The organism is Vibrio sp. MarTm2 (assembly GCF_027587055.1).
Lineage (GTDB): Bacteria > Pseudomonadota > Gammaproteobacteria > Enterobacterales > Vibrionaceae > Vibrio > Vibrio sinaloensis_D.
Genome location: NZ_JAPPTK010000002.1, coordinates 288,358 through 346,028 on the forward strand (window position 1 = coordinate 288,358; position 57,671 = coordinate 346,028).

General features: G+C 45.9%; 50 protein-coding genes and 1 riboswitch (1 of these 51 running past the window's edge). Of the genes, 27 read left to right on the forward strand and 23 right to left on the reverse strand.

What is annotated here, in order from left to right; genetic code table 11:
- On the reverse strand, positions 1–206 hold the beginning of the coding sequence (gene aat, locus OH458_RS05750) for a leucyl/phenylalanyl-tRNA--protein transferase (RefSeq protein WP_269977838.1). It extends 523 nt beyond the left edge of the window; 206 of the gene's 729 nt are visible here — the first part of the coding sequence; the start codon lies at positions 204–206; the stop codon falls past the left edge of the window.
- 16 nt (positions 207–222) lie between these two features.
- On the opposite strand from aat, the gene OH458_RS05755 reads away from it, so the two are divergent.
- Together OH458_RS05755 and aroA are read left to right on the forward strand one after the other, a co-directional pair.
- Positions 223–678: a glycine zipper 2TM domain-containing protein gene (locus tag OH458_RS05755; RefSeq protein ID WP_038139125.1), complete on the forward strand. Its 456-nt coding sequence runs from the start codon at positions 223–225 to the stop codon at positions 676–678.
- 158 nt (positions 679–836) lie between these two features.
- A complete protein-coding gene (gene aroA, locus OH458_RS05760; RefSeq protein WP_269977578.1) occupies positions 837–2,117 on the forward strand; it encodes a 3-phosphoshikimate 1-carboxyvinyltransferase in 1,281 nt (426 codons plus the stop codon).
- 76 nt (positions 2,118–2,193) lie between these two features.
- Here the strand turns inward: aroA and OH458_RS05765 are convergent, their stop codons facing one another.
- Entirely contained in the window at positions 2,194–2,442 is a 249-nt protein-coding gene (locus OH458_RS05765; RefSeq protein ID WP_038138902.1) for a YciN family protein, read from the reverse strand.
- A gap of 367 nt (positions 2,443–2,809) precedes the next feature.
- On the opposite strand from OH458_RS05765, the gene topA reads away from it, so the two are divergent.
- The 5 genes from topA (at position 2,810) to OH458_RS05790 (ending at position 11,364) form a co-directional block, all read left to right on the forward strand.
- A complete protein-coding gene (topA, locus tag OH458_RS05770; protein WP_269977579.1) occupies positions 2,810–5,443 on the forward strand; it encodes a type I DNA topoisomerase in 2,634 nt (877 codons plus the stop codon).
- Between the two features lie 196 nt (positions 5,444–5,639).
- Entirely contained in the window at positions 5,640–7,337 is a 1,698-nt protein-coding gene (locus OH458_RS05775) for a GGDEF domain-containing protein (RefSeq protein ID WP_269977580.1), read from the forward strand.
- 388 nt (positions 7,338–7,725) lie between these two features.
- On the forward strand, positions 7,726–8,943 hold the full coding sequence (gene glgC / locus OH458_RS05780; RefSeq protein ID WP_038138894.1) for a glucose-1-phosphate adenylyltransferase: 1,218 nt from the start codon (positions 7,726–7,728) through the stop codon (positions 8,941–8,943).
- A complete protein-coding gene (gene glgA, locus OH458_RS05785; protein ID WP_269977581.1) occupies positions 8,933–10,393 on the forward strand; it encodes a glycogen synthase GlgA in 1,461 nt (486 codons plus the stop codon). The genes glgC and glgA overlap by 11 nt, the downstream gene beginning before the upstream one ends.
- Positions 10,394–10,560: 167 nt before the next feature.
- A complete protein-coding gene (locus tag OH458_RS05790) occupies positions 10,561–11,364 on the forward strand; it encodes an alpha/beta fold hydrolase (RefSeq protein WP_005470478.1) in 804 nt (267 codons plus the stop codon).
- Here the strand turns inward: OH458_RS05790 and OH458_RS05795 are convergent.
- From OH458_RS05795 to torD, 5 genes are all read right to left on the reverse strand, one after another.
- Positions 11,361–11,666: a putative signal transducing protein gene (locus tag OH458_RS05795; RefSeq protein WP_269977582.1), complete on the reverse strand. Its 306-nt coding sequence runs from the start codon at positions 11,664–11,666 to the stop codon at positions 11,361–11,363. The two genes, OH458_RS05790 and OH458_RS05795, sit on opposite strands and share 4 nt — an antisense overlap.
- A complete protein-coding gene (locus tag OH458_RS05800; protein ID WP_269977583.1) occupies positions 11,663–12,358 on the reverse strand; it encodes a TVP38/TMEM64 family protein in 696 nt (231 codons plus the stop codon). The genes OH458_RS05795 and OH458_RS05800 overlap by 4 nt, the downstream gene beginning before the upstream one ends.
- 170 nt (positions 12,359–12,528) lie before the next feature.
- On the reverse strand, positions 12,529–13,122 hold the full coding sequence (locus OH458_RS05805; protein ID WP_038138885.1) for a TfoX/Sxy family DNA transformation protein: 594 nt from the start codon (positions 13,120–13,122) through the stop codon (positions 12,529–12,531).
- A 201-nt stretch (positions 13,123–13,323) separates the two neighbouring features.
- Positions 13,324–13,410: riboswitch (cyclic di-GMP riboswitch) on the reverse strand.
- A gap of 145 nt (positions 13,411–13,555) precedes the next feature.
- Complete coding sequence (gene purR / locus OH458_RS05810) at positions 13,556–14,563, reverse strand: HTH-type transcriptional repressor PurR (protein WP_269977584.1); 1,008 nt, start codon at positions 14,561–14,563, stop codon at positions 13,556–13,558.
- A 215-nt stretch (positions 14,564–14,778) separates the two neighbouring features.
- The gene (gene torD / locus OH458_RS05815) at positions 14,779–15,426 is read right to left on the reverse strand and encodes a molecular chaperone TorD (RefSeq protein ID WP_269977585.1); all 648 of its coding nucleotides are present in this window, start codon (positions 15,424–15,426) and stop codon (positions 14,779–14,781) included.
- A gap of 235 nt (positions 15,427–15,661) precedes the next feature.
- On the opposite strand from torD, the gene torR reads away from it, so the two are divergent.
- A complete protein-coding gene (torR, locus tag OH458_RS05820) occupies positions 15,662–16,375 on the forward strand; it encodes a two-component system response regulator TorR (RefSeq protein WP_005470487.1) in 714 nt (237 codons plus the stop codon).
- 49 nt (positions 16,376–16,424) lie between these two features.
- Here the strand turns inward: torR and elyC are convergent, their stop codons facing one another.
- On the reverse strand, positions 16,425–17,231 hold the full coding sequence (gene elyC / locus OH458_RS05825) for an envelope biogenesis factor ElyC (RefSeq protein WP_269977586.1): 807 nt from the start codon (positions 17,229–17,231) through the stop codon (positions 16,425–16,427).
- Between the two features lie 113 nt (positions 17,232–17,344).
- Here elyC and cmoM point away from each other — a divergent pair, with 113 nt between their 5' ends.
- From cmoM to mukB, 4 genes are read left to right on the forward strand one after another with little or no spacing between them, the layout of a single operon-like run.
- Entirely contained in the window at positions 17,345–18,139 is a 795-nt protein-coding gene (cmoM, locus tag OH458_RS05830; RefSeq protein WP_005470554.1) for a tRNA uridine 5-oxyacetic acid(34) methyltransferase CmoM, read from the forward strand.
- Positions 18,139–19,476, forward strand: coding sequence for a chromosome partition protein MukF (gene mukF / locus OH458_RS05835; protein WP_269977587.1), 1,338 nt, complete (start codon positions 18,139–18,141; stop codon positions 19,474–19,476). The genes cmoM and mukF overlap by 1 nt, the downstream gene beginning before the upstream one ends.
- On the forward strand, positions 19,457–20,182 hold the full coding sequence (mukE, locus tag OH458_RS05840) for a chromosome partition protein MukE (protein ID WP_269977588.1): 726 nt from the start codon (positions 19,457–19,459) through the stop codon (positions 20,180–20,182). The genes mukF and mukE overlap by 20 nt, the downstream gene beginning before the upstream one ends.
- 2 nt (positions 20,183–20,184) lie before the next feature.
- Positions 20,185–24,642, forward strand: a complete 4,458-nt coding sequence (gene mukB, locus OH458_RS05845; RefSeq protein WP_269977839.1) for a chromosome partition protein MukB — start codon at positions 20,185–20,187, stop codon at positions 24,640–24,642.
- A 138-nt stretch (positions 24,643–24,780) separates the two neighbouring features.
- Here mukB and OH458_RS05850 read toward each other — a convergent pair whose 3' ends face one another.
- The 6 genes from OH458_RS05850 to OH458_RS05875 all read right to left on the reverse strand — a co-directional run bounded on the left by OH458_RS05850 (position 24,781) and on the right by OH458_RS05875 (position 31,033).
- A complete protein-coding gene (locus OH458_RS05850) occupies positions 24,781–25,770 on the reverse strand; it encodes an alpha-L-glutamate ligase-like protein (protein ID WP_038212957.1) in 990 nt (329 codons plus the stop codon).
- A gap of 3 nt (positions 25,771–25,773) precedes the next feature.
- Entirely contained in the window at positions 25,774–27,279 is a 1,506-nt protein-coding gene (locus OH458_RS05855) for an inactive transglutaminase family protein (protein ID WP_269977589.1), read from the reverse strand.
- A gap of 11 nt (positions 27,280–27,290) precedes the next feature.
- Complete coding sequence (locus OH458_RS05860) at positions 27,291–28,031, reverse strand: ATP-dependent zinc protease family protein (RefSeq protein ID WP_269977590.1); 741 nt, start codon at positions 28,029–28,031, stop codon at positions 27,291–27,293.
- A gap of 241 nt (positions 28,032–28,272) precedes the next feature.
- Positions 28,273–29,244 (reverse strand): tRNA 5-methoxyuridine(34)/uridine 5-oxyacetic acid(34) synthase CmoB, encoded by a 972-nt coding sequence (gene cmoB / locus OH458_RS05865; RefSeq protein WP_005470563.1) that lies wholly within the window; start codon positions 29,242–29,244, stop codon positions 28,273–28,275.
- Positions 29,245–29,302: 58 nt separating this feature from the next.
- The gene (gene cmoA / locus OH458_RS05870) at positions 29,303–30,040 is read right to left on the reverse strand and encodes a carboxy-S-adenosyl-L-methionine synthase CmoA (protein ID WP_269977591.1); all 738 of its coding nucleotides are present in this window, start codon (positions 30,038–30,040) and stop codon (positions 29,303–29,305) included.
- Positions 30,041–30,151: 111 nt separating this feature from the next.
- Positions 30,152–31,033, reverse strand: a complete 882-nt coding sequence (locus tag OH458_RS05875; RefSeq protein ID WP_269977592.1) for a DUF72 domain-containing protein — start codon at positions 31,031–31,033, stop codon at positions 30,152–30,154.
- A 275-nt stretch (positions 31,034–31,308) separates the two neighbouring features.
- Between OH458_RS05875 and aspS the strand changes: the two genes are divergently transcribed.
- On the forward strand, positions 31,309–33,087 hold the full coding sequence (gene aspS / locus OH458_RS05880; protein ID WP_269977593.1) for an aspartate--tRNA ligase: 1,779 nt from the start codon (positions 31,309–31,311) through the stop codon (positions 33,085–33,087).
- Between the two features lie 135 nt (positions 33,088–33,222).
- On the opposite strand, the gene OH458_RS05885 is transcribed toward aspS, so the two are convergent.
- Positions 33,223–33,915, reverse strand: coding sequence for a pseudouridine synthase (locus OH458_RS05885; RefSeq protein ID WP_269977594.1), 693 nt, complete (start codon positions 33,913–33,915; stop codon positions 33,223–33,225).
- A 289-nt stretch (positions 33,916–34,204) separates the two neighbouring features.
- Between OH458_RS05885 and OH458_RS05890 the strand changes: the two genes are divergently transcribed.
- Positions 34,205–36,430: an NADP-dependent isocitrate dehydrogenase gene (locus OH458_RS05890; protein WP_269977595.1), complete on the forward strand. Its 2,226-nt coding sequence runs from the start codon at positions 34,205–34,207 to the stop codon at positions 36,428–36,430.
- 90 nt (positions 36,431–36,520) lie between these two features.
- Here the strand turns inward: OH458_RS05890 and cspD are convergent, their stop codons facing one another.
- On the reverse strand, positions 36,521–36,742 hold the full coding sequence (gene cspD / locus OH458_RS05895) for a cold shock domain-containing protein CspD (protein WP_005470476.1): 222 nt from the start codon (positions 36,740–36,742) through the stop codon (positions 36,521–36,523).
- 465 nt (positions 36,743–37,207) lie between these two features.
- On the opposite strand from cspD, the gene clpS reads away from it, so the two are divergent.
- Positions 37,208–37,528 (forward strand): ATP-dependent Clp protease adapter ClpS, encoded by a 321-nt coding sequence (gene clpS, locus OH458_RS05900; RefSeq protein ID WP_005470535.1) that lies wholly within the window; start codon positions 37,208–37,210, stop codon positions 37,526–37,528.
- A gap of 42 nt (positions 37,529–37,570) precedes the next feature.
- Entirely contained in the window at positions 37,571–39,841 is a 2,271-nt protein-coding gene (gene clpA, locus OH458_RS05905) for an ATP-dependent Clp protease ATP-binding subunit ClpA (RefSeq protein ID WP_269977596.1), read from the forward strand.
- Between the two features lie 60 nt (positions 39,842–39,901).
- Here clpA and OH458_RS05910 read toward each other — a convergent pair whose 3' ends face one another.
- The 3 genes from OH458_RS05910 to OH458_RS05920 are packed head-to-tail and all read right to left on the reverse strand — an operon-like array spanning position 39,902 to position 42,262.
- Positions 39,902–40,498: a YdcF family protein gene (locus OH458_RS05910; protein WP_269977840.1), complete on the reverse strand. Its 597-nt coding sequence runs from the start codon at positions 40,496–40,498 to the stop codon at positions 39,902–39,904.
- Between the two features lie 55 nt (positions 40,499–40,553).
- On the reverse strand, positions 40,554–41,375 hold the full coding sequence (locus OH458_RS05915) for an NAD-dependent epimerase/dehydratase family protein (protein WP_269977597.1): 822 nt from the start codon (positions 41,373–41,375) through the stop codon (positions 40,554–40,556).
- Complete coding sequence (locus OH458_RS05920; RefSeq protein ID WP_269977598.1) at positions 41,372–42,262, reverse strand: LysR family transcriptional regulator; 891 nt, start codon at positions 42,260–42,262, stop codon at positions 41,372–41,374. Before OH458_RS05920 ends, OH458_RS05915 begins: the two co-directional genes overlap by 4 nt.
- A 91-nt stretch (positions 42,263–42,353) precedes the next feature.
- Between OH458_RS05920 and OH458_RS05925 the strand changes: the two genes are divergently transcribed.
- Both OH458_RS05925 and OH458_RS05930 read left to right on the forward strand, forming a co-directional pair.
- On the forward strand, positions 42,354–42,773 hold the full coding sequence (locus OH458_RS05925) for a PACE efflux transporter (protein WP_269977599.1): 420 nt from the start codon (positions 42,354–42,356) through the stop codon (positions 42,771–42,773).
- Positions 42,774–42,831: 58 nt separating this feature from the next.
- Positions 42,832–43,572 carry a substrate-binding periplasmic protein gene (locus OH458_RS05930; protein ID WP_269977600.1) on the forward strand — a complete coding sequence of 247 codons (741 nt, stop codon included), beginning with the start codon at positions 42,832–42,834 and terminating at the stop codon, positions 43,570–43,572.
- 4 nt (positions 43,573–43,576) lie between these two features.
- Here OH458_RS05930 and OH458_RS05935 read toward each other — a convergent pair whose 3' ends face one another.
- Positions 43,577–43,813, reverse strand: coding sequence for a TIGR02647 family protein (locus OH458_RS05935; protein ID WP_005470448.1), 237 nt, complete (start codon positions 43,811–43,813; stop codon positions 43,577–43,579).
- Between the two features lie 496 nt (positions 43,814–44,309).
- On the opposite strand from OH458_RS05935, the gene focA reads away from it, so the two are divergent.
- Positions 44,310–45,152, forward strand: coding sequence for a formate transporter FocA (gene focA / locus OH458_RS05940; protein WP_269977601.1), 843 nt, complete (start codon positions 44,310–44,312; stop codon positions 45,150–45,152).
- 48 nt (positions 45,153–45,200) lie between these two features.
- Here the strand turns inward: focA and OH458_RS05945 are convergent, their stop codons facing one another.
- Together OH458_RS05945 and OH458_RS05950 are read right to left on the reverse strand one after the other, a co-directional pair.
- The gene (locus OH458_RS05945) at positions 45,201–45,326 is read right to left on the reverse strand and encodes a hypothetical protein (RefSeq protein WP_269977602.1); all 126 of its coding nucleotides are present in this window, start codon (positions 45,324–45,326) and stop codon (positions 45,201–45,203) included.
- 216 nt (positions 45,327–45,542) lie between these two features.
- The gene (locus tag OH458_RS05950) at positions 45,543–46,337 is read right to left on the reverse strand and encodes an ABC transporter permease (protein ID WP_269977603.1); all 795 of its coding nucleotides are present in this window, start codon (positions 46,335–46,337) and stop codon (positions 45,543–45,545) included.
- 471 nt (positions 46,338–46,808) lie between these two features.
- Here OH458_RS05950 and torE point away from each other — a divergent pair, with 471 nt between their 5' ends.
- The 3 genes from torE to torA are packed head-to-tail and all read left to right on the forward strand — an operon-like array spanning position 46,809 to position 50,710.
- Positions 46,809–46,988, forward strand: a complete 180-nt coding sequence (gene torE, locus OH458_RS05955) for a trimethylamine N-oxide reductase system protein TorE (RefSeq protein ID WP_005470508.1) — start codon at positions 46,809–46,811, stop codon at positions 46,986–46,988.
- Positions 46,989–47,037: 49 nt separating this feature from the next.
- On the forward strand, positions 47,038–48,222 hold the full coding sequence (torC, locus tag OH458_RS05960) for a pentaheme c-type cytochrome TorC (RefSeq protein ID WP_005470444.1): 1,185 nt from the start codon (positions 47,038–47,040) through the stop codon (positions 48,220–48,222).
- Positions 48,223–48,247: 25 nt separating this feature from the next.
- Positions 48,248–50,710 (forward strand): trimethylamine-N-oxide reductase TorA, encoded by a 2,463-nt coding sequence (gene torA, locus OH458_RS05965; RefSeq protein ID WP_269977604.1) that lies wholly within the window; start codon positions 48,248–48,250, stop codon positions 50,708–50,710.
- 27 nt (positions 50,711–50,737) lie between these two features.
- Here torA and OH458_RS05970 read toward each other — a convergent pair whose 3' ends face one another.
- Entirely contained in the window at positions 50,738–51,466 is a 729-nt protein-coding gene (locus OH458_RS05970) for a substrate-binding periplasmic protein (protein WP_269977841.1), read from the reverse strand.
- A 418-nt stretch (positions 51,467–51,884) separates the two neighbouring features.
- Here OH458_RS05970 and OH458_RS05975 point away from each other — a divergent pair, with 418 nt between their 5' ends.
- The 5 genes from OH458_RS05975 (at position 51,885) to ruvB (ending at position 57,234) form a co-directional block, all read left to right on the forward strand.
- Positions 51,885–52,889, forward strand: a complete 1,005-nt coding sequence (locus tag OH458_RS05975) for a porin (protein ID WP_269977605.1) — start codon at positions 51,885–51,887, stop codon at positions 52,887–52,889.
- Between the two features lie 294 nt (positions 52,890–53,183).
- On the forward strand, positions 53,184–54,923 hold the full coding sequence (locus tag OH458_RS05980; protein ID WP_269977606.1) for a glycoside hydrolase family 36 protein: 1,740 nt from the start codon (positions 53,184–53,186) through the stop codon (positions 54,921–54,923).
- 53 nt (positions 54,924–54,976) lie between these two features.
- Positions 54,977–55,498, forward strand: a complete 522-nt coding sequence (gene ruvC / locus OH458_RS05985) for a crossover junction endodeoxyribonuclease RuvC (RefSeq protein WP_005470321.1) — start codon at positions 54,977–54,979, stop codon at positions 55,496–55,498.
- Positions 55,499–55,597: 99 nt separating this feature from the next.
- Complete coding sequence (gene ruvA, locus OH458_RS05990; RefSeq protein ID WP_269977607.1) at positions 55,598–56,212, forward strand: Holliday junction branch migration protein RuvA; 615 nt, start codon at positions 55,598–55,600, stop codon at positions 56,210–56,212.
- 17 nt (positions 56,213–56,229) lie between these two features.
- On the forward strand, positions 56,230–57,234 hold the full coding sequence (gene ruvB / locus OH458_RS05995) for a Holliday junction branch migration DNA helicase RuvB (protein WP_005470368.1): 1,005 nt from the start codon (positions 56,230–56,232) through the stop codon (positions 57,232–57,234).
- The last annotated feature ends 437 nt before the right edge of the window (positions 57,235–57,671 follow it).

Below are 57,671 nucleotides of genomic sequence, written 5' to 3' on the forward strand. Positions count from 1 at the left end.
AACACCGCTCTTGGTGAAGGACTCCACCATAGGATGGGCTCATTGGGGCCATACCAAGGGAAAATGCCGTTTTGATAAGCAAAGACAAGCCGCTCAGGGCGGAGGTCGCCTCCGATAGCAAGTAAACCATTGGGGTCGTCCAAGGCATCTTGTGGCGAAGGGAACCAAATCTCATCTGGATCAAGTTCGGTAAGATAGAGCGTCATGAAATAGGGTATGAAAATGAAAAAATTATTGTGGATCATATTGGTTTTTCCGCTAATTGCCAATGCAGCATATCAGCGAAATACGGCTCGTCCGGTTAATGATGTCGTGTTTGGCAAAGTTGAAACAGTCCGTTACATCAGCCAGCAAGATATTGTAAAAGCACAAGGTTCTGGTTGGGAAACCTTGTTGGGTGCCGTTGTCGGCGGGGTTATCGGCAACCAATTTGGCGATGGGCGAGGGAAGGAAGTAGCCACTGCGGTGGGCGCAATCGCTGGAGCGGGCGTTGCTCGAAACCACGCCAACCAAGAGTATCGAATAGAATATAGATTGGTTGAAATTCTGATCAAAACAGAGAAAGGCCAGCTCATCGATGTGATTCAAGACGTTGATAATCAGATGTTATTCGAACGAGGGGATGACGTCCGAATTCTCTATTTTGATGAAGGCGTCAGAGTCGATAAAACCTATTGAGCATCTCGTTTTCTATCATGAGCTCGGATGACATAATTATTCAGTGTTAATACCCGTTTTGATCTGGTTTTACGTAGGGATTTTAGATAGTCTGCAAGTACGAAGAATTTTTCATCGCCCAGTAAGTAACGCTGTGCGAGCAAGGAATATCAATTTTAATGGAAAGCCTTACGTTACAACCAATCAATAAAGTCTCTGGACAAGTGAACCTGCCTGGTTCAAAAAGTGTATCAAACCGCGCCCTGCTACTGGCCGCTCTTGCTAAAGGCAAGACTCGACTCACCAATCTACTTGATAGTGATGACATTCGTCATATGTTGAACGCACTGACTCAGCTTGGTGTTCACTATCAACTCTCCGAAGATAAGACAATATGTGAGGTCGAAGGCTTGGGTCAGCCCTTTCAGTCTGCGCAAGTGTTAGAGCTTTTCCTTGGTAATGCCGGAACTGCGATGCGCCCTTTGGCTGCAGCACTATGTCTTGGCCAAGGTGAATACGTATTAACTGGTGAGCCTCGCATGAAGGAGCGCCCGATTGGCCATTTGGTTGATGCCCTGCGTCAAGCGGGTGCAGAAGTTGAGTACCTAGAGAACGAGAATTTCCCGCCACTTAAAATTCACGGTACGGGACTAAAAGGTGGAACGGTCGAAATCGACGGTTCGATTTCAAGCCAGTTTCTGACAGCATTTTTGATGTCTGCGCCACTCGCGCAAGATGATGTAACGATTAAAATTGTGGGCGATTTAGTCTCGAAGCCGTACATCGATATTACTCTGCACATCATGGCACAGTTTGGTGTTCACGTTGAAAACAACAATTACCAAGAGTTTGTTATCCGCAAAGGCCAATCGTATGTAGCGCCAGGGGATTTCTTGGTTGAAGGTGATGCGTCATCTGCATCCTACTTCCTTGCTGCCGCCGCGATTAAAGGTGGGGAAATTAAAGTTACGGGTATCGGTAAAAACAGCATTCAAGGCGATATTCAATTTGCGGATGCGCTAGAGAAAATGGGTGCACAGATCGAATGGGGTGACGACTATGTTATTTCGCGAGTCGGCGAGTTGAAAGCCGTTGACATGGATTTCAACCACATTCCCGACGCGGCAATGACGATCGCTACGACGGCTCTATTTGCGAAAGGGACCACTGCAATTCGTAACGTGTATAACTGGCGCGTGAAGGAAACTGACCGCCTAGCAGCAATGGCGACAGAGCTGCGCAAGGTTGGTGCTGAAGTGGAAGAGGGTGAAGATTACATCATCGTCAATCCGCCAGCGAAGCTTACTCACGCAGCGATCGATACTTATGATGACCACCGTATGGCGATGTGTTTTTCACTGGTTGCATTAAGCGATACGGCAGTGACAATCAACGACCCTAAGTGTACGTCAAAAACCTTCCCTGACTACTTTGATAAGTTGGCGGGGTTGAGCTCTTAAGTTTGATCGTCATATTCGATAGGGCATAACAGAAACAAGGGTTGGTACTGAATACCAACCCTTGTTCTATTTATCTTCAACCTTCTAAGGTGAATTCTTTTGATAGGTGATGAGCTAAGTATTTAAACATGTTAAATACGGCTGTGGTATTTGGGGTTGGGAGCCCATTGTCATCAAGAAAGTAATTGCCTTTAAAAACCAACACACCGTCTTTTTCTTCTACGCTATCCGCGCGCATACCTTCAATGTAGTCGTCGTGTTCTTGGATGATGTGATTCGCAATCATCAGCAGTTCAAACTGCGAGATAACTTTCTTATCGCTCATAGTCGTACTCGTTTATGCTCATGGTTAACACTAAGAAATAATGCGGTGATTCTAAGATTAATCCGTTGGATTGCAAATGGTCTAGATCAAGGGTTTACCGAGCTGCCAGGAATCCCCCATACGATTGGTTTTGTGACAAGAGGCATAAAAACTATTGAGAAACTGGCATCTAGGATTAACAGACGTTTAGTATGTGGCCCTTTCTAGTCCATCGACTTTCGTCGAATTGTCGAGCAGTTAAAGTTTATTTTTGAAAAAGATATTGATCTTCTTGTAATCTCGCTCAATAGTAAAAAAAGAACTGAAGCATTAAGTATGCCATACGATAATGTCGTTTGGCCGTCATTATAGGACACTTGAGTCAATTATGGGTAAGTCACTGGTTATTGTGGAGTCGCCAGCCAAAGCGAAAACCATCAATAAGTATTTAGGTAAAGACTTTATTGTAAAGTCGAGTGTGGGTCACGTACGTGATCTGCCGACCGCTGGCCAAAGCACGGGTCAAAAAGCAGCTGCGGTATCAACCAAAGGCTTAAGTGCTGAAGAAAAAGCGCGAATCAAAAAAGAAAAAGATCGCAAAGCGCTCATCAAAAAAATGGGTATCGACCCTTACCACGGCTGGGAAGCAAACTATCAAGTGCTTCCGGGCAAAGAAAAAGTGGTCGCTGAGTTGCAAAAATTAGCCAAAGACGCTGACAGCGTTTATCTCGCAACCGATTTGGACCGCGAAGGAGAAGCCATCGCTTGGCACCTTCGTGAGATCATCGGTGGCGATGAAGAGCGATACAAGCGCGTGGTGTTCAATGAGATCACCAAAAACGCAATTCAACAAGCTTTTGAAAAACCGGGCGAGTTAAGCATGCCGGGTGTCAATGCTCAGCAAGCGCGTCGTTTTATGGATCGTGTTGTTGGCTTTATGGTCTCTCCTTTACTTTGGAAAAAAGTAGCGCGTGGTTTGTCAGCAGGTCGTGTTCAATCGGTAGCGGTGAAGTTATTGGTAGAACGTGAACGCGAAATCAAAGCTTTCATACCTGAAGAGTTTTGGGACATTCATGCTGATACTAAAACGGCTGACAAAACAGATTTCCGCTTGCAAGTGGCGCAAAAAGACGGCGTTGCGTTTAAGCCAGTTAACGAAGCAGAAACCAAGTCGGCAATGTCAGTGCTTGAGAAAGCGGCATACGAAGTCTGTAAACGTGAAGATCGCCCAACGTCTAGTAAGCCATCAGCACCTTACATCACATCGACGCTTCAACAAGCCGCTAGCACGCGTTTAGGCTACGGCGTTAAGAAAACCATGATGTTAGCTCAACGCCTCTATGAGGCGGGCTACATCACGTATATGCGTACCGACTCAACAAACTTGAGTTCAGAAGCCGTGGATGCTGTGCGTGGTTTCATTGGTAGCGAGTTTGGTGATGCGTACTTACCCGCTAAGCCGAACGTTTATGGAAGCAAAGAGGGTGCACAAGAAGCGCACGAGGCAATTCGCCCTTCTGATGTTTCTGTCAAAGCCGAAGACCTAAATGGTATGGAAGCTGACGCGCACAAACTGTATTCATTAATTTGGAATCAGTTCGTTGCATGTCAAATGACGCCAGCGAAATACGACTCAACAACGGTTAGCGTGAAAGCGGCAGAGTACACCCTTAAAGCCAAAGGACGTATTCTGAAGTTCGATGGTTGGACTCGTGTTCAACGTCCTATGGGCAAAAATGAAGACCAGATCCTTCCTGCGGTTCAAGTCGGCGATAAAATTGATCTGGTTGCACTTGATCCTAAGCAGCACTTTACCAAGCCACCAGCGCGCTTTACTGAAGCTGCACTTGTTAAAGAGCTTGAGAAACGTGGTATCGGTCGACCTTCTACTTACGCTTCTATTATTTCAACGATCCAAGATCGTGGATACGTAAAAGTTGAACAACGCCGTTTCTATGCAGAGAAGATGGGTGAGATTGTGACTGACCGCTTAGACGGCAGTTTTGACGACCTAATGAACTATGAGTTCACTTCACGCATGGAAGAAAAGCTCGACCAGATTGCTGAAGGTGATGCGGACTGGAAGAATGTACTCGATGACTTCTTCGCGGATTTCACTGGCGACTTAGCGAAAGCGGAACTGGATGAAGCAGAAGGCGGTATGAAGCCAAATCATATCGTTTATACCGATATTGAATGCCCGACGTGTTCTCGCCAAATGGGCATTCGTACGGCATCGACCGGTGTATTCCTAGGCTGTTCTGGATACGCACTCCCACCGAAAGAGCGCTGTAAAACAACGATTAACCTCGGTGATGAAGACGGCATTATCAACGTTCTTGAAGAAGACGTCGAAACCGCTGCCCTTCGTGCGAAAAAACGTTGTCCAATTTGTGAAACGGCAATGGACGCTTACCTGATTGATGACAAGCGTAAACTTCATGTATGTGGTAATAACCCAAATTGTGAAGGCTATGTCGTCGAGCATGGTGAGTACAAAGTAAAAGGTTACGATGGCCCCGTTGTCGAGTGTGACAAATGTGGCAGCGACATGGTGCTGAAAAACGGTCGTTTTGGTAAATACATGGATTGTACGAGTGAAGAGTGTAAAAACACGCGTAAAATCCTAAAGAATGGCGAAGTGGCTCCACCGAAAGAAGATCCAGTGCATCTGCCTGAGCTAGAGTGTGAAAACTCTGATGCTTACTTTGTGTTGCGTGATGGAGCATCGGGCTTGTTCTTAGCCGCTAGCACTTTCCCTAAATCGCGCGAGACTCGAGCACCATTAGTAGAAGAGCTGATTCGATTTAAAGAGCGTATTTCACCTAAGTTCCACTACTTAACTGAAGCGCCAGAGAAAGATCCAGACGGCTTACCAATGGTTGTGCGCTTTAGCCGTAAAACGAAAGAGAATTATGTTCGCTCTGAAGTAGATGGTAAGCCATCAGGCTACACGGCGCTCTACATTGACGGTAAATGGGAAATTACGGATAAGCGTAAAAAGCCAGCTAAGAAAAAGTAACGACTTTTCGCTCAACGCAACGAAAGCAGCCAATTGGCTGCTTTTTTAATACGCGTCATATCACTAAAGTAGTAGCTAGTTGCAGTGAATGTATGCTTTTTGAGTATTCAGGGTGATTATTGCTTATTTCATGGTTATCTCTTTTGACAACTTAGTTAGTAGCTTCTATTGGTTAAGGGTTAGTTGGGATAATAATATGAAATTAAGAGAAACCTTGTTGCTGTTCTTAATACTGGTCAGTGGTGTGTTTGCTGTAACCGCGTATACCGTATCAAAGAAAGCTGTAGATAGCGTCGTACAAGATTTGATTTGGAAGTACAGCCAAGTGGCTGCGCAGCATGACATTGAGCAAACGCTAGCACCAATATTAGAAGAAGTCGCACTTGCCCAAAAGATTGCTACAGACCCGCACATCGTGTCATGGGGCCGAAATGCGAGCGATGAAGTCTATCGTAGTACCGCAGAAGCTGTTTTGGAACGATATCGTTGGCAATTCAAATCCAAGAATTTCTTTATCGCGCTTGACGGTGACTTGTCGTATCACTACAACGATGTCCCCAGCATTCGCCAGCCATCATATCTTCGCTACTATTTAGAGCCAACCTCTGTAACTGACACTTGGTATTTTGACCAAAAAGCGCAAGGCCAACGCCTTTCAGTCAATATCGCGAAAGACATCCATATCGATCGAACTAAGGTTTGGATCAACCAAGCTATTCTCGACAAAGGTCAGTTTCTCGGCATCGTAGGGACTGGGATGGATATTGATCTCTTTACGAGTCAGTTGGCGCATCTTGATACCTCTTCATTAAGAACGTTTTTTGTAGATGAGAAGCACAGGGTTCAACTGATTTTAGAATCTGGCCAGTTCGATTATCCATTGAGAAATGCGAAGTTTGAGAAGCCCGACTTGGCATCGATGATCCCCAATCGCCAAGATTTGGAGGTGCTGACCCAATTCATGCGCAAGCAAAAATACGGTCAAGAGGCGGAGTCCCTGATGATCGAGCAAAATCAAGGGCGAGCGGTTGTCTCCATCAACTACATTGAAGAGTTGGGATGGTATGAGCTCACGTTTGTTGATGTAGAGAGCATGTTGCCGCCTTGGACGTACAGCAATTTGGGTTACATCTTTGTCGTGATCACGCTGTTGTTTGGAGGGTTCTCTTACTATTACTGGCTGAATGTTTGGGTTAAGCCCCTTGAAATCTCTGCCCAGCGAATTCACAAACTCGCGAAGGAGAGTGATTATTTTGTTAGTGAACGCAGTAGCGACTTGGCAAACCATTTGTCTGTTATAGAAGAAGAACTAACGAAAAGTCGCCACTCACTCCATAAAATGGTGGTTTCGCGTACAGCAGCGCTTGACGAGTTAACCACGGTCGATGTTGTGACTCAGTTGTGGAATAAGAAAGGATTGGAGAAGGAGCTAGCAATGGAAAGTGCACGCTCTAAAAGAGAGCAAACTGCCTTTGGCCTTATTTGGATAGATCTGGGGTTAACGGATGACGAAACGATTGAAACGGCGTCGGCAAGTTTTGAATCTACGTTGTCAGCCGCGGGGCGAGGGATTTGTCACGCGATCCGAGTCTATGACCAAGCCGCTCGTTGGGAGGACGATGAGTTTATAGTTTTGGTACGAACAAAGTACCCGTGCAGTTTGAATCAGCTTGCAGGACGAATTAAATCTTGCATCTTATCGGAGCAAATGGACAGTGAGCACCTTCAACGCCTCACTGACAGCTTGGCCATAGGAGGGACCGTTATTCATCCAGGTTCCTCAGAAAAAGAAGCTTTGACCATGGCAGACAGAGCGCTTTATCTTGCTAAGGGAAAATCGGGCGAGAAGGTCTACATCCATCATTGTCGAGCACCTGCGGATCAAATTGCATAACATGCATCTGTAATCCTTTTTTAATCATACATTTACAATCTCAATTGTTCTAAAAATCGAGTAATGCCTCAGTTATCCATGCAAGTATCACTAATTTGTAGTTAATCTGTTACGGAGTTGTACCAGGTGAAGGGCATTGTGTGAGCTAACCCAGAGTGATGGAAAGTAATGCGTGTGCGGCTGTTAGTACAGCATATTTTAAATTGTAATCTTTTTGAAATACGATAACTTATAATAAACCTCTTGCACATTTTTTGTGTAGGGATTGCTAACGACGTTAGGTTGTAGAGTGGCATGCCTTATCGTGTCGTGCGCTCTTAGGAAATGAGATAAGCCCCCCAATAAAAAAATATGCTTATCCGAAAAAATATTATATGGAGAGAATAGAATGGCTGGTGTTTTAGGTATGATCCTTGCTGGTGGAGAAGGCTCGCGTTTGCGTCCGTTGACCGAGTCTCGTAGTAAACCTTCGGTGCCATTTGGCGGCAGTTACCGATTGATCGATTTTGCATTGAATAACTTTGTTAATGCAGATTTGATGCGTATTTACGTACTGACTCAGTTTAAATCACAATCTTTGTTCCATCACCTGAAGAAAGGCTGGAACATCAATGGAATTACCGATCGTTTTATCGACCCTATTCCTGCGCAGATGCGCACTGGTAAGCGTTGGTATGAAGGGACAGCCGATGCGATCTATCAAAACTTACGTTTTATGGAGTTGGCAGAACCAGATCAAGTCTGTATTTTTGGCTCTGACCATATTTACAAAATGGACATCAAGCAGATGCTCGATTTCCACAAGGAAAAGCAAGCGGCCTTGACCGTTTCTGCGCTTCGTATGCCACTGTCTGAAGCCTCGCAGTTTGGTGTAATTGAAGTCGATGCAGAAGGGCGTATGGTCGGCTTCCAGGAGAAACCAGAAAATCCTAAGTCAATCCCAGGGGATCCAGAGCACGCACTGGTTTCAATGGGTAACTACGTTTTTGAAGCGGATCGATTGTTCTCTGAGTTAATTGAAGATGCGGACAACCCAGATTCGTCCCATGATTTCGGCAAAGACATCATTCCAAAAATGTTCCCATGCGGAGACGTTTACGTTTACGACTTTAGCACCAACCGAATCACAGGTGAAAAGGAAGAAGTATACTGGCGTGATGTGGGTACGATTGGCGCGTACTGGGAAGCACATATGGACTTGTTGGAAAAAGATGCACCTTTCTCGCTCTATAACCGCAAGTGGCCGCTACACACTTACTACCCACCATTACCACCCGCAACGTTCACTGACTCAGATAACGGGCGTGTACAAATCATCGATAGTCTAGTATGTAACGGCAGCTATGTGCGTGGCTCAAGAATCGAGAAGTGTGTGCTTGGCTTCCGCAGTAATATTGCATCGGCGTGTGATATCAGTGAAAGTATCCTTCTGGGCGACGTGAAAGTCGGCGAAGGCTGTGTATTGCGTCGTGTAATTGTCGATAAAGATGCTGATATCGCACCGGGTACTCAAATTGGTGTGAACCTTACGGAAGATAAAAAGCACTTCCATGTGTCCGATGAAGGCATCGTAGTTATTCCAAAAGGAGCTCGTGTTGGCTACTAAGAATTTATCTATTCTATTCGTAGCATCGGAAGTCGAGGGATTGATCAAAAGTGGCGGCTTGGCGGACGTGGCCAAGGCGCTTCCTGAAGCGCTCCGAGAACTCAATCAAGACGTTCGTTTAGCGTTACCCGCTTATCGAAATGTAAAAGGGATAGAGCAAGCGCAAGTCATTCTGGAAACACAGCTAGAGCACTGGCCGCATACCTCCTATAAAGTTCGTGAACTGTCGATTTCTGGTGTCGTTGTTTATGCGATCGATTGTCCTCAATATTTTGACCGCCCTGAAATGTACGCTGAAAATAACCAAGCTTACGCTGATAATGGTGAGCGATTTGCCTTTTTCAGCGCTGCGTCTCTAGATATGTTGCAAAAGCTTGATTTTCAACCGCATATTGTTCACGCCAATGATTGGCACACAGGACTGGTCCCATTTTTGCTTAGACATCGATATGGTTCATGCCCGTTTTTCGCTAAAACTAAAAGTGTTTTATCGATTCACAATGCAGTCTTTAAAGGTGTGTTTAGCTATGATGAGTTGCAATGCCTACCTGAGTTTCATGCTCGTTACGCACCTGATGCGGCGGTGAGCCCTTCGCACGTTACCATGCTAAAAGCTGGGGTGCTAAATGCAGATAAAATTAATGCTGTGAGCCCAAGCTACGCAAATGAACTGAAAACTGAACTGGGTAGTCATGGCATGGCCGCCGAGTTTCAGCGTCGTGCGGATGATCTAGTGGGGATTCTAAATGGTTGTGACTATTCTGCTTGGAACCCAGAAACGGACGCATACCTGCCTGCCAACTATCGAGCTAACCGCCAAAGTATGGTTAGGGGTAAGCGAGCGTGTAAGCGCAGCTTGCAGGAAACGGTAGGACTGGCTGAAAAAGATGTCGCTATGTATGGAATGGTGTGTCGCCTTACCAATCAAAAAGGTGTGCATTACCTATTGCCTATCCTGTCACAGTTTTTGAAGCACGATGTTCAACTTGTCATTGTTGGTACCGGTGACCCGGTATTGGCTTCGCGCCTGAAAGAGGTGGAAGCGCTGTTCAGCGACAAATTCAAGTTTGTCGAGGCCTATGACAATGGGTTAGCTCACTTAGTTGAAGCTGGTTCGGATTTCTTCTTGATGCCTTCGGAGTTTGAGCCTTGTGGTTTAAACCAAATCTATAGTATGGCTTATGGCACTTTGCCTATCGTCCGAGGTGTTGGAGGGCTGAAAGATAGCGTTAACGACTACGATGAGAACCCTGCGATCGCAACGGGTTTTGTATTCGATGAGCCTGAACCGATTGCGTTGCTTCTTGTTTTACAGCGCTCGTTGTTGCTTTACGCACAACAACCTAACGAAGTAAAACGAGTGCAACTATACGCAATGGAGCAAAATTTCTGCTGGAGCAAAGCTGCGGATGAGTATTTGACGCTTTATCACAGTGCGCTCAATGGCTAACGGAACAAGCTAAGTATATTGAGGCGTCGTATGACGCCTTTTTTTGTGTTTTTTCAATTTTAGACAAGATAAGTAACACGAAATGACATAAGCTGAATTAAAATTGCATTAGTTTGTGCTAATCTTCTGCTTCCAAGTTATTCCAGTAAGAAACTCTGAACGTCACTATGAACTCTGAAATGCTATTTCACAAAACATTTGAACACCCAACAAGCAATGAGTGGGTGGTTTTTGTGCATGGAGCCGGAGGCAGTTCGTCTATTTGGTTTAAACAAATCAAAGCGTACAAGCAGCACTTTAATTTGTTGCTCATAGACCTAAGAGGGCACGGACGATCAAATCAGCTACTAAAGGAGATCATGGCGAACCGCTACACGTTTAAGGCGGTCACGCAAGACATTCTCCAAGTTCTGGATCATCTCAAGATTCGATCAGCACACTTCGTTGGGATGTCTTTAGGCACGATCATCGTAAGAAATATCGCAGAGCTTGCCTCGGAGCGAGTGAAATCCATGGTGTTGGGTGGGGCAGTAACACGCCTGAACACGCGTTCACAAGTGTTGGTGCGTCTAGGTAACTTATGTAAACACATCGTGCCTTATATGTGGTTATACAGCTTGTTTGCTTATATCGTAATGCCACAGCGGACACAGAAAGAATCACGTCACCTGTTTATCCGCGAAGCCAAAAAACTGTGTCAGAAAGAGTTTAAGCGCTGGTTTATACTCACGGCAGAAGTAAACCCATTAATGAAGTATTTCAAAGATAGAGAATTGCCAATTCCGACGCTGTATCTAATGGGAGAGCGAGACTACATGTTTATTAAGCCAGTGAAAGAGATGGTTGCCGTTCACCAACAGAGTCAATTGCTTGAGATTCCTGATTGTGGACATGTGTGTAATGTAGAGCGTCCGGAAGAGTTCAATCAGCATTCGATTGCCTTTATACAACAGCAAATTAAGGCGACTTAATCTGCCGCGGTGCCGCATTGCCAGCAAACCCCAAATTGTGATTCGTTGACTTCTCCACATTGACTGCAGTGCCAGTCACTACCATTTTGCGTTGTCCTAAATTGGTCGATGATCTCATTCGCCTGATTGCACTTATTTGGTTCTAAAAGCCAAACATAAGGCTCGCTGTTTTCACCAAATGGGACTTCTCCCTGCAACCCGAATATCCCTTCACCACGGACTTCACAGCTGATGTCTTGAGACTTTAGAAGCTCACAGACAATGTGAGCTTCGGGGGGATTACTCGCTGAGTAGATTTTCATGACGCCGAGCCATTTTGTGCGGATGGCGATGACTTAATTTTATTCATGACCCATTTCGCAATGACTGGGAAAAGACCCAGTAAAGCAAATGACGCTAAGACGGAAGGCGAGACAATGCCAGACAGGCTCTCAATTTGCGCTAACTGAGTACCCGCATTTAAGTAAACGGCTGTGCCGGGTAACATACCTAGTTGGCTGACAAAATAGAATCGAGCTGCCGAAATAGGCGTTAATCCCATGAGTAAATTAATAAGAAAGAAAGGGAAGACAGGAATCAACCTTAGTGAGAATAGATAAAACGCCCCATCACGCTCTACGCCTTGGTTAATCGCACTCAGCTTATCGCCAAACTTTCCTTGCACCCAGTCTCGCAATAGGAAACGGCTGCTTAAAAAGGCGAGCGTGGCACCAATGGTGCTGGCGAAAGAGACCAACAGCAAACTTGTCCAAAACCCAAAGAGCGCAGCGCCCAGAAGCGTAACAACGGCTGCTCCAGGAATGGAAAACGCGGTTATGGCGACGTAGGCGAAAAAGTAAGTCAATGCGGCGAAGACGAAGTTTTCGCTGATGTAATCTGAGAGTGCAAGCTGCTGAGCTTTCGCATTTTCAAGCGTCAGGTATTGCCCAAAGTTCATCGCCAGAAAGGCGATAAGCGCAACTAAGACTATCCCCAAGATCAATTTTTTATTCATAATTGCGTCCTTTAATACTCTTCGCAAGGATAACTCTGACCCTATAGTTACATACTTAAGCTAGTATAGGGAATGATTGATATAGACAATAAGAACGAGAGCGAGAAGAAAATATTTCCTTAGAGACTAAAAAAGCCAGCAAGTGCTGGCTTTTTCATCGGTTGATTGAGCTAGTTGCTCAATTTATTCAGTAGTTCTTGTCTTCGGCTTTGCGGTATAACAGACCAATGTGTGCCCTTGATTGCTCCCTCTAGTGCCCACAGCAGTTCAACGCTCACTTCTGCTGAGTGTGTCGATTGAATTGCCTTGTACGCTTTAACAGCGCCCGCTTCTTCCAGTGACTCGACATCGTCAATCCCGGCTTTTTTTAGCATTCTTTCTGTTGCCAAGCGCAGGTTGGGTAGGTCTTTCAAGCGATTTGGTTTCGCTTTCGATTGTACTTTTTTCTCTTCTTTTGCTGCGATCAGCGCTTGTCTTGCCAATGCCAGTGTTTTTTCATTGTCTGAGGAAATGTCATCACTCAAAGCAAAATATTTAGTCACAACGGGAAAACCACGTTTTTTGTAGACGTAGGGTTCCAAAGAAAGGGCATTGCACTGTTTGATTAACTGAGCATCCGCTCTTACATGAAGCTTATCGTTGACCACTAAAGCAAACATCGTCTCATCTGCGAATATGCCGAAGCCGCCAAACATTGAACGAGACTTAATTTGACCAAGTTGCTCAAATAGTCTCATTGAGTCTTTAAGTATTGGTTTATCCATGCTGTATTTTCTCGGTGTATATGTATACGCCACCAATTCAGGTCCGAGAGATTAGCAAAATAATGCAGAAATTTTGTCAGTAAGGTGTCATACAAGAAAACACTTCGTAAAATCTCGACGAATTCCATGTCTGCTCATACTCAGTATTGAGACGCGTCCAGTTTACGAGAAAGCTTAATGTACTAGTTTTGCATTTTTGCCATCGGCAACCCCGCTACCTTGTATAAGTATACTTAAGGCCGGAGGCTTTGCGTCCCATCCTTTCGAAATGGTTTGCCCTGTTCGTGGCATTGTTCGAACAAGTTAAGAATAAATAATATTTGAGGTAAGTATCACACTTGTAGTGAGTAAATGTGATCTTAGTTCAGTAATTTGGTGGGTTATATGCGCCTGACTGATAATTAATCAAAGAGTCAGGCGCTGAGTAATGATGTTATTTGTTGAGGTTGCGCACGGTACTGCGCTCGACAATTTCAGGGTGCATCTCAAACACTCGCTTGTCGTGTTCTTTGTCCTTGATACGCTCTAACAAAATTTCGAACGCGTTCTTACCGACACGTCGTTTCGGTTGGTGAACAGTCGTGAGCGGTGGAGAGAAGTATTCCGCTAACTCGATGTTGTCGTAACCAATAATGGACATATCTTCTGGAATGCGGATACCTTTTTGTTGTAGGCGGCTCATTAAACCCAGTGCCATCGTATCGTTAAAGCAGAAAACGGCACTCGGGCGTTTATCCATTGCAACAATCTTGTCTGCGGCTAGGACTGCAGTGTCACATTCAAAGTTACCTTCAAGGATCCAGTCTTCATCAACTGCCAAGTTCGCTTCGTTCATTGCTCGTTTGAAGCCTGCGATACGCTCCTGACATGCTGCTTTTTCGAAGTGCCCGCTCAAACAAGCAATATCTTTGTGGCCACGCTCAATCAGGTATTTAGTCGCTAGATAGCCGCCTTCTTCTGAGTTGTCGATGATTTTATCAGCTTGTGAGCTTTCAGGGCCCCAGTCCATAACCACTTTAGGAATGTCTTTATGACGGTCAAGCATTTCGCTGAGTTCTTCTGTGAGGTCAGAACACATGACCAAGATGCCGTCTACGCGCTTTTCTGCAAGCATGCGGATATAGTCGCGTTGCTTCTCATAGATGCCGCCAGTATTACACAAAATCAGCGTGTAACCTTGGCGGTAACAGTAACTCTCAACACCATCAATAACTTCTGAAAAGAAGAGGTTTGTTGATTGAGTCACCAGCATGCCAATCGTTCGTGTTGTATTACACTTTAAGCTTCGAGCAACGGCACTAGGCGCGTAGTTAAGCTCTGTTACTGCTTCCATGACCTTTTCTTGGGTCGCTTCGGCAACAAAACGCGTTTTATTAATTACGTGAGATACAGTAGTTGTTGATACGCCGGCTAAGCGCGCTACGTCTTTTATGGTGGCCATAAGGTTTTGTCCTGTCGATGACTGCCACGAAACAATATTCCTAAGTGTAGGATAATCTGGCAGAAAGTATCAGAAACACAAAAACCGCTCATAATTAGCGGTTTGTATTTAATTCGTTCATTTTTATCGTTTGCGGTCACGATTCTAGACCGCAAACAAACTAAGCGCAAATAAAAAGGTTTTTGTTCCCTGCTCGTGGTCACAAAAGCTCGTATTTATTCGCCTTTTAGGTAGCGAGAGTCAAGTTCCATAAACGCAACCATTAACGTCACAATGGCAGAGTAGAATCCGAAATCATCTAAAGTTTTGCACTTAGCGGAGAACTTTGGCACCCAATTAAGTAGTGCGCGGTTGATGAACTTGTCTTGCTCTTCAAGTGCGTTTTCCATTTCAACATCACTTTCAAGTTCATTTGAGCGAATAATCAGATTGCCGAGAAAGTCGAGTTCAATCGCGATATGATCCGCAGGTTCGTTTAGGTTTTCATCAACTTGGACACCATGCTTTTGCATTAGTGCTTCCATTTCTCTCGCCGGCTCGTCGTTAAGTAGTCCGCTTTTGCCTACATACATCGACGCATAAGGAAGGGCAGAGTCTCTGTCTGATTTCAGGAACAAGTCACAAAAATCTGCGGCTAGTTCAAGCTGAGCGTCTTCACGGTCCATGAGCCGATTTAGCGCATCAACTAAGTTGTCGACAGAAGGCTTTAGGTCTGGGTTGTCGCCAAGCCCAGAGAGAAACGAACGAATCTCGGCTGAATGGTATTGGTCTAACGCCTCTTGAGTGAGCTCTTTCGCCAATAAGCTCGATAGCCACCAATAGATTTCTGCGCGTTTTTCATTGAATGATTTAATTTCTTGCATTAGGTCAGGCTCCTAAAATAACTGCGCTTAGTGTACCCAATAAAGATGAACAGCGATAATGTCAGCTGTATAGAATTGAGTCTAAAAATGGAAAAATATGAACAGATGACCTAGGTTTGTCTTGAATCAAGAAAAAATCATCTTTCTTGGTTTTAAAGTAACAAATACTAGAAATGTTACTGTTTATGAATAGAATACTCGTTAGAACGATGACCAATGTAAATAAGTGGTGTAAATGAGCTATCACGTATTAGTTGTAGAAGATGACGCAGTAACTCGCAGCAAGCTAGTTGGTTACTTTCAGAATGAAGGTTACCACGTAAGCGAAGCCGAAAGTGGCGAGCAAATGCGTGATTCACTACAAAACAATGCGATAGATTTAGTGATGTTGGATATCAACCTTCCTGGAGAGGATGGTTTGATGCTAACACGCGAACTTCGCAGTCAGTCAGACATTGGGATTATCCTGGTTACAGGACGCACGGATAGCATTGATAAGATTGTCGGTCTAGAAATGGGCGCCGACGATTATGTCACGAAACCATTTGAGCTAAGAGAATTGTTAGTTCGTGTCAAAAATTTGCTGTGGCGTATTTCGGCAGCGCGCAATTCATCAGGCACGGTCGATGCAGACAAACAAGATGGCAACATAGTACGCTTTGGTGAGTGGACATTTGATGTTCAACGACGAGCATTAAGTCGTGCTGGTGAGCCGGTGAAGTTGACTAAAGCTGAGTATGAACTGCTTGTTGCACTGTCGTCTTACCCAAATCAAGTATTAAGCCGTGAGCGCATTTTGAACATGATTAGCCATCGCGTGGATGCACCGAACGATCGCACGATCGATGTTCTCATTCGTCGCATGCGCGCTAAGATGGAATTTGATCCTAAGAACCCTCAAATTTTTGTGACGGTTCATGGTGAAGGTTACATGTTTGCTGGGGACTAACCCTTGAATTGATTAAAAAAACCGAGGCTTGTGCCTCGGTTTTTTTGTTTCATAGTTGGCTTTCTGGAGCTTCGATGACGTGTTGTTCCTCATACTCCGAAGCCCAATCCCTGAGCTTTTGCCACAAGATTCCTAGTGTCTCATGCCAGTAGCGTTCTGTTTGCTCTAGGTAGACTGCCTTAGGCGTGTACTTAGACCAAGGCTCTGTAACGTTATCGTGTGCTAAGTAGTTTGTTGGTGCAGGGTAGGGTTTTAAGCCCGCAGAGTGAAACTCGTTTAATGCTCGTTTCATGTGGCTCGCGGAAGTCACCACGACCATTTTCTTGTGTTTTACAAAGGCGGCAGCTTGGCGTGCTTCTTCCCATGTATCTTTTGCTGTCTCAAGCAAAATAATATCAGATTTAGACACGCCGAGAGCAAGCGCCACTTTGGCCATCATGCGCGCATTGCTTGTGTCTGATCCTCCCGAATAACCCGACAATATGAGCTTCGAACCGGGATAAATACGCATAACACGAATGCCTTCAGTAAGGCGCATTAAACCTGTACGGCTTAACTCGGAAGTTGGTGGGATTTTGTCATCCACCACATGGCCGCTGCCTAGTACCATCACGTAATCAATCGACTCGTCAACGGGAAAGAACGCAGAATATTGACGCTCAAGTGGCATCAATAGCCGTGAGGAGACTGGCTGAAACGCAATAAGGAACATACCAATAAAAGAGAAAAGAACGATAAAACAGCCGGTCTTTTGATTTCGAGTGAACATGATCAACATCAAGCCCAATAGGCCGATGATAAGCATTGCCGGTAGCGGCATCAGAAGAGAAGAGACCACTTTTTTCAGCTCAAACATACTAAATAGTCCGAAAAAACATCAGTTGATTATTTTTTAAGAGAAACCCTCTTTATTCCTGCTTTTCTTGTGACAGAATAGCAGCACGATTGGACATGATACCCTAAGCTGCTGTGACTGAAGACCGTAATTTCGACGATATTGCCCACAAATTTGCAAAAAATATTTACGGCTCCGATAAAGGAGAGATTCGCCAAGTCATTGTTTGGGAAGACTTAGAGCAACTACTGTCTTCTATTGACGGTGACAAACGTGCATTAACGATATTGGATGCAGGTGGTGGATTAGCGCAAATGTCGCAAAAGCTTGCCAAACTCGGACACCAAGTCGCGTTATGTGATCTATCTTCGGAAATGCTGCAACTGGCGAAACAGGATATTGAAAAAAATAACTTGCTTGAGCAGTATCGCTTGATTCATTCTCCAGTCCAAGAAATTGGTCAACATCTCGATAGTCCAGTTGATATGGTGATGTTCCATGCGGTGATGGAGTGGTTAGTCGACCCGAAAACGGCGCTAGAAAAAGTACTAGAGCAAGTGAAATCTGATGGTGCGGCATCCATCATGTTCTACAACCATCACGGCTTGGTCTACAAAAATGTTGTATGTGGCAATATTCCTCATGTTCTTGAGGGCATGCCACATCGGAAACGATTTAAATTACAGCCACAGAAAGGCTTAAAACCAGAAGACGTCTACCAATGGATAGAAGATGCTGGGTTTGAAATCTGTGGCAAATCTGGAATTCGTTGTTTTAGTGATTACATAGGGAATATGGAATACACAGGGGATTACCAGTATGAAGATGTATTGGCTTTAGAAAAACAATTGTGTCGACAAGAGCCATACCTCTCATTAGGCCGTTACATTCATGTATGGGCCAAAAAGAAACAGAAACAGGAACAATAATGAGTGAGATAACTCTCAATGCTGCAGAGCAACCAATCGATGAATTGGTGGGCTGGGTAAAGCAGCACGATTTCTCATTAAACCTGACGACAGAGCGGTTGGCATTTTTGATTGCTATCGCGGTACTCAGCAACGAAAGGTTTGATGAAGAATTGGGTGAAGGTGAACTGCATGATGCGTTTACAATCGTCACTCGATTATTTGAAGAGACAGGAGACGCTTCCGCGTTTCGTGCCAACAACGCCATCAATGAGATGGTTAAGCAGCGTCTTATTAGCCGTTTTGTCAGTGAAATTACTGACGGAGCCGCCATATACCGCTTGTCTCCATTAGCGGTAGGTATTACCGACTACTACGTGCGTCATCGTGAGTTTTCAAAACTGCGTCTTTCTATCCAGCTATCTATGGTCGCGGATGAAATGGCGAAAGCGATTGAGGCGGCACAAAAGGGTGGCACACCGGGCCACTGGAAGAAGAACGTATACGGGATTTTAAAGTATTCTGTAGGCGAAATCTTCGATCAAATCGATCTCAACCAACGTGTGATGGATGAGCAGCAACAGTCTGTGAAACAACAGATTGCAGATCTGCTAAACAAAAACTGGCGAGAAGCAATCAACAACTGTGAAGCGCTGTTGTCAGAAACATCGAGCACGTTGCGTGAACTCCAAGATACGCTGCAAGCGGCTAGTGATGAACTGCAAACTCAGATCCTAGATATTCAAGAAATTGTTTACGGCGATCCTGAGCTTGAGTTCATTGAAGAAGCCTTGTTTGGTCTGCAGATGAAACTAGACCGGATCACAAGCTGGGGTCAGCAAGCGATCGACCTTTGGATTGGTTACGACCGTCACGTGCACAAGTTTATCCGTACCGCGATTGATATGGATAAGAACCGTGCATTTAGCTCGCGTCTGCGCCAGTCGGTCAAAGACTATTTTGACTCGCCTTGGTACCTCACGTATGCCGATGCTGAGCGTTTAACTGACCTGCGTGATGAAGCGTTAGTCCTGCGTGATGACGAGGTTACCGGTCAAGTGCCACTGGAAGTGGAATACGAAGAATTTCAACAAGTCAATGATGAGCTGTCTGAGCGTATTGGTGACATGCTCAAAGCGCACAAAGAGCAAGGCTCACCGATTGATCTTGGGGTTGTGTTGCGTGATTACCTCGCACAGCATCCTCGCACTCATCATTTCGATTTAGCCCGAATCGTTATCGACCAAGCCGTCCGTCTTGGTTATTCAGAATCGGATTACCAAGCGATTCAGCCAGATTGGCAAGCCATCAACGATTTTGGGGCAAAGGTACAAGCAAATGTCATCGACAGATACTAATGAATACATGCCAGAGAATCTGGTCAAAGCACTCTCTAACCCTCTGTTCCCAGCACTCGACAGTATGCTTCGAGCAGGGCGTCATATCTCAAGTGAAGACTTGGATAACCACGCACTACTCTCCGATTTTGAGGTAGAGCTTTCTTCTTTCTACCAGCGTTACAACACCGAACTGGTGAAAGCGCCTGAAGGTTTCTTTTACCTTCGTCCACGCTCAACCTCTTTGATTGGCCGTAGTGTGCTTTCCGAGCTGGATATGCTGGTGGGTAAGGTACTGTGTTTCCTTTACCTAAGCCCAGAGCGTCTTGCGCACGAAGGCATTTTCACTAACCAAGAACTTTATGAAGAGCTGTTGGCGCTTGCCGATGAAGCGAAGTTGATGAAGCTAGTAACCAACCGTGCGACTGGTTCTGACCTTGATAAAGAAAAGCTGTTTGAAAAAGTACGTACGTCACTTCGTCGTCTGCGTCGCCTAGGCATGATCATCAACATCGGTGAAACCGGTAAGTTCAGCATCAGTGAGTCGGTATTCCGTTTTGGCGCCGATGTACGTGTTGGCGATGATATGCGTGAAGCGCAGCTACGTCTGATCCGTGATGGTGAAGCGGTCGTGCACACCAAAGAGCCAAGCCAAGGCAGCCTATTGTCTGAAGAAGAACAAGACGACCAAGCCCAAGAAGAAACAACAGAAGAGGGTGAAGCATGAGCATGATTGAACGCGGTAAATACCAATCGCTGACCATGGTTAACTGGAATGGTTTCTTTGCCCGTACGTTTGACATCGATGGTCTGGTCACCACGCTATCAGGTGGTAACGGTGCAGGTAAATCAACCACAATGGCGGCGTTCATCACCGCATTGATTCCTGACCAAACGCTACTGCACTTCCGTAACACCACAGAAGCAGGCAGCAGCCAATCGTCTCGCGACAAAGGTTTGTACGGTAAGCTACAGCCGGGCGCGTGTTATGCGGCGCTAGATGTGGTGAATTCACGTAACCAACGCCTATTGTTCGCAGTAAAACTGCAGCAAGTTGCGGGTCGTGATAAGAAAGTAGACATCAAACCGTTTGTTATCCAAGGTCTTCCAAGCCATGTGAAACCAACGGATATCTTGGTTGAAAGCGTATCTGCGACTCAAGCTCGTGTTCGTCAAATCAACGAAGTAAAAGAATCGATCGCCGAGTTTGAGGGCGTTCAATTCAAAGCCTTCTCTTCTATTGTGGATTACCACGCGCAAATGTTTGAATTCGGTGTGATTCCGAAGAAACTGCGTAACTCTGGTGACCGCTCTAAATTCTACCGCCTGATCGAAGCATCGCTTTACGGTGGTATCTCAAGTGCGATTACACGCTCGCTACGTGACTACCTTCTGCCACAAAACGGCGGCGTGAAGAAAGCGTTCCAAGATATGGAATCGGCGCTGCGTGAAAACCGCATGACGCTAGAAGCGATCAAAACCACGCAAGCAGACCGTGACTTGTTCAAACACTTGATCACAGAGTCGACTAACTACGTGGCGGCGGACTACATGCGTCACGCGAACGATCGTCGTAACAAGCTGGATAAAACGCTGTCATTGCGTTCAGAGTTGTTCGGTTCTCGTGAAACTCTCGTTGAGCAAAACAACCTGCTTAACCGTGTTCAAGAAGAGCTAGAACTGCTGATCGAGTCGGAATCGGCTTTAGAGCAAGACTACCAAGCGGCTTCGGATCACTTGCAACTGGTGCAAAACGCATTGCGCCAGCAAGAGAAGATCGAACGCTACCAAGAAGATCTTGAAGAGCTGAGTGAGCGTCTTGAAGAACAGATGATGGTAGTGGAAGAAGCGCAAGAACGCGTGATGATGGTAGAAGAGCAAGCGACCGTTGCGGAAGAAGAGGTGGACAGCCTTAAGACGCAGCTGGCGGACTACCAACAAGCACTCGACGTTCAACAAACTCGTGCCCTTCAGTACCAACAAGCGGTTCAAGCGCTGGAAAAAGCGAAGCAACTACTTGGCGATGACAGCCTAACGGCAGAATCGGCACAAGCGCTTGTCTCTGAGCTTAAGAGCAAAGAATCAGAAAGCACCAACGCGTTGCTATCGGTTAAGCACAAACTGGACATGTCTTCTGCAGCAGCAGAGCAGTTCGAAACGGCACTTAAACTGGTACAAAGCATCGTTGGTCAAGTTGAGCGTAAAGACGCGTCTGAACATGCGAAAACCGCAATTGCGAAAGCGCGTGAATCTCAGCAAGTTGTGCAAAACGAACAACAATGGCGTGCACAGCACCGTGACCTTGAGCGTAGCCTTAACCAGCAACGTCAAGCGCGCGAGCTAGTCAACGAATACCAAAAGCAATTCCATATTGAACTGACGGACGAAATCACGTTTGAACAAGAACGTGAGCGTCACGCGATGCAAATCGACTCGCTAGAAATGACGCAAGAAGGCGTGCGTGAGCAACGCAGCGAACAGCGTCGTCTAGAGCAAGATGCAGCAGCGGAAATCAACAAGTTAGAAGCCATTGCTCCAACTTGGATTTCGGCGAACGATGCGCTAGAAAAACTGCGTGAACAAAGTGGCGCTGAGCTAGAAGATAGCCAGTCAGTCATGAGCCAAATGCAAGTGGTGCTTGAGCAAGAGAAGACCCTTTCTCTGGCGAAAGACAAACTGGCAGAGCGTCGTAGCCAACTTGACTCTGAAATTGAGCGTCTTGCTTCACCTGGTGGTTCAAACGACCCTCGCCTGAAAGGTTTGGCAGATACACTAGGCGGCGTATTGCTGTCTGAGATCTACGATGACATCACGATTGATGACGCGCCTTACTTCAGTGCGATGTACGGTCCGGCTCGTCACGCTATCGTCGTTTCTGATCTATCTGGTATCGAAGAGAAACTGGTAGAGCTAGACGACTGTCCAGAAGACTTGTACATCATTGAAGGTGACATCGATGCCTTTGATGACAGCTCATTCGACGCAGAAGAACTAGAAGGCGCGGTTTGCGTTCGTATGAACGATCGCCAAATGCGTTACTCTCGCTTGCCTGAAATCCCACTGTTTGGTCGTGCGGCACGTGAGCAGCGTTTGGAGCTACTGCGTAACGAACGTGAGGAAGTGGTTGAGAAGCACGCGAAAGCAGCATTCGATTCGCAAAAAATGCAGCGTCTGTACCAAGCGTTCAACCAGTTTGTGGCAAGCCACATTCAAGTAGCATTCGAAGCTGACCCAGAGCAAGCACTGGCAACCATTCGTGACAAGCGTAACCAAATTGCCCGCGTACTGGCTGATCTGGATGCGAAAGAGCAACAACAACGTGCTCAGCTTCAAACCAGCAAGCAAGCGTTGTCTTCTCTAGACAAGCTAGCACCAAACATGGCGCTGATTGAAGATGAGCCGTTGCAAGCACGCTTTGATGAGTTGGAAGAGAAAATCGCCCAGCTTTCAGAAGCAAAAGCTTTCCTAAATAACCACGCGAAAGCGGTGGCGGAACTGGAAAAAGTCGCAGTTGCCCTAGATGCTGACCCAGAGCAATTCGATGCGCTAGAAGCAGAATACAAAGCGGCAGACGAACAGCTACAAGATCTTAAGAAGCAAATCTTTGCACTTTCAGATCTCGTTGAACGTCGCCACTACTTCGCTTACTCAGATTCAGTAGACCTACTGAATAAGAGCAGTGAACTGAGTGAGCAGCTAAAAGCGAAATTGGTTCAAGCTGAACAAATGCGTACTCGCTCTCGTGAAGAGTTGAAACAGTCGCAAGGGCAAATGAACCAATACAACCAAGTATTGGCATCATTGAAGAGTTCGCACCAAGCGAAACTGGAAACGGTTCAAGAGTTCAAACAAGAACTGCAAGAGTTTGGCGTTAACGCGGACGAAGGTGCAGAAGAGCGTGCAATGCGTCGTCGTGATGAATTGCATGAGCGTCTACACACGTCTCGTAGCCGTAAGAGCGAATACGAGCGCACGATCACCTCTACTGAACTAGAGATGAAAGGCTTGGCGAAACGTCTGAAGAAAGTTCAGAAAGAATACGTTGAGCTGCGTACCTTCGTGGTTGCAGCGAAAGCTGGCTGGTGTTCAGTACTTCGTCTGGCGCGTGAGAACGATGTTGAGCGTCGTCTACATAAGCGTGAACTGGCTTACATGTCAGCGGATGAGTTGCGTTCAATGTCGGATAAATCATTGGGTGCGCTGCGTCTCGCGGTTGCGAACAATGACGACCTGCGTGATGCGCTGCGTCTATCAGAAGACAACGCACGTCCAGAGCGTAAAGTTCTGTTCTACATCGCGGTTTACCAACATCTTCGTGAGCGTATTCGTCAGGATATCATCCGTACTGATGATCCAGTGGAAGCGATCGAAGAGATGGAAGTAGAGCTAGCGCGTCTAACGGAAGAGCTAACGCAACGTGAAAACCGCCTAGCGATCAGCTCTGAGTCAGTAGCGAGCATCATCAAGAAGACGATTCAGCGTGAGCAAAACCGTATTCGTATGCTGAACCAAGGCCTGTCGAACATTTCTTTTGGTCAGGTGAAGGGCGTACGTCTAAACGTGAAGATCCGTGAAAGTCACGAAGTGCTACTGAACGGTTTAGCGACACAACAAGAGCAGCATAAAGACCTGTTTGAATCGACTCGCTTTACCTTCTCTGAAGCAATGGCGAAGTTGTTCCAACGTGTGAACCCGCACATCGATATGGGTCAACGTTCTCCTCAGGTTCTGGGTGAAGAGCTACTGGATTACCGTAACTACCTAGAGCTAAGTGTAGAAGTGAACCGTGGTACAGATGGTTGGCTACAGGCTGAGTCTGGCGCGCTATCAACCGGTGAAGCGATCGGTACCGGTCAGTCAATCCTTCTGATGGTTGTTCAAAGCTGGGAAGAAGAGTCTCGTCGCCTACGCAGCAAAGACATTGTGCCTTGTCGTCTGCTCTTCTTGGATGAAGCAGCGCGTCTGGATGCTAAGTCTATCGCGACATTGTTCGAATTGTGTGACCGTCTGGATATGCAGCTTCTTATCGCAGCACCAGAAAACATCAGCCCAGAAAAAGGTACGACCTACAAACTTGTGCGTAAGGTGTTTAAAGATCACGAACACGTACACGTAGTGGGTCTGCGTGGTTTTGGACAAACTGAGAAACCTAAGAGTGAAGTGCAAGAGCTAATCGAAACTCTCTAGAACGGTTTTCAAGCAGTTCATCAAGAAATCCCGCAGTGATAAGCTGCGGGATTTTTTTATTGTGTAGTTTCGAGTAATGGTCGAACTATCTAAATGACAAAACCCGCTAGTTAAGCGGGCTTTGATTGCTGAGAGTGGTTATGTGGTTAGCTCTTTAGCGAAAATACCGAATTGTCTGGCAGCATAAGCGACTCGCTCTTCGGGTTTAGGGTAGTCTGCGCCTAATCCTAAACTTTCGATATGATGCAGTCTTGGCAATAATCCTGCGCCGTTGGCAATTTGAATCGCTAGCCCTGGTCTTGCGTTGAGCTCAAGCACCATTGGACCTTCCTCTTTATCCAGTACCATGTCTGTGCCCATGTATCCAAGCCCAGTCATCTCCCAAGCGCTAGAAGCGAGTACCAATAGGCGCTCCCAATGAGGAACTTGCAGTGTGGCGAGCTCTTTTCCTGTGTCAGGGTGATGGGTGATGGGTTGATCAAACTGAACGGCTCGCACAGCACGTCCTGTCGCGATATCAATGCCCACACCGACAGCGCCTTGGTGCAAGTTGGCTTTCCCATCGGATGCCGCCGTCGAGCAGCGCATCATCGCCATGACAGGGTAGCCTTTGAAAACGATGATCCGAACATCAGGTACACCTTCGTAGCTGAAACCGTCGAAGCAGTCATCGAACTTAATCAGGTTCTCGACAACCGCTACATCGTTCTTACCCCCTAACGAGAAAAGACCAGCGAGAGCGTTACTGATATGGCGTTCAACATCTTCTTGGTTAATGGTCGAGCCAGAAGGTTTGGTATAGATACCATCTTTGTGCGATGTGATTACTAAAATGCCTTTACCACCACTTCCTTGCGCAGGTTTGATCACAAAGCCTGGCCAGTCTTTCACCATGTTGTGAATGGTTTTGACTTCGGCCTGATTGCTGATCACACCGATAAGTTCGGGTGTGGTCGCACCATGTTGCTGAGCGATGATTTTGGTTTTTAGTTTGTCGTCCACTAAAGGGTATTTTGCACGATCATTATAACGGCCAATGTAACTGTGGTTACGTTGGTTCATCCCCATGATCCCCTTATGGCGGAGTTTGCCCGGCGACGTAAATTGCGAAGTAAAACGTGAGAACATCGTTTAGTCCTCCGCAAGTGGCTTAAAGCGGCGTAGCTCTGTCAAACGGTAACCGGTGTAGGTACCAAGTAGTAAAATACCGGATAGTACAATCAGCTGTAGACCAATAAAGTTAAAGGTTAAGTGCTGGATGTAAGGGTTAGTCATTGCTAGGTAAACCAGTACAGCAGTCAGTAGTGAACCACCACCTTGCAAAACCACTTCTTTGGCGCCTTCCTCTTCCCATAGAATCGACATACGTTCGATGGTCCATGACAAGATGATCATTGGGAAGAACGTAATCGATAGACCTTCGGTTAAGCCGATCTTAAACGCAACTACAGTAAAGACAGAAATGATCATGATAACCGTGATGATCACCGCCGAAATACGTGCAACGAGCAGTAAGTTAAGTCTTGATAGATAACTTCGAATGACCAAACCAGTGCCCACAATCAGCAAGAATCCGACGATACCCGTGATCAACTGAGTCTGAACGAAAGCAACTGCAATCAGAACAGGCATAAAGGTGCCAGATGTTTTCAGACCAATAATGACACGCAAGAAGACCACGATGAGAGCACCAATAGGAATGAGCATGATGGTCTTAAACATCGCTTGTTCTTCAAGCGGTAAGCTGTGGATCGAGAAGTTGATCAAACCATCAGCGGAGACTTTGTCGTTGGTTGCTTGCTGCGGGGAAACCTCTTGAGCAATCATCGAGAAGTGAACTTGGCTGTTTTGCCCACCCATAAGATCAAGCAGCGACACATTTGATTCATCCCAAACCAAGATATTTTCCGCAATAACTTGGTCTGCCTTTTCTGGATTAAACAGAACCCACTGCTTTCCGTCCCATACTTGGTTCATGTGCTGAATAGATTGACGGCGGCGACCATCTTCCAGTTCGATAACACCAACAACCTTTCCAGGAACCTTGGCGTAAGCCAGCATCTTATCAATCGCTTCGACTTTCGACATCTTGTTAAGGATCAAAGAAGCATTTTGGCTTTCTGAATCGTTGATAGTCTTGACCAGTTCACGAGTGAAAGTGACATCGTCGGCTGAACGCTGGTTGGCTCGTTCAATCAAGGCAATCGCAGCAGCTTCGGTTGGCCCATCAAAAGTGGGTTGAGTGATCTCTTGGTTTGGCGGAATCGCGTCGACTTTGGCTTGTGGGTCAACGAGAAACTTCACTTTGTAGTAGATGGTTTGAGCGCCAGTCGCTTGGCGAATAGACCATTCTGCGCGACGACCAGAGTCGGTATTGACGTAAGAGACGCCGTAGCCTGGAGAAGAGGAGGATTCATCAATTAATGTGAAGCCGTTTTGGGTATGAGGTGCTGCCAATGATGCCTTAACTGGCTTGGCTTGGGCATTGAACTCAACTCGCGCTTCAATATCCCACACTTGACGGGTTTCACCTGGAGTCCAAGGAACACCGTATGTTTGATGACGGAACATGCTGAGCGCTATACCGGCTAAAATGAGTAGCACAACCGATATATAAAAAGGGACTTTGGATGTCATAAGCTACCTTATTATTTTTGGACGTCCGTGTGGATGTATTTTTTACTTACATCAACCACTGCAATGTCGCGAATGAACTCGCGGCCTAGAAGCACAGGATGACTCATTTGCGAGCGATCTGCCAAGGTAAATTGCGCTTTTTCATGGATTTTTCCGAGCTTAACCCATAATTCGATCACCGCACGTCTTTCAACTTCATCATTGGTGGATTGGCGTATTTTCACATAACGGATAATAGGCGATTCGATCCAGTTTTCTTCCGTGAGCGGTGTTTCACCATCAGACAAGTGGAAACGAACCCAGTTTTTTCCATTGCGCTCAAACTCTTCAATATCCACGGCATTGAGCGACGACGTTGCCGCGCCAGTATCAACACGTGCATCAAATGCTTGTTTGATCGCATCGATAGTTACTTTTTCTACTTCCCCAAGGACAATCTGATGTGTCGGCGTCGCTTTTACAGGGGCAGGCGCAGGGATAACGACGGGTTTATTTTTAATTTTTACTTCCGCCATGACTTCATCTTTAAACGTGGCCAACTCACGATCGAGCGTGTCAATCTGAGCTTCAAGGCTTTCGATGTAATCGTTTTGGCTATTGATCTGGAGCGAGAGGCTCTCCATTTTATTCGAGAAGTTAGATTCAGAAGCTTGAATGGCTGCGAGCGTTTCATTGTGGTACTGCTCGCCTTTTGTTAGCGCGCAGCCTGAAAGCAAGACTAATGCGACAACGGGAGTCAATCTGGTTAGCATGAATAAACCTGACATTGATTAAAGTAGTGTGAAATAAGAAGTTTAGCGTATTAACCGAATCCCTCACAACCAACAGTTGAGATAGAGCTCTCATCCTGTAAGGATTGATAAGTGATTACAAAAAATAAGGGCGCTACGCACCCCTATTTAGGAAATATCGATATTTGCGCAGAGTAACCTTTAATCGCTGAAAAAGGGTTAACTCTTTGTCAAATCATCGGCTGTGAATCTCAAGCTATCATTATGGCTTGTTTGCAACCAACACGGCTCGACGAGGCGCGGGATGCCCTTCGACGGTTTTACTTGGATCGTTTGGATCAAGGTAGTCGGGAAGTGAATTGTGAGTCATCCACTCCGTCGTGCGCTGCTCACCCGTCGTGGTGACGTTTTCGTCGACAATGCGTACGTTTTCAAAGCCAACATTTTCCAGCCAGACTTTTAACGCACGCGCTGATGGGAAGAAGTAGACATTACGCATCTGAGCGTAGCGATCTACTGGGACCAACACCGCATTCTCATCTCCTTCGATGACGAGCGTCTCAAGTACCAGTTCTCCGCCAGATACGAGTTGGTTTTTAAGTTGGATAAGGTGCTCAAGAGGAGAGACTCGATGGTAAAGCACACCCATACTAAAGACGGTATCAAATGCCTCAAGTTTAGGTAGTTGCTCAATGCCAAGGGGAAGTAAGTGAGCGCGTTGATCGCCACCCATCAATTTGCGAATAGCTTCAAACTGAATAAGAAATAGGTGAGAAGGATCAATACCGACAGTGAGTCGAGCGCCTTCGCCGAGCATGCGCCACATGTGATAGCCGTTGCCACAACCAACATCCAATACGCTGCGGTTTTTCAGTGGTGAGATATGCGGAAGAACGCGATCCCATTTCCAGTCACTGCGCCATTCAGTATCGATATGAATGCCGTGCACGGTGTAAGGACCTTTACGCCATGGATGAAAAGTGCGTAACAGGTTCTCCAGTTTTTTTAATTCACCAGTGTGGAATGGTACATCATTGGCGATGGTGACGGAGTTCTTGATGTCGATCTGATCAGGCGAACCTTCAGGGATTTTGTTCAGTGCTTTTACCCAGCGACCAAAATCGCCATGTTCTGCGTTTGCCCAATCGGTTAATTGTTGAGGTAGTACATTTAGCCACGGCTGAAGACGCGTGTCTTGCGCGATTAACTGATAAAAATTAGCAAAATTAAACATAGTTTTTCACTGAGTAAGTAATTAAAAAATATAGCAAAGAGCGGGCTGTGTTCTGCCTCTATTTGATAGCGAACATTGAGCCAAAGTTAAAGCACTGGAACCAAACATCATAGCTGCTGAAGCCAATTTGAGCGAAACGCTCTTTGTGCTCTTTTTTCGAGTCTGGGCGCATGACGTTTTCAATTGCGCTCCGTTTTTGACTGATCTCGAGTTCACTGTATCCGTTGGCGCGTTTGAAATCATGGTGAAGATCGATAAGGAGCTCATTTGAGACCTGATCTTCGAATACAAATTTTTCAGATAGAATTAAAATACCGCCAGGGCGCAGTCCCGCGTAGATTTTTTCCAACAGCGTGTAGCGATCTTCTGGTGATAAGAACTGAAGGGTGAAGTTTAAGACGACAACGGACGCATTTTCGATATCAATATTGCGAATATCAGCTTCCACGACATTGACCGGCGTGTCGCTGCGGTACGCATTCACATGAAGTTTACAACGCTCTACCATCGCTGAAGAATTGTCGACAGCAATAATTTGACAACCTTCTTGTTTAATATGGCGACGCATTGAAAGTGTTGCCGCACCCAACGAACAGCCAAGGTCGTAAATGTTTGAGTGCGGTTTTACAAACCGTTCTGCCAGCATGCCAATTGCAGAAATGATGTTGCTGTAACCCGGCACCGAACGTTGAATCATGTCAGGAAAGACTTCCGCCACACGCTCATCGAAGGTGAAATCCCCAATTTTATCGATTGGAGCCGAAAAAATAGTATCTGGATTGCTCTTAGGGTTCATAAATCATTTCTCATCAGGCACAAACACGAAGTTTGCGTAGTCTACAGACGTTAAAAAGGCGCGTATTTTATGGGAAATTCGCGCCTATGTCATGCTTTGCCGCAATTGAGTTTAGAACATCTGTATTTGATTATTGCCATTATCGGCAGGAAAGCGGCTCAAATCCGGTAACGAACATGTTGTTTGCAGTTGTTGATAGAGTTTCAGTGCCAGTTCCGGTGCGATTAGATTGTCTGAAGTATGGATAAATAAGTAGGGTTGCTTTCCCTGTGAAATCCACTCTGGGAGCTTTTTTATCCAAGGCTGGAAAAAAGCGTTGTTGACGTCATCAACAGGGTGGCCAATAAAACGAATCATTGGATGGTCGGATGTGGCTATCGCGTGTACAGGGACTTTGGGCTTTTTCTTTTGCGCGTCCAATAGCGATTCATAGTGCGGGTGCGAGGGCGTGATCTGCTCTGAAAAAACAGGTCTGCTATCCATAATAATTCGGTCGTATTGTTGCTCTATCAACCACTGGTTGAGTGCTTTTTCTGCGTCCCCCTTGGCAAAAAAATCGGGATGACGTACTTCGATACCAATTGGAAAATTGGGTGGGAATAAGGTGCAAAAACGTTTCAGTGTATCCAAGTTTTGTGGGCCAAATGCGGCTGGCAGTTGAATCGTCCACTGACCAATACGCTCGTGTAAAGGCGCCATAATTTGCATGAACTCTTTTAACTGAGCTTGGCAACCTTTCAACATGTGTTGGTGGGTTATTGCTTGTGGCAATTTAAAGGTGAAACGGAAGTCTTCATGGGTGGCGGCTTTCCAGTTGTTCACCGTACTTGAACTTGGTGTAGCGTAAAAGGTGGTATTCCCCTCAACGGTGTGGAACACCTGCGCGTACTTTTCAAGGCGTTCGGCAGGCTTGGTACCGCTGCCGTAAAAGCTTTGTTGCCAGTTGTTGTGCGACCACATCGTGAGGCCAAGTCGAAGGGGTAAACTATCCATATCTCGTTATCGTTTTGAGTGTCTATATTTAGCTCATCAGAGCTTTGCCCAGAGGCCTGTAATAAGGCTATAATCTGCAGCTATTTTTCCATATTGCGACTGTTTTAAGCCGTTATTGGTTTAAAAAGCATCAATGGATAATAAATCGCAATAAATTGTACGCTAGGTGGTCGATTTCATCCCACTTTCAGCGTATAAATGGACTTTTGCTCTATCGATAACGTTAACATCGATAGATAGTAATCAACAAATTTTAAGAGATTGGGAATTTCATTATGCGTACCCATTACTGTGGTCACCTGAACAAGTCCCTTGCAGGACAAACTGTAGAACTTTGCGGCTGGGTTAACCGTCGTCGTGATTTAGGCGGTCTTATTTTTATCGATATGCGAGATCGTGAAGGCGTTGTTCAGGTAGTTGTCGATCCAGATATGGCAGACGCGTATGAGGTGGCTAACACACTGCGTAATGAATTCTGTATCAAGCTAACGGGTGAAGTTCGCGTTCGTCCAGACAGCCAAGTAAACAAAGACATGGCAACAGGTGAAGTTGAAATCATCGCTAAAGGCCTTGAGATCATCAATCGCTCAGATGTGCTACCTCTAGACTTCAACCAGAAGAACTCAGAAGAGCAACGTCTGAAGTACCGTTACCTGGATCTACGTCGTCCAGAAATGAGCGACCGCATCAAGCTACGTGCTAAAGCGTCTAGCTTTGTTCGTCGTTTCCTAGATGACAACGGCTTCCTAGACATCGAAACACCAGTACTAACTAAAGCGACACCAGAAGGCGCTCGTGACTACCTAGTACCAAGCCGTGTGCACAAAGGCAGCTACTACGCGCTTCCTCAGTCTCCACAGCTGTTCAAACAGCTTCTAATGATGTCTGGTTTTGACCGTTACTACCAAATCGTTAAGTGTTTCCGTGATGAAGACTTGCGTGCTGACCGTCAACCAGAATTCACTCAGATCGATATCGAAACGTCATTCATGACGGCTGACGAAGTTCGTGCAACGACTGAAAAAATGGTTCGCGATATGTGGCAAGAGCTACTAAGCGTTGACCTAGGTGAATTCCCGGTAATGCCGTTCAGCGAAGCAATTCGTCGTTTCGGTAGCGACAAGCCAGACCTACGTAACCCACTTGAGTTAGTCGACGTTGCTGACCTAGTAAAAGACGTTGAATTCAAAGTTTTCTCAGGTCCTGCAAACGATGAGAAAGGTCGCGTTGCGGTAATCCGCGTTCCTGGTGGTGCGTCACTGACTCGTAAACAAATCGACGGTTACGGTGAGTTTGTAGGCATCTACGGTGCGAAAGGTCTAGCTTGGATGAAGGTCAACGACCGCGCTGCAGGCTTGGAAGGTATCCAATCTCCAGTAGCTAAGTTCCTAAGCGAAGACGTGATTAACGGTATCTTGGATCGCACTCAAGCGGAATCTGGCGACATCATCCTATTCGGTGCAGACAAAGCGAACATCGTTGCTGAAGCTCTAGGCGCACTTCGTCTTAAGTTAGGTAAAGATTTAGAGTTGACAGACGAGAACGCATGGGCGCCGCTATGGGTTGTAGACTTCCCAATGTTCGAAGAAGACGACGAAGGCAACCTACACGCAATGCACCACCCATTCACATCACCTCTAGGTGTGACTGCGGAAGAGCTAAAAGCGAACCCAGCAGCTGCAAACTCTAACGCTTACGACATGGTTCTAAACGGCTACGAAGTGGGCGGTGGTTCCGTTCGTATCCACGATGCAGAAATGCAAGCGGCAGTCTTTGACATTCTGGGCATCGAAGCTGATGAGCAACAACTGAAATTCGGCTTCCTACTGGACGCTCTAAAATTCGGTACGCCTCCACACGCTGGTCTTGCTTTCGGTCTAGACCGTCTGGTGATGCTGCTATGTGGTACAGAGAACATCCGTGATGTTATCGCGTTCCCTAAAACAACAGCGGCGGCGTGTCTACTAACAGACGCACCAAGCCTTGCTAACCCAGCAGCGCTTGAAGAGCTAGCGATTGCAGTTACGGCAGCAGAGAAGAAAGAAGAAGAGTAAGCTACTCTTTCCATCTGAATAGCAAAAGCCGCTTCAACTGAAGCGGCTTTTTTGTATTTGGAAGCCCATAATATATACCGTCATTACGTCTAGCGACGAAGGAGCGGTTGGGAATCTCTAAAGACGTTCGACTTTCTATAACGCTATCTCTTTCCACTCACCTGGCTGCAAGTCACCTAATGTCACATCACCCATCGAATAACGAATCAAACGTAGGGTAGGGAAGCCGATATTAGCGGTCATGCGGCGCACTTGTCGATTTCGTCCTTCAATGATGGTGATCGCTAACCAAGTGGTTGGAATATTCGCTCTGAAACGCACTGGTGGGTTACGTTCCCACACTTCGGGGGATTCCATGACCTTGACTTGGGCTGGAAGAGTCATGCCATCTTTAAGCTCAACCCCTTTACGCAATTTATCAAGATCTGCCTCAGATGGGGCACCATCAACCTGTACCCAGTAGGTTTTTGGTGACTTTGAGCTTGGTTGAGTTAAACGCGCCTGTAAGATACCGTCATTGGTTAGTACCATGAGCCCTTCACTGTCTCGATCCAGTCGGCCCGCGGCATAAACATCTTTAACTGAGATAAAGTCAGCTAGGGTTTTGCGACCGTCTCCATCCGTAAATTGGCTTAAGGTATCAAATGGCTTGTTAAACGCGATTACCTTGCGATCCTCTGGCGCGATTTTGGGTTTACTGCTGGCGGTTTTTTTGCGATTGCGCGAAGAATGCTTAGCGCTTGTTCTGTGACTAGATGGACGTTTAAAACCGGGTTTTCCATTCCTAACGGACGAAGAACTAGACTCACGACGTGAGCGTGGTGACATGTTAACTACCTTGCAAAAATGTAAATGAAGTGTGGGTAAAACTTTTAACCAAGTGCGGAATAAGCTACCATTTGCGCGCCCAAAAACAGGATTGGCGAACAAGATAATAGACTATTCTGCCAAATTTGTTTAATTATAACGAAACGCTCTCAAGGATGTCGCACGCTGGCGACGAAAAAATAAAGAGACGGGCAAAGCGCAACAAGTGAGGGGATTATTCATAACTTGTTAGCGAACACACACATAGGACCAATCACCAACGGTCCAGTCAGAACAATAGGGAAATTTCATGCCTACAGAAAAACCTACAATTATCTATACAATTACCGATGAAGCACCTGCGCTAGCAACTTATTCACTACTGCCGATTATCCAATCATTTACTGCTTCTTCAGGTATTAACGTTGATACACGTGATATCTCTCTAGCTGGGCGTATTATTGCTAACTTCCCAGAGCACCTAACCGAAGAGCAACGCATTGGCGATGCATTATCAGAGCTTGGCGAGCTTGCGAAAACTCCAGAAGCAAACATCATTAAACTGCCAAACATCTCTGCTTCAATTCCTCAGTTGAAAGCCGCGATCAAAGAGCTGCAAGAGAAGGGTTACAACCTACCTAACTACCCAGAAGAGCCAAGCACGTACGAAGAAGAAGCGATCAAAGCAACGTACGACAAAATCAAAGGCAGTGCGGTAAACCCAGTTCTACGTGAAGGTAACTCAGACCGTCGTGCACCTTTATCAGTTAAGAACTATGCGAAGAAAAATCCTCATTCAATGGGTGCATGGTCTGCAGATTCTAAATCTCACGTTTCTAGCATGTCTGACAACGACTTCTTTGGCAGTGAAAAATCACACACAGTAGACGGCGCAACAGAAGTTAAGATTGAATTCGTTGGCGCGGATGGTGCAGTCAAAGAGCTAAAGGGTGCTTTCCCACTACAAGACAAAGAAATTATCGACTGTTCAGTCATGAACAAGAAAGCGTTAGTCGAGTTCTTTGAAACGCAAATCGCAAAAGCAAAAGAGCAAGACGTTCTTTTATCACTTCACATGAAAGCAACCATGATGAAAGTGTCGGACCCAGTTATCTTCGGTCATGCGGTTAAGGTTTACTACAAAGACGTGTTCGCGAAGTACGGCGAGCTATTTGACAAGCTAGGCGTTGACGTAAACAACGGTATCGGCGACGTATACGCTAAGATCCAAGCGCTTCCTGCCGCTCAAAAAGAAGAAATCGAAGCGGCGCTACAGGCTGTTTACGAAACTCAACCACCATTAGCGATGGTTGATTCTGACCGTGGTATCACCAACCTACACGTACCAAGCGACATCATCGTTGATGCTTCTATGCCGGCAATGCTGCGTTCGTCTGGTCAAATGTGGGGACCAGATGGTAAGCAGAAAGATACCAAAGCAATGATTCCAGATCGCAGCTATGCAGGTATCTACCAAGCGGTTATCGACTTCTGTAAAGAAAACGGTGCCTTTGACCCAACCACAATGGGTAGCGTGCCAAACGTGGGTCTAATGGCTCAAAAAGCTGAGGAATACGGTTCACACGATAAGACGTTCATTCTCGACGCTGCGGGCACAGTGCGTGTTGTTGATGCGTCTGGCGCAGTGCTACTTGAGCAATCGGTAGAAGAAGGCGATATCTTCCGTATGTGTCAGGTGAAAGACGCGCCAGTCCAAGATTGGGTTAAGCTAGCGGTGACACGTGCTCGTGCAACTGGTGTACCCGCCGTTTTCTGGCTCGATGAAGACCGTGCACACGATGCTCAGCTCATCAAGAAAGTAAACGCATACCTTCCACAGCACGATACGTCAGGGTTAGAGATCAAGATCTTGGCTCCACTAGAAGCGTGTCAATTCTCTCTTGTTCGTATCAAAGAAGGTAAAGACACTATCTCAGTCACTGGTAACGTACTGCGTGATTACCTAACTGACTTGTTCCCAATTCTAGAGCTGGGTACTTCGGCGAAGATGCTTTCTATCGTTCCGCTAATGAACGGTGGTGGTCTATTTGAAACGGGGGCTGGTGGTTCTGCTCCGAAACACGTTCAACAGGTAGAAAAAGAAAATCACCTACGTTGGGACTCTCTTGGTGAGTTCTTAGCTCTTGCGGCATCACTAGAGCACCTGAGCACAGTCGTTGGCAACCCGAAAGCGCAAGTTCTTGCTGATGCGCTAGATAAAGCAACAGGTGATTTCCTAGATAACAACAAGTCGCCATCGCGTCGTGTTGGTGAGCTAGACAACCGTGGTAGCCACTACTACCTAGCAACTTACTGGGCGCAAGCACTTGCAAGTCAAACCGCTGACGCAGAATTAGCGGCTGAGTTCGCTCCAATCGCAGAAGCACTTGCAGCGAATGAAGAAAAGATCGTTGCCGAGCTAAATGATGCTCAAGGGGTTGCGGCAGACCTTGGTGGTTACTACGCGCCTGCATTTGAGAAAGCAGCGCCGCTAATGCGTCCAAGCACAACACTAAACAGCATCATCAATCGATAATGATGGTTTAGAGCAATAAAAAACCCGCTACTTAGCGGGTTTTTTCTTTACTGATATATGTGTTTAGTGGTTATTTCACTATGGCAGCGGTTATTTAGCTAGTTGAGCTTCCACTGGTGTTACAACACTTGCGTGAGAACCCTTTGGACCTTCTTCCACTTCAAAGTTGACTTGTTGGCCTGCTTTCAGAGTACGATAACCATCCATCTGAATTGTGGAGTAGTGTGCAAACACATCCCCGTCTTCACCTTCTGGACAGATAAAACCAAATCCCTTGGCGTTGTTAAACCATTTTACTGTACCTGTAGCCATGCTATACATCCCTCATGCATTTTGTTACTGATGTTGTTTGAACGTTCACAGTTCTTCCATTGTGAACAAAAAGTGAATTTCCATTCAGCCGCTGCCAAATTTTCAGTCACTATTTGACCAATTTAGCCAATGATTGAGCACAGTCAATAAGAAAAAGGTCTTAGACTCTACATATTTGCAAACAAATCACTTTTGAGATTTACATTTTTATAACTATGTGAGCGATATTCACGTGTAACCCATTTTTGTCTTGAATGGTTTTTGGTTTCTTTTTAATCAATTAGATAGATAAATCCAAACCGGAAGAATCTTTTATTTGCAGCCACTCAATTGCTGCATTAGTCTCTAAGTAAGGGCAAAACGTTTCTTATCGATTTATGCCCCCAAATCTAAGAGCTAAATTCAAAACTTCTGCTCACTATAGTGGTAAAATTAAAGCAAGTCGTACATCAACGTTGATAGATCATGAGCAAGCATTTTGAATGGGTGACTCCAGACTCAGATTTACTGGAGTTAGAAAAAACAAAAGTTAAACCACCATCCATGTATAACGTCGTACTAAATAACGATGACTACACGCCGATGGACTTTGTAATTGAAATTCTGGAACGTTTTTTTTCAATGGATGCGGACAAAGCAACCCAGGTGATGCTCCAAGTGCATTATGAAGGGAAAGCGATTTGTGGCACATATACTGCCGAAGTTGCTGAAACCAAAGTGGCCCAAGTCACGATGTATTCCAAGGAAAATGAGCATCCTTTGCTTTGTACAATGGAACAAGCGTGAGGTTTGTTCGTACAACCTGAGTTGTTGTTGAAGGAGGTACTTATGCTAAATAAAGAATTAGAGTCGAGCCTGAACAGTGCGTTCTCTCGAGCTCGAGACAAGCGACATGAGTTTATGACTGTCGAGCACCTCCTGCTAGCATTGCTGGAAAATGATGCAGCTAGAGAAGCTCTTCAAGCTTGTCAGGCCGATATTGAGGCTCTCAGAAATGAGCTCGATATTTTTATTGACCAAACAACGCCTCTTATCCCAGAAAATGATGAGACTCGAGAAACCCAACCAACGCTGAGCTTTCAACGTGTGCTACAGCGAGCGGTTTTCCACGTCCAATCTTCTGGTCGAAGCGAAGTGACTGGCGCCAACGTTTTGGTCGCTATTTTTAGCGAGCAAGAGTCTCACGCGGCCTACTTACTCAAGAAGAATGATGTTAGCCGTTTAGACATCGTTAACTTCATCTCCCACGGCATCACGAAGGCCTCCAGCGCAGGCGATGATGCCTCATCTCACGATTCATTTAGCAGTGATAATGTTGAGGAAAGCGGCTCTGAGGAGCGTTTAGAAAGTTTTGCTACAAACCTAAACCAAGTGGCTAAGCAAGGCCAAATTGATCCATTGATTGGGCGCGATAAAGAGCTTGAACGAACAATTCAAGTCTTGTGTCGTCGCCGCAAAAACAACCCACTTTTGGTTGGTGAAGCTGGGGTAGGTAAAACTGCCATTGCGGAAGGTTTAGCGTGGAGAATTGTAGAAGGGCAAGTACCTGAAATCATCCAAGATAGCGTAATTTACTCGCTAGATATCGGTTCTTTGCTCGCAGGTACTAAATACCGTGGTGACTTTGAGAAACGTTTTAAAGCGATTCTCAAGCAGCTAGAAAAAGAAGACGATGCGATTCTTTTCATTGATGAAATCCATACCATCATTGGTGCGGGTGCTGCGTCAGGCGGGCAAGTCGATGCAGCAAACCTAATCAAGCCGCTTCTAAGTAGTGGCAAACTCCGCTGTATTGGTTCGACTACATACCAAGAATACAGCAACATCTTTGAAAAAGAGCGTGCCTTGTCTCGTCGTTTCCAAAAGATTGACGTGGTTGAACCTTCGGTTGATGACACGACCAAGATTTTGATGGGTCTAAAAACCAAGTATGAAGCGCACCACGAGGTTCGTTATACCAACAAAGCACTTCGTGCCGCGGTCGAGCTGTCTGCCAAGTACATTAATGAACGCCACCTGCCGGATAAGGCTATCGACGTTATTGATGAAGCCGGGGCTCGTAGCCGTTTAGCGCCAGCAAGTCGTCGTAAGAAAACGGTCGGTGTCGCTGATATTGAAGCCATGGTGGCTAAGATGGCGCGTATCCCTGAGAAGTCAGTGTCTTCATCAGACAAAGAGATCCTAAAAAATCTTGATGAGAAGATGAAGATGTTGGTGTTCGGACAAGATGATGCGATTGATGTACTAAGTGAGGCGATTAAGCTAACCCGTGCGGGGCTGGGTGCCGAGAATAAACCTGTCGGCTCTTTCTTGTTTGCAGGCCCTACAGGGGTGGGTAAAACGGAAGTGACGGTACAACTTTCCAAACTGCTAGGCATCGAGCTATTGCGCTTTGATATGTCTGAGTATGGTGAGCGCCACTCAGTGAGTCGATTGATCGGTGCGCCTCCAGGTTATGTCGGTTACGACCAAGGTGGTTTGCTGACCGATGCGGTCATTAAGAACCCTCATGCCGTCGTGTTGCTAGACGAGATCGAAAAAGCGCACCCAGACATCTTTAACTTGCTCCTTCAAGTCATGGATAACGGTACGCTTACAGACAATAACGGACGTAAAGCTGATTTCCGCAATGTCATATTGGTGATGACAACCAATGCTGGCGTACAAATGACCGAGAAGAAATCGATCGGTCTGATCCAGCAAGATCACAGCCATGATGCGATGTCAGAAATCAAGAAAGTGTTCACACCGGAGTTTCGCAACCGCTTGGATAACATCATTTGGTTTAATAGCCTAGATGAGCACGTTATTCATCAGGTGGTGGATAAGTTCATTGTCGAGTTGCAGGCTCAACTGGATGTTCGCGGCGTGTCACTGGAAGTGTCAGATGATGCTCGCCACTGGTTGGCAACGAAAGGCTATGACAAAGCGATGGGCGCAAGACCAATGGGACGAGTCATCCAAGAGAAACTCAAGAAGCCGTTGGCGAATGAGTTGCTGTTTGGTTGCTTAGTCGATGGCGGTACGGTGAAAGTCAATCTGAAAGGTGAAGAACTCAAGTTTGAATATCTGAGCGAGAAAGAAGCGGCTGTTCACTAAAACGTAGCTGTTTAAGCGTAAGGCAAAAGCCAGAGTATTTACTCTGGCTTTTTCATTTCTCTACTCATTGTCGTGAAACACGGCTCTTAAGGCTTTGAATGACATTTCAATGCTGTCAGGGATTTCTTGCTCAATTTGATAGCCCATCGCTGGGTAACGCTTGATTCGGTCGAAGTCCCCCAACATCGCTCGCACAGTGGTATCGAGGTCAATATCATCGTTAAAGTAGTCGCTAAACTCAATACGGGGTGAGGTGACACAAAAACGCTCTAAAACACTAGGCCATTGCTTTATAAATGTCGCATACGTTCTTCTTTCCATATAAGGCTTTTGGACAAGTATGAAGGAAGAAAAACGGTGACCAAGTTGGTCTAACAACGAGGCAGTATAAAGAACATTCTCGCCGGTGTTGGTCGCTTTGTTTTCGACAATAATGGCATTGCTCGGAACGCCCATATCTTTTGCAATGCCTGCGAAGGTCTCCGCTTCAGATTTATCGAAGACGCCGTCGGTAAGACGTCCAACACCGCCAGAGAAAATCAGCGTCTTCGCCCATCCCTCAAGATAAAGCTGTGCTGCGTATTCCGCGACACGCAAGTCATTGCTGCCGAGCACGAAGATACAGTCAGAGACTTGCAGTTTGTGCCCGAGCTGCATATACGACCAAAGTTGTTCTATATGTTGATATAGCTTCAAAGGACGTCCTTATGGTTTAGACCAACTCAAGAGTGTGCTGATGGTGGAAGCGGTAGCCAAGCTCCAGTAGTGAATCAGCCAAAATCAGTTTGTCGGCGATAGAAACGATAGGCGGTAAAGGGTCGGTTGAACCAACGTTATCAAGAGCAGCTTGATAAAACTCAGCCTTGCTCACCGTGTTGGGAGTTGTTGCGTTGACCACGACATTTTTATCTAGCGTTGAGACGAAGCTGACCGCCCCAATTGCGTCTGTTAGATGGAGCATGTTTGCGGGAGCGAGATCGCTGACCTGCTTTAGCCTTGGAGCGAATCGAGAAGGATGTCGATCAGGGCCAACAAGACCACTGCATCGCACGATGGCAAATTTCAATCCTGAGTCTTTGACATACTGCTCAGCGAGTAACATGATTTTGGCTTTCTCGCTGAACGAATCGTGCTGTTCACTGAGTATTAACGATGCGTGTTCTTCAGACATCGGCTCCGCGGTACTTGGATAAACCGTCGTTGAACTCACCATGACAACTTTACCCACGTTAGCTGTTTGACAGGCGTGAACGAGCTTGCGCCAATGTTCTGCATACTGCTGACCACCTCCAGCGCGAAAGCCTGGAGGAAAACAACCAATAACAATGTCGGGCGCTTGGTTTTGCAGGTGTGAGACCAAGGAGTCTTCAGCCTCATTTAGATCGCAGTGAAAAGCGTTAAGCGCTTCTTCTTGTAGCGTTTTTACACCTTCGACGGTTGTTTTGCTGACGTAAACTTTATGTCCAATCGTCTCGAGGTAGTGTGCCAGAGGTCGGCCAAGCCAGCCCCCTCCAATGACAGTAATCGTTTTCACATTTCACTCCCTGTAATTAAATCTCGTATTTCACTGCGTAGCATCTTGTGAATAGGTAAAGCGCTGCAGCTAGGGTGCTGGATAACATCGACGTTCGCATGCCAAGTCAGTCTCTCGAACTCTACAGGAACACGAACCACGTCCCCCGTATCCAATAAGGGTTTGACCATGTGAGTAGGTAGTCCTCCCCAACCAAACCCTCGATTAATCAGGTCCATAAGGATGTAGTAGTTGTCAGCATACCAAACATTTGGGCTGTAAGCTTTTTGAAAACTGCTCGTCTTCGCGGTTTTAGAACGTATCAGCAGCTGACGGTGTAAGGTTAAGTTTTCAAGTTTTGGTGAGGTCGCTTTGGCCAGCTCATGTTGGCTCGAGACGTAAACATCAAACTCAATACTCCCCACCGATTCAAAATCGATACCGACGGGAAGATCCAGCTCCGAAAACAAGATCCCAGTCGTTGCACGTTTTGAAACCACTAGTTCGATCACATCAACGCTCGAGGCAGCTAGGAACTCAAAGCTCACTCCTGGATAACGATCCAGAAGTCGATGGATCGCTCCATAGAGCTGTGAAGTCGGAATACCTTCATCAATTGCGATAGATAGATTAGTTTGTTCTTGATTGAATATCTGCTCAGCACTTTGTTTTAGCCTGTTGTGCTGCTGTAACGTTGCTCGAGCATGAGGCAGCAACTGCTGTCCCTCGCTGGTTAAAACAGGGTAGCGACCCGTCCGATCAAAGAGATCGAAACCACTGTCTATTTCGAGGTTGATGATGTGTTGACTGATGGCAGACTGCACTTTGTTCAATGAGCGAGCCGCAGCGGAAAATGAGCCGCTCTCCACAGTGGCAACAAACGCTTGGAGTTGTTCAATGCTAAACATATCTTTAATACTAATAGTACCTAACTATATTCCATCATAATTACTCATGATAATAGTCGCAAATGATTGCAAACTTATTGTGAGAGATACAATGAAATCCAAAGAAAGAGTTTTTCACGCTGTGCTGTTTGAAATGGTCGCATTAGCGATACTGATTCCAGCGTCTGCGGTTGTAACAGGGAAGGGCGCGAGCGATCTTGCCATGGTGGGTATTGGTTTAAGCTTATTTACCGTTGTTTGGAATTACCAATACAACATCTTATTTGATCGCTGTTTTGGTGGCGACAGAGAGCAGCGATCGTTGAAGCTTCGCATCGGACATACCGCGGGATTTGAAGGTGGTTTGATATTTATCACGGTACCGAGTATTGCTTGGTTTCTCGATATCTCCATCATTGATGCCCTATTGTTAGAGGCTGGGTTTTTGGTGTTCTTTTTATTTTATGCAACAGGGTTTAATTGGTTCTACGATCGATATCAACCATACCGCTTTATCCATGTAAGTCGCTAGATTATTGACGTTCCGAGCCTATCCTTATAGAAAGGATTTCGGTTTGTGGGAGAAGAGAATGAAGTGGTGGCTAGTTCTATTCTTTGTGTGTAGTAGTGCTCAAGCGCAAAAAGTCTATATGACATCGCTTGATTGGCCGCCGTATTCTGGAGAGACACTTGTTGAGAATGGACTCTCAGTCGCCATCGCACGTGAAGCGTTTGCGGTGATGGGGTATGAACTCATTGTAGAGTTTAAACCTTGGGTTAGGACGGTAACCACGGCATCAAAGAGGGAAAAGTATATTGGTTATTTTCCTGAGTATGCGTTTGAAACTGAGGACTTTGTCTTCTCTGATTCTATTGGATCTGGACCATTAGGGTTTGTTCAACATAGGGAGAAGCCAATATTGTGGTCAGAGTTGACTGATTTATCTGATTATCGGATTGGTGTTGTCCAAGGCTATGTCAACACGCAAGCCTTCGATGACTTAGTGGATAAAGGGGAACTCAGCGTTGAAGCGGCAGAGAATGACATTCTCAACATCTACAAAGTCGCCAAAGGCAGAGTCGAATTAGCGGTGATCGATGCCAATGTACTGCGTTACTTCATTGAGATCGATCCTCGGCGAGAAGTGCTTCAGAGTCGAGTAGAAATGAACCGCCAACTATTAGAAGTGAAGCATCTGTATTTAGCGTTTAAAAACACCCCTGAAGGGCACAGTTGGCGGCGTATATTCAATCAGGGTTTAAGGCAAATTGACATAGAAAGCATCGAAGCTCGCCTATTGGACACAACTTCCCTTAAACGTTTGCAATGAGTTCTTATTGGCTCGAGAGTACGCGCAAAATCTTGTCAGCATGTTCAGCGACTTCGATACCCTCGTCGGTTAGATATCCACCGTCAGGTAATGTACATAAGCCTTTAGCATATAGGCGAGCGACAGCGGCTTGCATTTCCTCTGATGCATCGTGGTGAACTTTGATGCCTGTTGCCGCACTGCTTAAATCGAATTGAAGCAATAAGTTAAGTTCAGCGATATGGTCTTGTGTGTACTTCATAATTAATACCTTTACGAATCAATACGGTTACCTTAGTTCTGGTGCTATGCAGCGGCAATTCAATTAACAGAGAAGTGTTATCTACGGCATAAAAATCGATTTTATTTGAACAAATTCGCTCAGCATTTGAGCCACAACAAAACTGGACAGATAACCGCCGCAGTTGTTCGTTGTGGGGCGATAGGCAGAAAAAATGAAATCTAATAATGCGAAAAGTGTATAAAACAAAGGTCCCATATAAGAAATTAGACTAAAGTCTATGGTAGGGGAGTGGTTAGGTGTTTTTGGGTTTGTAACTATCTGATATTTAATATTTTAATATCTATCGCTTTGGCCTGTTTTATCTATTTTTAGCCCAAGAACAATGTCTCAATGGTTAAACTTTTTATAAGATAAAAGACTATCTGTCTTTTGATGAGATTTAACGCTTGAAATTGAGCACATTTCGAGTAATTATCCGCGCCCACTATTCCACATGTTTCAAGATGTTAATCTGATGAACCTTAACCAATTTGACTCACTGCTACCGCCTCAAGTAGCTGAACGTGCGGCTGAGATCGGCGTTGATAAAGCGACTAAAGATCCGATGAAGTCGTTTCTTCTTGCGATATCTGCGGGTATCCACATTGGTATCGCCTTCGTTTTTTATACCATTGTCACCACTGGTGCTGGCGATATCCCTTGGGGAATATCACGTTTACTTGGTGGGCTAGCATTTAGCTTAGGATTGATTTTAGTGGTGGTCACTGGCGGAGAGCTTTTTACTAGCTCGGTCTTAACGTTAGTGGCTCGCGCGAGCGGTAAGATCACATGGCGATGCTTGTTTAAAAACTGGGCAGTGGTCTATGGAGGCAACCTGGTTGGTGCATTGTTGCTGGTGGCGTGTATGCTTCTTACCAAGCAATACATGTTCGACCATGGTCAAGTGGGCTTAAACGCAATGAGCATTTCTCAACATAAGTTACACCATACGTTTATCTCGGCTGTTGCGCTGGGCATTATGTGTAACGTTTTGGTGTGCATTGCCGTGTGGATGACGTTCAGCGGTCGGACTCTAACCGATAAAATAGCGGTGATGATTTTGCCTGTCGCGATGTTTGTCTCTGCGGGTTTTGAACACTGTATTGCAAACATGTTCCAAGTGCCGATGGCCATCGGGATCAAAAACTTCGCGCCTGCAGAGTTTTGGCAGATGACCGGCGCGAATATTGCTGATTACGCTGATTTGAATGTGATTGACTTTATTCTTAACAACCTGATCCCTGTGACATTAGGTAATATCATCGGTGGTGGCCTGTTTGTTGGGATGTGGTACTGGCTCATCTACCTACGAGATTAACCCCTTTCTTTTTCCGAAGCACAGTACAGTGCTTCGGAACGTGTATCATCACTCCACCAGACCAAACTCCTCGGCGTTCACAATGTGTTCAGGCTCATCCCAGAGCCAATTGTGCATTTCTTCATCACGTTGACCTTGATTAAAGGTTTGATCCTTTGTGCTATCAAATTTCATGGCTGTCCCTCCTTGTTTGATTAGAAATCAATCTAAGTTGGCGTTATGACGAAATTATTACGCGTTCTGAATTAATTTATATGTGTGTGTTTGCAAAGGGTTTTATTGTTTTAAGAACGCTTGAAGGGTGATAGCTACTCAGATTGAAACAGGTATCACCACTGTTATCCACAGATTCTGTGGATAAGATCATTTGGTTCAAGTAGGAAGGTGATCTTATTTGTTTGAGAGTGGTTTTATCATGACAAGGCCGTGGGGATGAATGCCTCGGCGCACGGTCAAATTCAAGCAAATCGTGATTGATACAGACATCATGACGAAAATCGCAATCATGATCATAATCTGATATTTAATGGCGACAATAGGGTTCGCCCCGCCAAGTATTTGACCTGTCATCATCCCGGGTAGCGTGACTAATCCGCTCGTCGTCATCGAGGCAAGGGTTGGGGCGAGCGATTTTCGAATCGCTTCTCTCAAAAATGGCAACGTCGCAAACCTTACGCTCGCGCCAAGTGCAATTGCCGCTTCATATTCTGACTTTCGTTCTTCCAATGCGGAGAAAAAATTCTGTAAAGCGACGATGTTTCCCCCTAGCGAATTGCCAAGCAACATACCCGCGAGTGGGATAACGTATTGGGCATTGTATAGTGGGGTAGGTCGAACAATCGCTAGGCAAATGAGAAGCAAAACGGGTGCTAGACCAACGACTAACCCTCCTACCACAGGGAGAAATAGTCGTTGTTTTGGAAGCCTTGCCTTATCCAGTATCGAGCTTGAGCCTATCATGATCATCACAACAAGCCACAACAAGTTGACCGTCATACTGTCGAGCTGGAATAAGAACTCTAAATAGACGCCGACTAAAGTGAGCTGTATTCCCATCCTTAACACACCAATGGCCGTGTCTTTTGCTATACCTAATTGGTAGTAGTAATTGATTGCTAATGGAACCAATAGCGTTGCACCGAACAAGAGCAATAGTGGCCACGGTATGTCGACGACAGCGTTCATGATGAGCTCCATTTTCTCCGCAGTAATAGTCGCTTTGTTTACATATTACCTTGATTTGATGAGAGGTTACACGACGAGCACTAGAAATGCATTGAGTGGGAAATAGATCATTTTGTTAACAAATTGCGCTTTATACAAGTAACAAAGCGGCAGGTTTTTGGTGAAAAATGCGTGCTTCACACACTGTTTAATTAAGCGGACTTTACTTAATTGTTGTCAGTTTGTTTTCATTTTAACAAGGCGTTTACTGTTAATATTTTTTCATATTTCAATGCAATCTAACACATCAAATGTTAATTAAACACATCTCTGGATGAGCTCAAAAAAGTATTGAATAACAAGGTTGAGAGACGATCTATAGATTGAACCTTACTAAGAGTATGGTCTAACATTTCTTATTAGAGATTGTAAAAAATATAAGCTTGCTTTGAAAAGCTACCCAATAACACTAGATACAAAATAGGCAAATGTATGAGTGATGTTAATAAAATTGAGAGTGGTGAAAAACGCTCACTGGAGTGGAAATCATTCCTCTTCATCGCAGTCGTTCTCTTCCCTGTGTTGAGTGTGGCATTTGTTGGTGGTTACGGATTCCTTGTATGGGCACTACAAGTTTTCTTCTTTGGACCTCCAGGTGCACACGGCCTGTAAGCCGTGAGCTCATTTCCACATTTTTGAACAGATTTTAAGAGAGCAAACTATGAAATCATTTATCATCAAGCTGTGGCGCACCATGACACGCCCGGCAGTTCATATCAGCTTAGGTGTGCTGACTATGGGCGGCTTTATTGCTGGTGTTATTTTCTGGGGTGGCTTTAACACCGCACTGGAAGCGACCAACACAGAAGAGTTCTGTATTAGCTGTCACACCATGCGTGACAATGTATACGTGGAACTGCAAGAAACGGTTCACTGGAAAAACCACTCTGGTGTACGTGCTACGTGTCCTGACTGTCACGTTCCTCATAACTGGACAGATAAAATTGCCCGTAAGATGCAGGCTTCTAAAGAAGTATTCGCTCAAGTATTTGGTAACTATGATGAACCAGGTGCGTTTGAAGAGCGCCGTATCGAACTTGCTAAACACGAATGGGATCGTTTCTCTGCAAACAAATCCCTAGAGTGTAAAAACTGTCACAACTACGAATCGATGGATTTCGAGCAAATGTCTCCAACTGCTCGCATCCAAATGAAGCAAGCAGCAGAGAAAGATCAAAGCTGTGTTGACTGTCACAAAGGTATTGCGCACAAACTGCCAGCTGGTATGGACAGTATCGGCGGTATCGTTGGCGACCTAGAAGGTCTAGCTTCGAACACTAACTACGATGTTGGTCAAACGCTAGTGAGTGTGCGTCACCTACCTATCTACTTCGACGCTGAAGGTACAACTGAAGCAGGTCTACTAAACCCGGCATCTTCAGTGAAAGTGATTGCTGACAAAGGTGATTACGCGGAAATCGAAATTGACGGCTGGCGTAAAGCGAAAGGCTTTGGTCGTGTAATCCAAGAAGACTTTGGTAAGAACATTGCGGTGGCTTCTCTTCTTAAAGAAGCATCAACAGACAGCAACGTTGTGACCACTGGCGAGAAAAAAGTGGACGAGCTAACTGGTCTTCCATGGGAAAAAGTGGCGGCGAAAGTATGGATCAAGAAAGAATCTATGCTGAACGATATTACGCCTGTATGGGAAAAATCAGCGGAAGCATACAAAACCAACTGTTCTGTATGTCACACGCAGCCTGACGAAGCGCACTTCGATGCGAACACATGGCCTGGTATGTTTGACGGTATGCTTGCATTCGTTAACCTAGATACAGACAGCGAAGCACTGATCTTGAAGTACCTACAGAAACACTCTTCAGATTATGCTGAAGGCCACCACTAATAAGCGTCGGATTGGAGTAAATTAAATGGCTATTTCACGAAGAAGTTTTCTTAAAGGTGTTGCAACAACAAGTGCAGCATCAGTAATCGGTCCAAGCTTATTGGCATCAGCATCTGCAAGTGCAGCTGAGTCTACAGGTACTTGGAAGGTTTCAGGTTCACACTGGGGCGCATTCCGCGCCCACATCTACGCGGGTAAAGTTCAAGAAATCAAACCACTTGAGCTTGATAAAAACCCAACAGAGATGTTGAACGGTATTAAAGGCATTATCTACAGCCCATCACGTGTTCGTTACCCAATGGTGCGTCTAGATTGGTTGAAGAAGCACAAGTACAGCGCAGATACACGTGGTGACAACCGTTTTATCCGCGTTACTTGGGATGAAGCACTTGACCTGTTCTACCGTGAGCTAGAGCGTGTTCAAAAAGATTATGGTCCATGGGCTCTACACGCGGGTCAAACAGGTTGGAACCAGACTGGTGCATTCAACAACTGTACAGCTCACATGCAGCGTGCTGTTGGTATGCATGGTAACTTCATCACTAAAGTGGGTGACTACTCAACAGGTGCTGGTCAAACAATCCTGCCTTACGTTCTAGGTTCAACAGAAGTATACGCACAAGGTACTTCTTGGTCCGAAATCCTAGAAAACGCAGATAACATTGTTCTTTGGGCAAACGACCCAGTGAAGAACCTGCAAGTAGGTTGGAACTGTGAAACGCACGAATCTTTTGACTACTTAGCTCAACTAAAAGAGAAAGTAGCAAAAGGCGAGATCAACGTACTTTCTGTTGACCCAGTTAAGAACAAGACTCAGCGTTACCTAGAGAATGATCACCTGTACATCAACCCGCTAACAGACGTTGCATTCATGCTGGCTGTTGCGCACGTGCTGTACAACGAAGATCTATACGACAAGAAGTTCATCGAAACTTACTGTCTAGGTTTTGACGAGTTCATCCAGTACGTTCAGGGTGAAACCAAAGACAAAGTGGTTAAGACTCCTGAGTGGGCGGCTGAGATCTGTGGCGTTAAAGCTGACAAGATCCGTGAATTTGCTCGTCTGCTTGTAAGCGGTCGTACACAGATCCTGATGGGTTGGTGTATCCAGCGTCAAGAACACGGTGAGCAACCTTACTGGGCAGCAGCGGTTATCGCAGCAATGGTTGGCCAAATCGGTCTACCTGGCGGTGGTATCTCTTACGGTCACCACTACTCAAGTATCGGTGTGCCTTCTACTGGCTTTGCGGGCCCAGGTGGCTTCCCACGTAACCTTGACCAAGGTATGAAGCCTAAATGGGACAACAACGACTTTAACGGTTACAGCCGCACAATCCCGGTTGCGCGTTGGATCGACTGTCTACTAGAACCAGGTAAAGAGATCCGTTACAACGGTGGTAAAGTCAAACTGCCTGACTTCAAGATGATGGTTATCTCGGGTAACAACCCGTGGCACCACCACCAAGATCGTAACCGCATGAAGAAAGCATTTAAGAAGCTTCAGACTGTGGTAACGGTTGAGTTTGCTTGGACTGCAACGTGTCGTTTCTCTGATATCGTGCTTCCTGCATGTACTCAGTGGGAACGCAACGACATCGACGTATACGGTTCTTACTCAAGCAAAGGCCTGATCGCGATGCACCGCTTAGTGGATCCTCTGTTCCAATCTAAGCCTGACTTCCAGATCATGAGTGAGCTGACTCAACGCTTCGGCCGTCGTGACGAATACACTCGCGGTATGAGCGAAATGGAGTGGATCCAAAGCCTATACAATGACTGCCGTGCAGCGAACAAAGGTAAGTTCGAAATGCCAGAATTCAACGAGTTCTGGGAGAAGAGTGTACTAGACTTCGGTCAAGGTAAACCTTGGGTTCGTCACGCTGACTTCCGTCAAGATCCAGAAATCAATCCACTGGGTACGCCTTCTGGTTTTATCGAGATCACGTCTCGTAAGATCGGTCGTTACGGTTACGAACACTGTCAAGAGCACCCAATGTGGTTCGAGAAATCAGAACGTTCACACGGTGGTCCTGGTTCTGATAAACACCCATACTGGCTGCAATCTTGTCACCCAGACAAGCGTCTGCACTCTCAGATGTGTGAATCAGAAGAGTTCCGTGCAACTTACGCAGTTCAAGGTCGTGAGCCTGTTTACATCAACCCAGTTGATGCGAAAGCGAAAGGCATTAAAAACGGTGATTTAGTACGCGTATTTAACGACCGTGGTCAGCTTCTAGCGGGCGCAGTTGTGACTGATAGCTACCCACGTGGCGTTATCCGTATTGAAGAAGGTGCGTGGTATGGTCCTCTGAACGAGAAAGAAGGCGCTATCTGTACGTACGGCGATCCAAACACGCTGACTCAAGATATCGGTTCTTCTGAGCTAGCTCAGGCGACGTCAGCAAACACGTGTATCGTAGACTTCGAGAAGTTCACAGGCAAAGTACCGCCAGTTACTTCATTCGGTGGTCCAATCGAAGTGGCGTAAGCTCAATCGCATTGAACAAAAACCAGCCTACGGGCTGGTTTTTTTGTGCCTGTCATCTCCATCTTGTTCCAATCCGTATTTAAACTTGAGCTGCTGAAGACGCTCTTGCGCATAAGTTCTGAAATAATAGTTCAGGCTGTACACAACCTGTTGAGCGTATGGGTGGTCTTTCCTAACCGCGGCGTATAAGGGAGTGGTAATGAATGGAGTGGAATGAATGGTTAAGCGCTTAAGCGGCAGCCCCATCTCTTTAACTACCCACCGTGCTACATACTCATCGGTAATGATGACGTCAACACGCTGCGAGAGCAGTAAGCGGATGCTAGTTTCCAAATTGGCTGACGATACCTTTTGGATTCCCTTGTGGTTAAGCAGTTCTGGAGGGTAGGCATAGTTGTCAATCAGTGCGACGCGTTGGCCATTCAAACTCTCTGGTGACTGATAGTTGAATACCGTGTCCTCAGAACGTGATATTACCGATAAGTGATTGCTCATGTAGGGCTCGGTAAAATAGTAATGTCGCATTCGTTCGTCGTTTTTCCACACAGCGACAATCACGTCATTCTTACCGTAGTAAGTCTCTTTTAACACTCTTGGCCAGGGCTTCAGCTCATAGCTAAACTTGTAGCCGGAATGCGTTAATCCTTCGATAACGATGTCGTGAGCAATGCCTTTCCCAATTGGTGAATCCATAACATAGGGCGCCCATTTACTCTGCGCGACCTTTAACGGAACGGCAAATGCTATTGAGGTCATCAGTAAATAAATCAGGGAAACAACAAATAACCAGTGTCTCAATCCGTTAATCCTCGTTGAAAAGCTCTCTGTTCAGTCTAGTCGATGATGTGTCTTAGAGTACTTAGGTGATATTTCGTCTCATAGATTGAGAAAATGACTGCCAAAGAACGCAAAGATACGAAAAAGTTCCACTGACGTTGATTTTAGGTTTTGTTGAGTTTATTTGTGATAAAGGTCTCTTTTATTGGCTTGTTGAGCCTGTTTATTGTCTGTTTTTTATATTGATTTATGTTTTTGGCTAATTTGCGGCCTATGCAATTAGATCTCTTTTGATTGTTTTATTTGTGAATTATTGGGTGGGCGAATAATTTGCTCAACCAGAGCGAGCAGGTGGTAGATGACGCTCATAAATAAAAATTTATAGGAACAAATAAAAATGAAAAAGACAGTATTAGCAGTAGCTCTTTCTCTTGTTGCGGGTTCAGCAATCGCAGCAGACGTAAACCAAACAACGTCTGAACGTGCTCGTGAATCTCTAATCGACCTAATCCTATCTGGCGAAGAATTCTCTGTTGGCGGTCAAGTGGCTGTTGGTGGTGAATACCTAGAAGGTCGTCAAAACGAGAATGGCGAAGACCGTGAATTCCACAACTACGACGTAACTGGTTTTGACCTTTTCGTTAACTACCAAAAAGGTAACGTACTAGGCCAATTCGCAGGTGAATTCGACCTAGACAACAACTACTCTTCAATGGATGCGTCTTTCGCAGTCATCGATGCATGGGTTGGTTACAAAACTGGCTTCGGTGTAGCTTCTGTTGGTTACGCAGCGGATTCAGCACTAGACGCAGTTGACGGTGCGGCAGACCTAACAGTTGAGTACGGTGCATCAGCATCTGACGCTTCAGACGTTAACCAAGTTGTTAAGTTTGAAGGCATCAAAGAAGGCTTCAAATACGGCGTATCTTACTACGGTGACCGTGAAGCAGACGCTTCTGGTCAAAAAGGCTTCAACGGTTACGTTGGTTTCCAAAACGAGCAGTTCCAAGTTAACGCAGGTTACGAAAAGAACGACGAAGACAACTCTGCTGACGGTATTGAGCAAATCATGCTAGTAAACGGTGTGGTAAATCTAGGTGATATCGCGCTAGGTGCAAACATTGCTAAACACGAGCTATTCAATAGCGAAGATTTGATGATGTACAGCGCATCTGCTGGCTACACAATCGACAAACTATACCTAGCGATTGGTTACGCTGACTCAGAAGAGTGGGATAATGAACAAGCTAAGAAAGTTGATTCTCAGTGGACTAACTTCGGTGCAACTTACCAGTTCACTAACAAGCTATCTGCTCTAGTTGACTTCCGTGTTGACCTATCAGAAGAGAAAGACAGCAGCGAAGACCTAGCTGCGTTCTTCAAAGTTGCTTACGACTTCTAATCAAGTTTAGGCTCAAAAATTTACGGCCTGTTCTGCAGGCCGTTTACCATCAAAGCAGGAAGCTTTTAGCGCAATAATCCACTGCCTTTTTCGCCCTCCGGAGTTGGAGGGCTTTTTCTGTTTTAGACAAGCACATCGCGCTTCTATCGGTGCCTCTATTACCTTTGACTTCGCGGTGGTCACAATAAAAAGGAAAAATGTGAAGCTTGTAAGGCTTTGTGTTTTTGATTAAATAGACAATAAAAATATCCAATGCTGTAATGTGCCGATACCCCATTGTCTTAGAGCACAGTTATGGCCTTGCATGTAGAACTCGCCAATAGCCGCCTTGTTGTCATTCCCAATCACGATATAACCGCGAAAAAAAAAGATAATCAGCTCCACTTCTCGTTTCAGGGGCTGAGCAACTACAAGTTCAATGATCGCTTTTTACTGTGTCAGACTGAGTTTAATTTCGAACGCAGTGCAACGATATTGGGTGACGGGTTCCAAATGCTTGCCCAAACGACTGGCACCATCGAGCAACCAATTGATATAGGTCGTTGTCCAGATAATTCTCCCAGCTATCGCATTTACTCAAGCCAAGATCCCAAACGCTACTACAACTACCTTATGGTTGAAGATTCTCTGGGCTACAGTCTGTTTGGCTTCACTTCGTGTCACCGTTTCGCCGGCTACTTTGAAGTACAAGAGCAAGAAGGACGTTGGTTAGTTAGCGCTTACATTGATGGCGAAGGAACTTATCCTCAAGATTGGTCTACCACGGCATTAGAGTCGATTGTGTGTCTGCAAGGCGATTCCATGTCTCAGCTTTACACAGAGTATTCCAAGCTGATAGCGAAGCATCACCCTGTCCGAGCGGGCGTTGAGGCAAAAGCCCCAATCGGGTGGTGTTCTTGGTACGCGTACTATGCTGAAGTCAATCAAGAAAACATCTATCACAATCTCGAGGTGATGTCTGCCGATGCCAAGCAGCTTGAGTACGTCTTGCTGGACGATGGTTATCAAGCCTTTATGGGGGATTGGTTAACACCTTCGGACAAATTTCCATCGGGAGTTCGAGCTGTCATTGAAGCAATCAAAGCGAAAGGCAAAAAGCCAGCAATTTGGCTAGCTCCTTTTATTGCTCAGCCTGAATCCGAGCTATACCAACACCACCCGGATTGGTTTGTAAAACATCAAGATGGCCATTTACTTAAAGCCGAAGAAGTCACTTACGCAGGGTGGCGTTGTACGCCATGGTATGTGTTAGATACCTCAAACCCTGAGGTGCAGGAGCACTTAACTCATGTTGTTCGCGTCATGCGTGAAGAGTGGGGAATCGAGCTGTTTAAGTTGGATGCCAACTATTGGGGTACTTTGAGAGGTCAGCGTTATCAGACAGGGACAACGGGTATCGAAGCTTACCGAATGGGGATGGAAGCGATCGCTGAAGGAGCGGGAGACGCTTGGATTTTGGGTTGCAACGCACCGATGTGGCCATCACTTGGTTTAGTCGATGCGATGCGCGTGTCTGATGATGTAGAACGCAATGAGCATCGATTTGAACAGATCGCAAAAGAGACCTTTTATCGCAGCTGGCAGCACCGTAAACTGTGGCAGATTGACCCAGACTGCGCGACGTTAGTATCGCTGCCTAATCAAGCTGCAGAGCGTCAAAGCTACGAGTTTCACCGCAATGTACTTTTGGCCAGTTCAGGTCTTCTGCTTTCGGGCGACCCGTTGCCTGAGCTCACGCCTTGGGCCAAGCAGACGCTATCCAAACTGATACTGCGACACAAACACTGCCAAGAGAGTGCGCGATTTACCGCGCTAAACCTCCATCATGCCTTCTTGCCTATTACAGAGCGCAATGACCTCCATTGCCTGTTTAACTATCAGCAGCCTGCAAGGGAAGTCACATTGACTGCGGAGCAGCCCGTCTATTGGTATGATTATTGGACAGGCGAACGATTGGTTGAAGAGCCGACCCAAGTCATTGAAGTTGGTCTTGAGTCCGGTTTGTCGAGTCGAGCGATAATTACCTCGATATAGTGCCGGCTCTGCTTTACCATACGCTTTGAAGCAGTCACATCGATTAGGTATTCATGTCAATCATTCTAGGTATTGACCCCGGCTCACGCATTACTGGGTATGGGGTTATCCGACAAAACGGACGCCATTTGCACTACTTAGGTAGTGGATGCATTCGTACATCAGAAAAAGATCTTCCGGGCCGTTTGAAGCAGATCTATGCTGGAGTTTCGGAAATCATTACCCAATTCCAACCGGATGTGTTCGCCATTGAGCAAGTCTTCATGGCACGCAACGCAGATTCAGCACTCAAACTCGGTCAAGCGCGGGGGAGTGCTATAGTCGCCGCGGTGAACGCGGAACTTCCGGTTCACGAATACGCGGCTCGTTTGATTAAACAGGCGGTCACTGGAACGGGCGGGGCAGACAAAGAGCAAGTGCAGCACATGGTGCAACAAATGTTGAAACTTCCTGGTAAACCCCAAGCCGATGCCGCCGATGCACTGGGTGTGGCAATTTGTCACGCCAACACCAACAAAACCTTAATTGCAATGGCAGGTAAAGCGACCAGTGCACGTCGCGGACGCTACCGCTAACGCTCAATCTCAAAATTCACCTTCGAGGCGACAAAGAACTGGATGTCTATCCAGTTCTTTATTATCCTGTCGCAAATTCATTTCCAAAGAGTATTTACCGTGATTGGACGTCTGCGCGGCATTCTGATTGAAAAACAACCCCCTGAACTGCTGATTGAAGTTAATGGTATTGGCTATGAAGTCCAAATGCCGATGAGCTGCTTTTATGAGCTGCCTAATGTCGGTGAAGAAGCGATTATCTATACTCACTTTGTTGTTCGCGAAGATGCTCAGCTGCTTTATGGGTTTAACACGGTAAAAGAGCGTTCTTTGTTCCGCGAAGTGATTAAAGCCAATGGTGTTGGGCCAAAATTGGGTCTTGGGATTCTTTCGGGTATGACGGCAAGCCAATTTGTGGCATCTGTCGAGCGAGAAGACATTTCGACCTTGGTGAAATTGCCTGGAGTGGGCAAGAAAACCGCTGAGCGTTTGGTGGTCGAAATGAAAGATCGCCTTAAAGGGTGGAGTGCCGGTGATCTCTTTACGCCGTTCACTGATGCCGCTCCTGTTGATTCTACGCCAACTGCAACAAACAGCGCAGAAGAAGAGGCAGTGAGCGCACTGCTCGCCTTGGGCTACAAACCAACGCAAGCCTCTAAAGTTGTCGCGCAAATTATCAAGCCAGGAATGAGCAGTGAAGAGCTGATTCGTGACGCTCTGAAATCGATGGTTTAACGGATAGGAAATAACTCATGATTGAAGCCGATCGTCTTATCGCGCCAGAAAATCCAGTGTATCGAGAAGAGGATGTTATCGATCGCGCCATCCGTCCAAAAAAGCTGGAGGATTACAAAGGCCAAGACCATGTGCGTGACCAAATGGAGATCTTCATCAAAGCGGCTCAGTTACGTGAAGAAGCGCTCGACCACCTGCTAATTTTTGGTCCGCCAGGATTGGGTAAGACTACGTTAGCCAACATTGTTGCTAACGAGATGGGCGTGAACATTCGCACGACGTCAGGACCTGTGCTAGAAAAGGCTGGGGATTTAGCCGCATTGCTGACGAATCTAGAAGAGAACGATGTTCTTTTCATTGATGAGATTCACCGCTTGAGTCCGATGGTTGAAGAAGTGCTTTATCCGGCAATGGAAGATTATCAGCTTGATATCATGATTGGCGAAGGACCAGCGGCGCGCTCGATTAAAATCGACTTACCTCCATTTACCTTAATCGGCGCGACAACTCGCGCAGGTTCATTGACATCGCCACTGCGCGACCGTTTTGGTATTACCCAACGCCTAGAGTATTACAAGATTCCTGATTTGCAGAACATCGTTCAACGCAGTGCAGACTGCCTAGGTTTGTCGATGGAAGCAGAAGGTGCCCTTGAGGTCGCGAGACGGGCACGTGGGACGCCACGTATCGCCAACCGACTGCTTCGTCGCGTACGTGACTACGCAGAAGTTAAGGGTAATGGTCATATTTGCGCCGAGGTTGCCGACAAGGCGCTAAACATGCTGGATGTCGATGCCCAAGGTTTTGACTACATGGATAGGAAGTTGCTGCTCGCCATCATGGAGAAGTTCGGTGGTGGTCCTGTTGGTCTCGATAACATGGCGGCTGCCATCGGTGAAGAGAAAGACACCATTGAAGACGTGCTTGAGCCTTACTTGATCCAACAAGGCTATCTGCAAAGGACGCCAAGAGGGCGTATCGCGACTGATCGCGCTTACCTACATTTCGGAATTGAAAAATAAGTTTTCACGCCGGTCAACGAGACCGGCGTCTTACCACTTGTGACCAATGTCACGTTTGTAAAATCTCGCCTACCACTAATTAGGTAAGTAAAATGGATGAGATGTTAAGTATTTGTTTTGCATAAATACCTATTTCGCCTTGTTCATTACTCTCGGGTAACATTAAACTCGCGAAACGCTTGATACAGATCAAGTTGGCGCTTTTTTAAACAAAAATGCCAAGATAAACTTGACTCAAATCAAAGCGGAACTCTCCTATAAACCTTTTGAAACAATCTGTTTTTAGCAGTAATATTAGCCTCAGCTATATTAGCTGATGCTTAACAATTAACTAACCGTTACGGTACATTTTTGCAACAGAGTGTTGTTATTTAATAACAATCTTTAAGATTGGATAACGACTATTTATGCTTGGCAAAAATGTAAGAAAGTGTCTT

Bases quoted from the DNA above. Each gene is read 5' to 3' on its own strand.
- ruvB (WP_005470368.1), top strand. From the start codon at position 56,230: ATGATTGAAGCCGATCGTCTTATCGCGCCAGAAAATCCAGTGTATCGA.
- torR (WP_005470487.1), top strand. From the start codon at position 15,662: ATGAGCTATCACGTATTAGTTGTAGAAGATGACGCAGTAACTCGCAGC.
- OH458_RS05945 (WP_269977602.1), bottom strand. From the start codon at position 45,326: ATGAAATTTGATAGCACAAAGGATCAAACCTTTAATCAAGGTCAACGT.
- purR (WP_269977584.1), bottom strand. From the start codon at position 14,563: ATGGCCACCATAAAAGACGTAGCGCGCTTAGCCGGCGTATCAACAACT.
- OH458_RS05875 (WP_269977592.1), bottom strand. From the start codon at position 31,033: ATGGATAGTTTACCCCTTCGACTTGGCCTCACGATGTGGTCGCACAAC.
- OH458_RS05890 (WP_269977595.1), top strand. From the start codon at position 34,205: ATGCCTACAGAAAAACCTACAATTATCTATACAATTACCGATGAAGCA.
- OH458_RS05805 (WP_038138885.1), bottom strand. From the start codon at position 13,122: ATGGATAAACCAATACTTAAAGACTCAATGAGACTATTTGAGCAACTT.
- OH458_RS05790 (WP_005470478.1), top strand. From the start codon at position 10,561: ATGAACTCTGAAATGCTATTTCACAAAACATTTGAACACCCAACAAGC.
- focA (WP_269977601.1), top strand. From the start codon at position 44,310: ATGAACCTTAACCAATTTGACTCACTGCTACCGCCTCAAGTAGCTGAA.
- mukB (WP_269977839.1), top strand. From the start codon at position 20,185: ATGATTGAACGCGGTAAATACCAATCGCTGACCATGGTTAACTGGAAT.
- cmoB (WP_005470563.1), bottom strand. From the start codon at position 29,244: ATGTTTAATTTTGCTAATTTTTATCAGTTAATCGCGCAAGACACGCGT.
- OH458_RS05800 (WP_269977583.1), bottom strand. From the start codon at position 12,358: ATGAATAAAAAATTGATCTTGGGGATAGTCTTAGTTGCGCTTATCGCC.
- clpS (WP_005470535.1), top strand. From the start codon at position 37,208: ATGAGCAAGCATTTTGAATGGGTGACTCCAGACTCAGATTTACTGGAG.
- OH458_RS05775 (WP_269977580.1), top strand. From the start codon at position 5,640: ATGAAATTAAGAGAAACCTTGTTGCTGTTCTTAATACTGGTCAGTGGT.
- torA (WP_269977604.1), top strand. From the start codon at position 48,248: ATGGCTATTTCACGAAGAAGTTTTCTTAAAGGTGTTGCAACAACAAGT.
- OH458_RS05885 (WP_269977594.1), bottom strand. From the start codon at position 33,915: ATGTCACCACGCTCACGTCGTGAGTCTAGTTCTTCGTCCGTTAGGAAT.
- OH458_RS05975 (WP_269977605.1), top strand. From the start codon at position 51,885: ATGAAAAAGACAGTATTAGCAGTAGCTCTTTCTCTTGTTGCGGGTTCA.
- OH458_RS05910 (WP_269977840.1), bottom strand. From the start codon at position 40,498: ATGCAGCTCGGGCACAAACTGCAAGTCTCTGACTGTATCTTCGTGCTC.
- ruvC (WP_005470321.1), top strand. From the start codon at position 54,977: ATGTCAATCATTCTAGGTATTGACCCCGGCTCACGCATTACTGGGTAT.
- OH458_RS05930 (WP_269977600.1), top strand. From the start codon at position 42,832: ATGAAGTGGTGGCTAGTTCTATTCTTTGTGTGTAGTAGTGCTCAAGCG.
- OH458_RS05850 (WP_038212957.1), bottom strand. From the start codon at position 25,770: ATGTTCTCACGTTTTACTTCGCAATTTACGTCGCCGGGCAAACTCCGC.
- torD (WP_269977585.1), bottom strand. From the start codon at position 15,426: ATGCAAGAAATTAAATCATTCAATGAAAAACGCGCAGAAATCTATTGG.
- cmoA (WP_269977591.1), bottom strand. From the start codon at position 30,040: ATGAACCCTAAGAGCAATCCAGATACTATTTTTTCGGCTCCAATCGAT.
- aroA (WP_269977578.1), top strand. From the start codon at position 837: ATGGAAAGCCTTACGTTACAACCAATCAATAAAGTCTCTGGACAAGTG.
- OH458_RS05950 (WP_269977603.1), bottom strand. From the start codon at position 46,337: ATGAACGCTGTCGTCGACATACCGTGGCCACTATTGCTCTTGTTCGGT.
- OH458_RS05795 (WP_269977582.1), bottom strand. From the start codon at position 11,666: ATGAAAATCTACTCAGCGAGTAATCCCCCCGAAGCTCACATTGTCTGT.
- OH458_RS05935 (WP_005470448.1), bottom strand. From the start codon at position 43,813: ATGAAGTACACACAAGACCATATCGCTGAACTTAACTTATTGCTTCAA.
- torE (WP_005470508.1), top strand. From the start codon at position 46,809: ATGAGTGATGTTAATAAAATTGAGAGTGGTGAAAAACGCTCACTGGAG.
- topA (WP_269977579.1), top strand. From the start codon at position 2,810: ATGGGTAAGTCACTGGTTATTGTGGAGTCGCCAGCCAAAGCGAAAACC.
- OH458_RS05920 (WP_269977598.1), bottom strand. From the start codon at position 42,262: ATGTTTAGCATTGAACAACTCCAAGCGTTTGTTGCCACTGTGGAGAGC.
- OH458_RS05970 (WP_269977841.1), bottom strand. From the start codon at position 51,466: ATGACCTCAATAGCATTTGCCGTTCCGTTAAAGGTCGCGCAGAGTAAA.
- mukE (WP_269977588.1), top strand. From the start codon at position 19,457: ATGTCATCGACAGATACTAATGAATACATGCCAGAGAATCTGGTCAAA.
- OH458_RS05765 (WP_038138902.1), bottom strand. From the start codon at position 2,442: ATGAGCGATAAGAAAGTTATCTCGCAGTTTGAACTGCTGATGATTGCG.
- torC (WP_005470444.1), top strand. From the start codon at position 47,038: ATGAAATCATTTATCATCAAGCTGTGGCGCACCATGACACGCCCGGCA.
- aspS (WP_269977593.1), top strand. From the start codon at position 31,309: ATGCGTACCCATTACTGTGGTCACCTGAACAAGTCCCTTGCAGGACAA.
- OH458_RS05860 (WP_269977590.1), bottom strand. From the start codon at position 28,031: ATGCTAACCAGATTGACTCCCGTTGTCGCATTAGTCTTGCTTTCAGGC.
- cspD (WP_005470476.1), bottom strand. From the start codon at position 36,742: ATGGCTACAGGTACAGTAAAATGGTTTAACAACGCCAAGGGATTTGGT.
- clpA (WP_269977596.1), top strand. From the start codon at position 37,571: ATGCTAAATAAAGAATTAGAGTCGAGCCTGAACAGTGCGTTCTCTCGA.
- glgC (WP_038138894.1), top strand. From the start codon at position 7,726: ATGGCTGGTGTTTTAGGTATGATCCTTGCTGGTGGAGAAGGCTCGCGT.
- OH458_RS05755 (WP_038139125.1), top strand. From the start codon at position 223: ATGAAAAAATTATTGTGGATCATATTGGTTTTTCCGCTAATTGCCAAT.
- mukF (WP_269977587.1), top strand. From the start codon at position 18,139: ATGAGTGAGATAACTCTCAATGCTGCAGAGCAACCAATCGATGAATTG.
- OH458_RS05925 (WP_269977599.1), top strand. From the start codon at position 42,354: ATGAAATCCAAAGAAAGAGTTTTTCACGCTGTGCTGTTTGAAATGGTC.
- elyC (WP_269977586.1), bottom strand. From the start codon at position 17,231: ATGTTTGAGCTGAAAAAAGTGGTCTCTTCTCTTCTGATGCCGCTACCG.
- OH458_RS05855 (WP_269977589.1), bottom strand. From the start codon at position 27,279: ATGACATCCAAAGTCCCTTTTTATATATCGGTTGTGCTACTCATTTTA.
- OH458_RS05980 (WP_269977606.1), top strand. From the start codon at position 53,184: ATGGCCTTGCATGTAGAACTCGCCAATAGCCGCCTTGTTGTCATTCCC.